Origin of the sequence: Curtobacterium sp. CFBP9011, assembly GCF_034045095.1 — a bacterium.
Lineage (GTDB): Bacteria > Actinomycetota > Actinomycetes > Actinomycetales > Microbacteriaceae > Curtobacterium.
In genome coordinates this window covers 1-48,161 of the sequence record NZ_JAXCWN010000012.1, presented here as the reverse complement: position 1 = coordinate 48,161, position 48,161 = coordinate 1, and the positions used below count along the sequence as shown (strand labels likewise).

The 48,161-nt window shown below is 69.6% G+C and carries 52 protein-coding genes; 19 read left to right on the top strand and 33 right to left on the bottom strand.

Annotated features, from left to right (window positions below):
• Window positions 1-418: 418 nt before the first annotated feature.
• The 3 genes from rlmN to SOM35_RS16970 all read right to left on the bottom strand — a co-directional run bounded on the left by rlmN (window position 419) and on the right by SOM35_RS16970 (window position 3,597).
• A complete protein-coding gene (gene rlmN, locus SOM35_RS16980) occupies window positions 419-1,651 on the bottom strand; it encodes a dual-specificity RNA methyltransferase RlmN (protein ID WP_253462420.1) in 1,233 nt (410 codons plus the stop codon).
• 142 nt (window positions 1,652-1,793) lie between these two features.
• Window positions 1,794-2,594 carry a C40 family peptidase gene (locus tag SOM35_RS16975; protein WP_320516292.1) on the bottom strand — a complete coding sequence of 267 codons (801 nt, stop codon included), beginning with the start codon at window positions 2,592-2,594 and terminating at the stop codon, window positions 1,794-1,796.
• Between the two features lie 274 nt (window positions 2,595-2,868).
• Window positions 2,869-3,597, bottom strand: coding sequence for a pyridoxamine 5'-phosphate oxidase family protein (locus tag SOM35_RS16970; RefSeq protein WP_320516291.1), 729 nt, complete (start codon window positions 3,595-3,597; stop codon window positions 2,869-2,871).
• 57 nt (window positions 3,598-3,654) lie between these two features.
• On the opposite strand from SOM35_RS16970, the gene pdxR reads away from it, so the two are divergent.
• Complete coding sequence (gene pdxR / locus SOM35_RS16965; RefSeq protein ID WP_320516290.1) at window positions 3,655-5,220, top strand: MocR-like pyridoxine biosynthesis transcription factor PdxR; 1,566 nt, start codon at window positions 3,655-3,657, stop codon at window positions 5,218-5,220.
• 57 nt (window positions 5,221-5,277) lie between these two features.
• On the opposite strand, the gene SOM35_RS16960 is transcribed toward pdxR, so the two are convergent.
• Together SOM35_RS16960 and rimK are read right to left on the bottom strand one after the other, a co-directional pair.
• A complete protein-coding gene (locus tag SOM35_RS16960; RefSeq protein ID WP_320516289.1) occupies window positions 5,278-5,445 on the bottom strand; it encodes a hypothetical protein in 168 nt (55 codons plus the stop codon).
• A 197-nt stretch (window positions 5,446-5,642) separates the two neighbouring features.
• Window positions 5,643-6,833 (bottom strand): 30S ribosomal protein S6--L-glutamate ligase, encoded by a 1,191-nt coding sequence (gene rimK, locus SOM35_RS16955; RefSeq protein ID WP_111075518.1) that lies wholly within the window; start codon window positions 6,831-6,833, stop codon window positions 5,643-5,645.
• A gap of 19 nt (window positions 6,834-6,852) precedes the next feature.
• Between rimK and SOM35_RS16950 the strand changes: the two genes are divergently transcribed.
• Window positions 6,853-7,353 carry an ATP-dependent zinc protease family protein gene (locus tag SOM35_RS16950; RefSeq protein WP_320516288.1) on the top strand — a complete coding sequence of 167 codons (501 nt, stop codon included), beginning with the start codon at window positions 6,853-6,855 and terminating at the stop codon, window positions 7,351-7,353.
• 126 nt (window positions 7,354-7,479) lie between these two features.
• On the opposite strand, the gene SOM35_RS16945 is transcribed toward SOM35_RS16950, so the two are convergent.
• The 4 genes from SOM35_RS16945 to SOM35_RS16930 are packed head-to-tail and all read right to left on the bottom strand — an operon-like array spanning window position 7,480 to window position 12,821.
• Entirely contained in the window at window positions 7,480-8,823 is a 1,344-nt protein-coding gene (locus tag SOM35_RS16945; RefSeq protein ID WP_253462412.1) for an ABC transporter substrate-binding protein, read from the bottom strand.
• 49 nt (window positions 8,824-8,872) lie between these two features.
• Window positions 8,873-9,832 carry a carbohydrate ABC transporter permease gene (locus SOM35_RS16940; protein ID WP_414648593.1) on the bottom strand — a complete coding sequence of 320 codons (960 nt, stop codon included), beginning with the start codon at window positions 9,830-9,832 and terminating at the stop codon, window positions 8,873-8,875.
• Complete coding sequence (locus SOM35_RS16935; RefSeq protein WP_253462409.1) at window positions 9,829-10,761, bottom strand: carbohydrate ABC transporter permease; 933 nt, start codon at window positions 10,759-10,761, stop codon at window positions 9,829-9,831. The genes SOM35_RS16940 and SOM35_RS16935 overlap by 4 nt, the downstream gene beginning before the upstream one ends.
• Entirely contained in the window at window positions 10,758-12,821 is a 2,064-nt protein-coding gene (locus tag SOM35_RS16930; protein ID WP_414648592.1) for a beta-galactosidase, read from the bottom strand. The genes SOM35_RS16935 and SOM35_RS16930 overlap by 4 nt, the downstream gene beginning before the upstream one ends.
• Before the next feature lie 246 nt (window positions 12,822-13,067).
• Here SOM35_RS16930 and SOM35_RS16925 point away from each other — a divergent pair, with 246 nt between their 5' ends.
• Both SOM35_RS16925 and SOM35_RS16920 read left to right on the top strand, forming a co-directional pair.
• A complete protein-coding gene (locus tag SOM35_RS16925; protein ID WP_301223363.1) occupies window positions 13,068-14,090 on the top strand; it encodes a LacI family DNA-binding transcriptional regulator in 1,023 nt (340 codons plus the stop codon).
• A 493-nt stretch (window positions 14,091-14,583) separates the two neighbouring features.
• Entirely contained in the window at window positions 14,584-15,048 is a 465-nt protein-coding gene (locus tag SOM35_RS16920) for a MarR family winged helix-turn-helix transcriptional regulator (protein ID WP_320516287.1), read from the top strand.
• A 27-nt stretch (window positions 15,049-15,075) separates the two neighbouring features.
• On the opposite strand, the gene SOM35_RS16915 is transcribed toward SOM35_RS16920, so the two are convergent.
• Together SOM35_RS16915 and SOM35_RS16910 are read right to left on the bottom strand one after the other, a co-directional pair.
• A complete protein-coding gene (locus SOM35_RS16915; RefSeq protein ID WP_320516286.1) occupies window positions 15,076-15,624 on the bottom strand; it encodes a DUF3592 domain-containing protein in 549 nt (182 codons plus the stop codon).
• Between the two features lie 101 nt (window positions 15,625-15,725).
• A complete protein-coding gene (locus tag SOM35_RS16910) occupies window positions 15,726-16,544 on the bottom strand; it encodes a hypothetical protein (protein ID WP_320516285.1) in 819 nt (272 codons plus the stop codon).
• A 149-nt stretch (window positions 16,545-16,693) separates the two neighbouring features.
• On the opposite strand from SOM35_RS16910, the gene SOM35_RS16905 reads away from it, so the two are divergent.
• The gene (locus SOM35_RS16905; RefSeq protein ID WP_320516284.1) at window positions 16,694-17,947 is read left to right on the top strand and encodes an MFS transporter; all 1,254 of its coding nucleotides are present in this window, start codon (window positions 16,694-16,696) and stop codon (window positions 17,945-17,947) included.
• Between the two features lie 67 nt (window positions 17,948-18,014).
• Here the strand turns inward: SOM35_RS16905 and SOM35_RS16900 are convergent, their stop codons facing one another.
• The 7 genes from SOM35_RS16900 to SOM35_RS16870 all read right to left on the bottom strand — a co-directional run bounded on the left by SOM35_RS16900 (window position 18,015) and on the right by SOM35_RS16870 (window position 26,748).
• Window positions 18,015-19,256: a family 1 glycosylhydrolase gene (locus SOM35_RS16900; protein WP_320516283.1), complete on the bottom strand. Its 1,242-nt coding sequence runs from the start codon at window positions 19,254-19,256 to the stop codon at window positions 18,015-18,017.
• A gap of 65 nt (window positions 19,257-19,321) precedes the next feature.
• Window positions 19,322-20,239, bottom strand: a complete 918-nt coding sequence (locus SOM35_RS16895) for a carbohydrate ABC transporter permease (protein WP_320516282.1) — start codon at window positions 20,237-20,239, stop codon at window positions 19,322-19,324.
• On the bottom strand, window positions 20,229-21,188 hold the full coding sequence (locus SOM35_RS16890; RefSeq protein ID WP_320516281.1) for a carbohydrate ABC transporter permease: 960 nt from the start codon (window positions 21,186-21,188) through the stop codon (window positions 20,229-20,231). Before SOM35_RS16890 ends, SOM35_RS16895 begins: the two co-directional genes overlap by 11 nt.
• Window positions 21,185-22,447, bottom strand: coding sequence for a sugar ABC transporter substrate-binding protein (locus SOM35_RS16885; protein ID WP_320516280.1), 1,263 nt, complete (start codon window positions 22,445-22,447; stop codon window positions 21,185-21,187). The genes SOM35_RS16890 and SOM35_RS16885 overlap by 4 nt, the downstream gene beginning before the upstream one ends.
• Window positions 22,448-22,610: 163 nt before the next feature.
• Window positions 22,611-23,666: a LacI family DNA-binding transcriptional regulator gene (locus SOM35_RS16880; RefSeq protein WP_320516279.1), complete on the bottom strand. Its 1,056-nt coding sequence runs from the start codon at window positions 23,664-23,666 to the stop codon at window positions 22,611-22,613.
• Window positions 23,667-23,886: 220 nt separating this feature from the next.
• Window positions 23,887-25,773: an arabinofuranosidase catalytic domain-containing protein gene (locus tag SOM35_RS16875; protein ID WP_320516278.1), complete on the bottom strand. Its 1,887-nt coding sequence runs from the start codon at window positions 25,771-25,773 to the stop codon at window positions 23,887-23,889.
• Between the two features lie 105 nt (window positions 25,774-25,878).
• The gene (locus SOM35_RS16870) at window positions 25,879-26,748 is read right to left on the bottom strand and encodes an SMP-30/gluconolactonase/LRE family protein (protein WP_320516277.1); all 870 of its coding nucleotides are present in this window, start codon (window positions 26,746-26,748) and stop codon (window positions 25,879-25,881) included.
• Window positions 26,749-27,017: 269 nt separating this feature from the next.
• Here SOM35_RS16870 and SOM35_RS16865 point away from each other — a divergent pair, with 269 nt between their 5' ends.
• The 3 genes from SOM35_RS16865 to SOM35_RS16855 all read left to right on the top strand — a co-directional run bounded on the left by SOM35_RS16865 (window position 27,018) and on the right by SOM35_RS16855 (window position 29,693).
• Entirely contained in the window at window positions 27,018-27,578 is a 561-nt protein-coding gene (locus SOM35_RS16865) for a hypothetical protein (protein ID WP_320516276.1), read from the top strand.
• A gap of 61 nt (window positions 27,579-27,639) precedes the next feature.
• Window positions 27,640-28,077: a MarR family winged helix-turn-helix transcriptional regulator gene (locus tag SOM35_RS16860; protein ID WP_320516275.1), complete on the top strand. Its 438-nt coding sequence runs from the start codon at window positions 27,640-27,642 to the stop codon at window positions 28,075-28,077.
• A gap of 182 nt (window positions 28,078-28,259) precedes the next feature.
• Complete coding sequence (locus SOM35_RS16855; RefSeq protein WP_320516274.1) at window positions 28,260-29,693, top strand: MATE family efflux transporter; 1,434 nt, start codon at window positions 28,260-28,262, stop codon at window positions 29,691-29,693.
• 186 nt (window positions 29,694-29,879) lie between these two features.
• On the opposite strand, the gene SOM35_RS16850 is transcribed toward SOM35_RS16855, so the two are convergent.
• The 3 genes from SOM35_RS16850 to SOM35_RS16840 all read right to left on the bottom strand — a co-directional run bounded on the left by SOM35_RS16850 (window position 29,880) and on the right by SOM35_RS16840 (window position 31,621).
• A complete protein-coding gene (locus SOM35_RS16850) occupies window positions 29,880-30,479 on the bottom strand; it encodes a hypothetical protein (protein WP_320516273.1) in 600 nt (199 codons plus the stop codon).
• Window positions 30,480-30,518: 39 nt separating this feature from the next.
• The gene (locus SOM35_RS16845) at window positions 30,519-30,884 is read right to left on the bottom strand and encodes a hypothetical protein (protein WP_320516272.1); all 366 of its coding nucleotides are present in this window, start codon (window positions 30,882-30,884) and stop codon (window positions 30,519-30,521) included.
• A gap of 152 nt (window positions 30,885-31,036) precedes the next feature.
• Entirely contained in the window at window positions 31,037-31,621 is a 585-nt protein-coding gene (locus SOM35_RS16840; RefSeq protein ID WP_111075434.1) for a TlpA family protein disulfide reductase, read from the bottom strand.
• A gap of 120 nt (window positions 31,622-31,741) precedes the next feature.
• On the opposite strand from SOM35_RS16840, the gene SOM35_RS16835 reads away from it, so the two are divergent.
• The gene (locus tag SOM35_RS16835) at window positions 31,742-31,894 is read left to right on the top strand and encodes a hypothetical protein (protein WP_320516271.1); all 153 of its coding nucleotides are present in this window, start codon (window positions 31,742-31,744) and stop codon (window positions 31,892-31,894) included.
• A gap of 125 nt (window positions 31,895-32,019) precedes the next feature.
• On the opposite strand, the gene SOM35_RS16830 is transcribed toward SOM35_RS16835, so the two are convergent.
• Window positions 32,020-32,466 (bottom strand): hypothetical protein, encoded by a 447-nt coding sequence (locus SOM35_RS16830; RefSeq protein WP_320516270.1) that lies wholly within the window; start codon window positions 32,464-32,466, stop codon window positions 32,020-32,022.
• A gap of 130 nt (window positions 32,467-32,596) precedes the next feature.
• Here SOM35_RS16830 and SOM35_RS16825 point away from each other — a divergent pair, with 130 nt between their 5' ends.
• Window positions 32,597-33,397 carry an alpha/beta hydrolase gene (locus SOM35_RS16825; protein WP_320516269.1) on the top strand — a complete coding sequence of 267 codons (801 nt, stop codon included), beginning with the start codon at window positions 32,597-32,599 and terminating at the stop codon, window positions 33,395-33,397.
• Window positions 33,398-33,437: 40 nt separating this feature from the next.
• Here SOM35_RS16825 and SOM35_RS16820 read toward each other — a convergent pair whose 3' ends face one another.
• Together SOM35_RS16820 and SOM35_RS16815 are read right to left on the bottom strand one after the other, a co-directional pair.
• On the bottom strand, window positions 33,438-34,370 hold the full coding sequence (locus SOM35_RS16820) for an SDR family NAD(P)-dependent oxidoreductase (protein WP_320516268.1): 933 nt from the start codon (window positions 34,368-34,370) through the stop codon (window positions 33,438-33,440).
• Window positions 34,370-35,167: an SDR family NAD(P)-dependent oxidoreductase gene (locus tag SOM35_RS16815; RefSeq protein WP_320516267.1), complete on the bottom strand. Its 798-nt coding sequence runs from the start codon at window positions 35,165-35,167 to the stop codon at window positions 34,370-34,372. Before SOM35_RS16815 ends, SOM35_RS16820 begins: the two co-directional genes overlap by 1 nt.
• Before the next feature lie 54 nt (window positions 35,168-35,221).
• On the opposite strand from SOM35_RS16815, the gene SOM35_RS16810 reads away from it, so the two are divergent.
• Window positions 35,222-35,833, top strand: coding sequence for a TetR/AcrR family transcriptional regulator (locus SOM35_RS16810; protein WP_320516266.1), 612 nt, complete (start codon window positions 35,222-35,224; stop codon window positions 35,831-35,833).
• A 399-nt stretch (window positions 35,834-36,232) separates the two neighbouring features.
• Here SOM35_RS16810 and SOM35_RS16805 read toward each other — a convergent pair whose 3' ends face one another.
• The 6 genes from SOM35_RS16805 to SOM35_RS16780 all read right to left on the bottom strand — a co-directional run bounded on the left by SOM35_RS16805 (window position 36,233) and on the right by SOM35_RS16780 (window position 40,633).
• Window positions 36,233-36,508 (bottom strand): hypothetical protein, encoded by a 276-nt coding sequence (locus SOM35_RS16805; protein ID WP_320516265.1) that lies wholly within the window; start codon window positions 36,506-36,508, stop codon window positions 36,233-36,235.
• Between the two features lie 70 nt (window positions 36,509-36,578).
• A protein-coding gene (locus tag SOM35_RS16800; RefSeq protein ID WP_320516264.1) for an IS3 family transposase occupies window positions 36,579-37,741 on the bottom strand; the annotation gives its coding sequence in 2 pieces (ribosomal slippage) (window positions 36,579-37,462 and window positions 37,462-37,741; 1,164 coding nt in all).
• Window positions 37,742-37,927: 186 nt separating this feature from the next.
• Window positions 37,928-38,551 carry a GIY-YIG nuclease family protein gene (locus SOM35_RS16795; RefSeq protein WP_320516263.1) on the bottom strand — a complete coding sequence of 208 codons (624 nt, stop codon included), beginning with the start codon at window positions 38,549-38,551 and terminating at the stop codon, window positions 37,928-37,930.
• 6 nt (window positions 38,552-38,557) lie between these two features.
• Window positions 38,558-39,109: a hypothetical protein gene (locus SOM35_RS16790; RefSeq protein ID WP_320516262.1), complete on the bottom strand. Its 552-nt coding sequence runs from the start codon at window positions 39,107-39,109 to the stop codon at window positions 38,558-38,560.
• On the bottom strand, window positions 39,100-39,780 hold the full coding sequence (locus tag SOM35_RS16785) for a hypothetical protein (protein ID WP_320516261.1): 681 nt from the start codon (window positions 39,778-39,780) through the stop codon (window positions 39,100-39,102). Before SOM35_RS16785 ends, SOM35_RS16790 begins: the two co-directional genes overlap by 10 nt.
• 349 nt (window positions 39,781-40,129) lie before the next feature.
• A complete protein-coding gene (locus SOM35_RS16780; protein ID WP_320516260.1) occupies window positions 40,130-40,633 on the bottom strand; it encodes a hypothetical protein in 504 nt (167 codons plus the stop codon).
• A gap of 286 nt (window positions 40,634-40,919) precedes the next feature.
• On the opposite strand from SOM35_RS16780, the gene SOM35_RS16775 reads away from it, so the two are divergent.
• The 7 genes from SOM35_RS16775 (at window position 40,920) to SOM35_RS16745 (ending at window position 45,789) form a co-directional block, all read left to right on the top strand.
• Window positions 40,920-41,513 carry a hypothetical protein gene (locus tag SOM35_RS16775; protein WP_320516259.1) on the top strand — a complete coding sequence of 198 codons (594 nt, stop codon included), beginning with the start codon at window positions 40,920-40,922 and terminating at the stop codon, window positions 41,511-41,513.
• Between the two features lie 172 nt (window positions 41,514-41,685).
• Window positions 41,686-42,312 (top strand): hypothetical protein, encoded by a 627-nt coding sequence (locus SOM35_RS16770; protein WP_320516258.1) that lies wholly within the window; start codon window positions 41,686-41,688, stop codon window positions 42,310-42,312.
• Window positions 42,313-42,400: 88 nt separating this feature from the next.
• On the top strand, window positions 42,401-43,339 hold the full coding sequence (locus SOM35_RS16765) for a hypothetical protein (protein ID WP_320516257.1): 939 nt from the start codon (window positions 42,401-42,403) through the stop codon (window positions 43,337-43,339).
• Window positions 43,339-43,614, top strand: a complete 276-nt coding sequence (locus SOM35_RS16760; RefSeq protein WP_320516256.1) for a hypothetical protein — start codon at window positions 43,339-43,341, stop codon at window positions 43,612-43,614. Before SOM35_RS16765 ends, SOM35_RS16760 begins: the two co-directional genes overlap by 1 nt.
• 41 nt (window positions 43,615-43,655) lie before the next feature.
• Window positions 43,656-44,519 carry an antitoxin VbhA family protein gene (locus tag SOM35_RS16755; RefSeq protein ID WP_320516255.1) on the top strand — a complete coding sequence of 288 codons (864 nt, stop codon included), beginning with the start codon at window positions 43,656-43,658 and terminating at the stop codon, window positions 44,517-44,519.
• Complete coding sequence (locus tag SOM35_RS16750; protein WP_320516254.1) at window positions 44,516-44,761, top strand: hypothetical protein; 246 nt, start codon at window positions 44,516-44,518, stop codon at window positions 44,759-44,761. Before SOM35_RS16755 ends, SOM35_RS16750 begins: the two co-directional genes overlap by 4 nt.
• Window positions 44,761-45,789 carry a hypothetical protein gene (locus SOM35_RS16745; RefSeq protein WP_320516253.1) on the top strand — a complete coding sequence of 343 codons (1,029 nt, stop codon included), beginning with the start codon at window positions 44,761-44,763 and terminating at the stop codon, window positions 45,787-45,789. The genes SOM35_RS16750 and SOM35_RS16745 overlap by 1 nt, the downstream gene beginning before the upstream one ends.
• 68 nt (window positions 45,790-45,857) lie before the next feature.
• On the opposite strand, the gene SOM35_RS16740 is transcribed toward SOM35_RS16745, so the two are convergent.
• Window positions 45,858-46,082, bottom strand: coding sequence for a hypothetical protein (locus SOM35_RS16740; RefSeq protein ID WP_320516252.1), 225 nt, complete (start codon window positions 46,080-46,082; stop codon window positions 45,858-45,860).
• Between the two features lie 188 nt (window positions 46,083-46,270).
• Between SOM35_RS16740 and SOM35_RS16735 the strand changes: the two genes are divergently transcribed.
• The gene (locus SOM35_RS16735) at window positions 46,271-46,912 is read left to right on the top strand and encodes a GNAT family N-acetyltransferase (protein WP_320516251.1); all 642 of its coding nucleotides are present in this window, start codon (window positions 46,271-46,273) and stop codon (window positions 46,910-46,912) included.
• A gap of 96 nt (window positions 46,913-47,008) precedes the next feature.
• Here SOM35_RS16735 and SOM35_RS16730 read toward each other — a convergent pair whose 3' ends face one another.
• Complete coding sequence (locus tag SOM35_RS16730) at window positions 47,009-47,299, bottom strand: hypothetical protein (RefSeq protein WP_320516250.1); 291 nt, start codon at window positions 47,297-47,299, stop codon at window positions 47,009-47,011.
• A 108-nt stretch (window positions 47,300-47,407) separates the two neighbouring features.
• Complete coding sequence (locus SOM35_RS16725; protein ID WP_320516249.1) at window positions 47,408-47,740, bottom strand: hypothetical protein; 333 nt, start codon at window positions 47,738-47,740, stop codon at window positions 47,408-47,410.
• Window positions 47,741-48,161: the final 421 nt, after the last annotated feature.

The following is a 48,161-nucleotide window of genomic DNA, read 5'->3' as shown; positions in this document are numbered from 1 at the left end:
CGAAGGCAGACCGGGCACGAGGTCAATAAAATTGGCATTGACAATGTGCACGCTGTTGAGTTCTCAAGGACCAGACGCACTCCCCACTCGACACCGAGATGGTGTCTCGCCAGAGAGGCTGGTTCGTTGCCCGGGGAAGATCGGAGCCAGACTGCATTTCCCAGGTCAGTGACCCGGTCAGTGTCTCGGCCGTTCCGTTCTCCGCCTCAGCGGCAACGAGTGATTACTTTACGCACGGGTGAACGGCAGCGCCAAGCCAGCTCGCCGCCCGGGCGTGTCGCGGCGGTGTGCCTGGATGGGCGGCTGCGCGGCCTGCCCCGGGAACGACGGGAGGCGCAGTGCTGACTCGCACTGCGCCTCCCGGCAGACCGGTCGTCGACGCGACCGGCGTGGTCGAACGGACGACCGTGGACCGACGTCAGTCGGCCGCGGCCAACTGCCCGCACGCGCCGTCGATCTCCTTGCCGCGGGTGTCGCGGAGGGTCGTCGGGATGCCGGCAGCGTTGAGTCGGCGGACGAACTCGTCCTGCACGTGCACTTCGGACGAGGTCCACACGGAGCCGGGCGTCGGGTTCAGCGGGATGGGGTTCACGTGCACCCAGCCCTTGCCACGCTTGTTGAGCTTCTCCGCCAACAGGTCCGCGCGCCAGGCGTGGTCGTTCATGTCCTTGATGAGCGCGTACTCGATCGACACCCGCCGACCGGTCTTGACGTAGTAGTTGTGGGCGGCGTCGATCGCTTCGTCGGCCTTCCACTTCGAGTTCACCGGGATCATCTCGTCACGCAGTTCGTCGTCCGGCGCGTGCAGCGAGAGCGCGAAGGTGAGCGGGATCCCTTCGTCGGCGAGCTTGAGCATCGCGGGCACCAGGCCCACGGTCGACACGGTGATGCCGCGGGCACTCATCCCGAGGCCGTTCGGCTGCGGAGCGACCATCAACCGCACGGCGTCCATCACACGCTTGTAGTTCGCGAGCGGCTCCCCCATGCCCATGAAGACGATGTTCGTCACCCGCTCGGCGTCGACACGGTCCTGCCCGCCCTTGCGCGGGTCACCCCCGAGCTCACCGGCAGCGATCGCGGCGTTGGCCTGCACGATCTGGTCGATGATCTCGGCCGTCGACATGTTGCGGGTCAAGCCCGCCTGCCCGGTCGCGCAGAAGGGGCAGTTCATGCCGCATCCGGCCTGCGACGAGACGCAGAGCGTGATGCGCCCCGGGTACCGCATGAGCACCGACTCGACCAGGGCGCCGTCGTGCAGCTTCCAGAGGAACTTGATCGTGTCGCCCTTGTCGGTCTCGAGACGACGGGTCTCGGTGAGCAGGGGCGGCAGCAGCCCGGCGACGAGTTCGTCACGCTGGGCCGCCGGCAGGTCGGTCATCCCGGCCGGGTCGGACGTGTAGTGCGTGAAGTAGTGGGTGGCGAGCTGCTTGGCGCGGAACCCGGGCAGACCGAGTTCCTTCACCTTGGCTTCGCGCTCGTCCACCGTCAGGTCCGCCAGGTGCACCGGCGGCTTGCCCCGCTTCGGGGACGCGAACTGCAGTAGCGGCCGACCGTCGGTCCCGGTCGCCTGCTGCCATCCTTCGGTGCGCGGGCGCACCTGCGGGCGGGCAGAGCGCTGCTCCTCGAACGGTGTGCGGGTGTCGGTGGCCATCACTCCAGCTTACGGGAGGCTCGCAACCCCTCGGGCGCACCGGTCCGGCCCGTCACGGGTCACCAGCCGCCGGACCCGCGTCCTGCTCCCGGGTGCGGGTCAGGTCGCGGTGCGGGGCCGGTCGGTGCGCTGCGGTCGGGAGTCAGACGCCGGCGGGCAGGAGGCGTGCGAAGTGGTGCGCGGAGGGGTACATCGGGACGATGTCGACGACCTCGCCCGGGTGCGGTGCCTGCAGCACGAGTCCCTGGCCGAGGTACAGGCCGACGTGGTCGTCGTTGTCGTAGACGACCATGTCGCCGGGTAGCGCCTCGGACTCGGGCACGGTCGTGGCGACGGCGTCCTGCGTCGGGACGTAGTGGGCGAGCTGGATGCCGACCGCCTGGTACGCCACCATCGTCAGCCCGGAGCAGTCGATGCCCGTGTGGCTGGCACCGCCCTCGACGTACGGGTCGCCGAGGTACTGCAGCGCCGTCTGGAGCACGGTGGCGCGGTCGCCGCCGGCCGAGAGCGCAGCGGACAGCGCCGACTTCGCCTGGGTCTCGGTCACGCCGAAGCGGAGCACGAGGGTCGGGTAGGACACGATCGAGGTCGTCGTCACACCGTCGGAGGAGACGATCGGCACCTGGACGTCGTGGGCGACCGTGTAGGTCTGCAGCGCCAGTGACGTCGTGGTGGTGGTCGTCGGAGCGGGGGCGGCCGTCGCGGCCTCGGCCGGGATCGACAGCGACAGGGTCGAGGTGATCGCGAGCGCCGGGGCGATGAGCAGCGCGGCACGCTTGGCGTTCGCGGCCCGGCGGATGTGACGCGGGTCGGCGGCGCGCTCGGCCCGGATGGCGGCGTTCCGCGAGACGAACGCGCTCGTCGCCGGTCGGACCGGACGAGCCGGAGCGAGGGCGACCACGCGGGCCGGGCGCTGGTGCTCGACGAAGGTGGTGCGGGCCACGGCGGGACCGGAGGCGGAGCGGCGGCCTCGTGCGCGGGGTGCGGCAGGCGGCGGGACGGGTGCGGCTCGACGGGCTTCGTCGAGGGCGGGCAGAGCGTGGCGTCCCATGGTTCCTTCCGGGTCCGAGCCGTCCTTCTGGAGCGGCGGCTCGGGAAGATAACGTATTGGTCACGAACCTGATCCCGCCTGGAGAACCGGGCCTCTTTCCTGCAGCCCGTCACAGACTCGCCGAACAGGCACGACTCGCCGGACGAGCACGTCTCGCCGAGCGGCGTCACGTGGCGGCGGCGAGTCGGGCCTCCCGTCCGTCGGCGGCCGCGGCGAGTCGGGCGGCGAGCGCGACCACGGTGTCGTCGACCGGTGTCGCTGCGGCCGCGGCGAGCGCTCCGGGCACCGGGGCACCGGCCCGGAGTGCGACGGGCAGGACGCCAGCCCAGACGGTGTGGTCCTCGCCATCGTCGGGTGACTCCCCCACCCCGGCGGCGCGGACCTTGACGCTGGCGGCGTCGAGCGGCAGTTGCAGGACCTGGGTCTGGCGGACCTCCTTGGCAGTCATCTCGCGCACCTCGGCCCGGCGGCCGGGCATGAGGTGGTCCGCGACCTGGCGGAGTGCGTCGGCCCGCTGCTCGGTCGGTACGACGGTCGCCCGTCCGGCGATCATCGCGCTGCGGTAGTTCGCCGAGCTGTCGAAGGTCGAGCGGGCGAAGACGATGCCGTCGAGGTGGGTGATGGTCGCCGAGACGGGGACGCCCGCCGCGCCGGCGTCGAGGAAGAGGCCGCCGCCGGTCGAGCCGTGCAGCAGCAGGACGGGGCCGGCGCCGAGGTCACCGACGCCGTAGAGGAACGGCAGCACGATCGGGAAGCCGTCGCGGACCAGGCCGACGTGGGCGACGAAGCCCTCGGCGAGGACCTGGCGGAGGGCCTCGGGGTCGGTCTGCTGGCGGTCGCGGAGGCGTCGGACGGTCAGGGCGGGCAGGGCTGGCAGGGTCTCGTCGGTGGGCACGGTCCGACGCTAGGGTCAGCACTGGATCAGCAGGTAGACCAGATCGGAGCGGTTCGAGTGGACCAGTCGAGCAAGGTGGCCGCGGTGGTCGCACGCGTCCGCGGACTGGTGCACGAGGGGACGCTCGGGACGGACGACCCGCTGCCGTCGACCCGTGCGCTGGCGGCCGAGCTCGGGGTGGCACGCGGGACGGTGGTGGCGGCGTACGAGCAGCTCGACGGCGAGGGCTACATCCGGACTCGGCACGGGGCTGCGGCCCGGGTGGTCGGGGGTGCGGCTGGCGGGAGGTCCGGGGACGTCGGGGGCGGCCCGGTAGCGGGCGCGGGCAGCGAGGCGGGGGTGGGGCGTGCCTCCCGGCTCGGACCGACCCCGACGTCGGCACCGGTGGCGGTGCCCGACGGCCGGCCGGTGCTCGACTGTCGTCCGGGGATCCCCGCCGTCACCGCGATCAGTCCTCGCGACTGGCGGGCGGCGTGGCGAGCGGCCGCCGAGGCGCCGCTCCGGAACGGGCTGTCGGACCCGCTGGGCCTCCCGGCGCTGCGGGAGCAGATCGTGGTGCAGCTCGGGCTGGCGCGCGGCTTCACACCCGGGATGTCCGACGTCGTGGTCGCCGCGGGGACCTCGGAGGCGCTGTCGCTGCTCGTCGAGGCACTCCGGGCCGGGCTCGGACGTTCGCCACGCATCGCGGTCGAGGACCCCGGCTACCGCTCGGGCCACCGGGCGCTGATGAGCGCGGGCGCGGAACTGGTCGCCGTGCCGGTCGGGCCGGACGGCATCGACCTGGCGGTCCTCGCCGGGACCTCGGCCGACGCGGTCGTCGTCTCGCCGACGCACCAGTACCCGCTCGGGTCCGTGATGCCGGTCGGGCAGCGCCGGGCACTCCTGGCCTGTGCCGCCTCCGTCGGGATGGTCGTCGTCGAGGACGACTACGACTCCGAGTTCCGCCACCGCGGCACACCCGTTCCCGCGCTGGCGGCGCTCGACACCGACGGGGTGGTCGTGCACCTCGGCGGGTTCTCGAAGACCCTCGACCCGCGGCTGCGCTGCGCGTACCTCGTGCTGCCCCGGGCAGCCGGACCGTTGCACGCCGCGGTCGTCGCCGCGAGGACCGCCCGCGGGGCCGTCGTGGCGGAGCCCGTGCAGGTCGCGGTGGCGCACCTGCTCCGCACCGGAGCGTTCCGGCGGCACCTCGGCCGGGTCCGGCGGGACTACACGCACCGGCGTGAGCAGATCGCGCGCCGGCTGGCGGACAGCGGGGTCGCCGGCCTGGAGGCTCGCGCCCTCACCGGCGGGCTGCACGCGGTCCTGACGTGGCCGGGTCCGGAGGTCGGCGCGGCCGTTCCGACCGGCGCCGAGGTGGTGGCCCGGGTGGCGGCGGCCGGGGTCCTCGTGGCGGACCTGGCGGACTACGAGGTCGAGCGGGGACGCTCCGGGCCGGGCGTGGTCCTCGGGTACGGCGCGGTGACGCTGCCGGAGCTCGACCGGGCGCTCGACGTGGTGCTCGCGGCGATCCGCGAGCTGGCGGCCGCGACGCTCGTCGATCCGAGGGAGACGATCCTGCGGGCGGCCGTCCCAGGGGCGTCCGTTCCGGGGCCGGCCAACTCTGGACCGGTGGTTCCCTGACGGGGTGGGTGCAGCCTCCCGGCCGTCACGGATGACGTCCGGGACGCACGCCGTCCGTCATCGTCGCCGCGTGCGCTCCGTGGCGCCGGAGCGCCAGAGGTCGTCCAGCGACGGGACCGGACTGTCCGTGGGGACCGCCCATCCACGTCGGGCGGCCTTGCGGGCCGAGCGGTAGGTGGTGACGTGGATCGGCTCCACGTCGTGGTTCGATTCGTACGTCGTCATGGCGTGCTCCCTGTTCACGGCGCCCACCGTCTGCTGGCGTTGTCCGACCCCGGGATCACGGGGCCCGGACGGCCCGCGGACTGCGGAACGCGAGACGAACTCTCTTCTTGGGCGGGACGCTACGTGACGTCGGAGGCGCACGGGTGCACTGCACCGGAAGACAGCGCCATGCGGACGAACATGTGAGAGGAGCGCGATCAGCTGTCGGGCAGGGAGTCCTTCGGCAGCTTCCGCAGCTTCGTCCGACGACGCCGGCGGTCCGGGATCATCGACCGCATCTCCTCGAGCTTGCCGAAGCAGAGCAGACGGTCGCCGGGCTCGAGAACGACCCCGCTGCGGGGGTTCGGGATGACCGACGTCCCACGGTGCAGGGTCAGCACGGTGATGTCGCGGTCCCAGAGCCCGGAGTCCTTGATCGTCTTGCCGACCAGGTCCGCGTTCGTGTGCACGAGCAGCTCCGCGACGCCGTACCCGGTGGAGACGCTGAGGCGCTGGCGGACGTCGATCTCCGGGAACGCCACCTGGTTCGCGATGAAGTCGATGATCGCGCCGGCGACGTCGAGCCCGGTCGCGCGTTCGATGCCTTCGAGGCCCGGGGAGGAGTTGACCTCCATGACGAGCGGTCCGTCGTTGCCCTCGAGCATGTCGACGCCCGCGACCCGGAGGCCCATGATCTGCGCCGAGCGGACCGCCGCCTCTTCGTACTCCGGCGTCAGCGTGACCTGCTCGACCGTGCCGCCGCGGTGCACGTTCGACCGGAACTCGTCGCCCGAGGCCGACCGCCGCATCGCTGCGACCACCCGGTCCCCCACCACCAGCGCGCGGATGTCCTTGCCGCGGCTCTCTGAGATGAAGCTCTGGATGAGCACGTTCTGCTTGGTGGAGTGCAGGGTCTCGACGATGGACTCGGCGACCTTCGCCTCCGGGGCCAGGATCACACCGATGCCCTGCGTGCCCTCGAGCAGCTTGATGACCACGGGGGCGCCGCCGACCCGTTCGATCGCACCGCGGACGTCCGCGCGGCTGCTGACGAACGTCGTCGCGGGCATCCCGATGTCGTGCCGGGACAGGATCTGGTTCGCGCGGAGCTTGTCGCGCGAGTTCGTGATGCCGTTCGCCGTGTTCGGCGTGTAGACGTCCATCTGCTCGAACTGCCGCACCACCGCGGTGCCGTAGTAGGTGATCGAGTTGCCGATGCGCGGCAGGACGGCGTCGTAGTCGGAGAGCAGCTTGCCGCGGTACTGCAGGTCCGGCTGCTCGCCGGTCAGGTCGATCGCGAAGCGGAGGGTGTTCAGCACCTTGACGGTGTGACCGCGCTCGGCTGCAGCAGTCCGGAGACGCTGCGTCGAGTACGCGTGGGGAGCGCGCGACAGGATGGCGAGTTTCATCACTGCCAAGATAGGGGCCATGGCCGAGCCCGCGAAGCGCCCCCACAGCGGGAAGTCCGCGTCCCGTGTGCCGATCGTCGCGGGGTGGCGCGAGTGGGCGGCGCTGCCGGACATCGGCATCCCGTGGATCAAGGTCAAGCTCGACACCGGCGCCCGCAGTTCCGCCCTGCACGCCTTCGACGTCGAGGAGCTGCCCGGCGGCCGCGTCCGGTTCTCGGTGCACCCCTGGCAGGACTCCGACGTCGACCCGCAGACGGTCGAGTGCGACGTCCACGACCGCCGGGTGATCCGCAGTTCGAGCGGTCACACGCAGGAGCGGATCGTCGTGCTCATGTCGATCGAGCTCGCCGGCCGGACGGTCATGGCCGAGGTGACGCTGAGCAACCGCGACCAGATGGGCTTCCGGATGCTCGTCGGCCGCGAGGCGCTGCGGCAGGGCTTCGTCGTGGACCCGGCGCGGTCGTTCATGGCGGGGCGGGCGCCGAAGGCCGTGCGGCGACGCAACCGCGGCCGGAGCTGACGCGCGGCGACGCGTCGTGTGCGACGCGCGCCGGCGACGACGACCTACCGGACCACACGAGGACGGGCCCCGGAGCACCTGCGTGAGCAGATCCTCCAGGGCCCGTCCCCGTTCGTGCCGGGTGCGTTACTTCTTGACCGGGATCGACTGCGCCTCGAGTGCCGCGATCGTCTTGGTCTGACCGGACTTGAGTGCGTCGAGCAGGGTCCCGTTGCCGGAGGCCGCACTGCCGAAGCCGTCCGAGACGTCCGCGTAGGTCTGCGTCATCGTCGGGCCCCAGGTGAAGGGCTGGATGTCCTTCGCGGCGTCGGCGAACTGCTCGTAGATCTTCTGGTTGCCGTAGAACTCCAGGCCCTTGGTGAGCGCGGGCAGCTCAGCGCCGGTGCTCGATGCCGGGTAGAGGTTCGCGACCTCGTTGAGCTGCGAGAGCGCCTCGGTCGAGGTGTTCAGCCAGGTGAGGAACTGCGCGGCCTCGGCGGGGTGCTTGCTGCCGGAGAAGACGACGTTCGAGGAGCCACCCCAGGCAGCCGAGGCGCTGTCGCCCGACTTCCACTGCGGCATCGGCGCGACGGCCCACTTGCCGGAGGTCGAGGGTGCACCGGACGAGATGGTGTTGGCGCCCCAGACCGCGGAGACCCAGGTCCAGTCCTGGCCGCTGTCGTAGGCGTTGTTCCACTGGTCGGTGAAGCTCGGCAGGGTGTTCACGAGCTTCTTGTCGATGAGGTCCTGCCAGTAGTCGGCGACCTTCTTCGACGCGGTGTCGGTCAGGTTGACGTTCCAGTCCTGTCCGCTGTTCTTGAACCACTGGCCGCCGGCCTGCGAGACGAGCCCGGCGAACTGGTTGACGTCACCCTTGGCGAAGTTGGTGATGTTGCCGCCCATCGCCTTGATCTTGACGGCGTCCTCGGCGTACTCGGCCCAGGTCTTCGGGGCGTCGAGCCCGGCCTTCTCGAACAGGTCCTTGCGGTAGTACAGCGCCATCGGACCTGAGTCCTGCGGGATCGCGTACACCGAGTTGTCCTCGCCGAACGTGACCTGGTTCCAGAGGCCGGCGGAGAAGTCCTTCTTCACGTCGCTGACGCCCTTGCACGCGGCGATGTTCTCGAGGCCGCCCTGCACGCGGAACGCCGGCAGCGAGTCGTACTCGACCTGGCCGATGTCCGGCGCCTGCTTGGCCTTCAGCTGGTTGAAGAAGTTCTGGTAGGTACCGCTGTTGCCGTTGGCGACGATGGAGACCTTCACCTGGATGTCCGGGTGCTCCTTGTTCCAGACCGCGACGACCTTGTCCATGTTCGGGACCCAGGTGGTGAAGTCGAGCGTGACCTTGCCGCCGGACGGCTTGCAGCTCGACGCGGCGGAGTCGGACGACCCGCCACCGGAGCTGCTGCCACCGCCGGAGCTGCAGCCGGCGAGGGCCACGGTCGCGGCGAGCGCGACGGCGGCGGCACTGAGGAACTTCGTTGTCTTCATGCTGTTTCCGTTCGGGTGGAGATGAGGTGCGGGAGGGGAAGAGGGAGGGTCACTTGAGGCCGCCGGAGCCGAGCCCCGAGCGCCAGAACCGCTGCAGGCTGAGGAAGGCGACGAGCAGCGGGATGATCGACACGAACGAACCGATGAGCACCATGGTCCGGAGGTCCGGGTACTGGTTCACGCTCGAGTTCCACGTGTAGAGGCCGAGGGTGACGGGGAACAGTGACGAGTCGCGGAGCATCACGAGCGGCAGGAAGAAGTTGTTCCAGATGGCGACGAACTGGAAGAGGAAGATCGTCACGAGGGCCGGGGACATCAGGCGGACGGCGACGGTGAAGAACGTCCGGACCTCGCCGGAGCCGTCGATGCGGGCCGCTTCGATGATCTCGTCCGGGACGCTCGACGCCGCGAACAACCGCGACAGGTAGACGCCGAACGGGCTGACGATGCTCGGCAGGAACACCGACCAGAACGTGTCGGTCAGGTCGACCTGGCTGAAGATGAGGAACAGCGGCAGGGCGAGCGCGGTCGCCGGCACGAGGACACCGCCGAGGAACACGTTGAACAGTGCTTCGCGGCCACGGAACCGGTACTTGGCGAGCGCGTACCCGCACATCGCCGACAGCACGGTGCCGATGAGTCCGGCGACGCCGGCGTAGGCGATGCTGTTCAGCATCCACCGCAGGTAGATGCCGTCCTGACGGGTGAACAGCTCCCCGAGGTTGGTGATGGTGTCCTGGATCGCGGTGGCGCTGAACCAGAGCGGCGCGGTGGAGTTGAAGTTCGCGACGGTCTTCGTCGACGACACCAGCAGCCAGAAGATCGGCAGCAGGAAGTAGAGCGTGAAGACGCCCATGACGAGCATCGCGGCGCTGCGCGAGATGACGCTCTCGCGGGGACCGCGCGTGCCGTCCGCTCGTCCGCTGGTCGGACGGGAGGCCCGGCGTGCGTCCGCCGCGCTCGTTGCGTCGCGCTTCGCGTCGCGTCGGGAGGGTGCGTTGACGCTCACGAGGCGTCCTTCCGCTGGGTCAGTCGGAGGAACCCGATCGACAGGATGAAGGTGGCGACGGCGAGGACCACCGAGAACGCCGCCGCGAGGTTGAAGTTCGGCACCGACGAGGTCGAGTACACGAGCATGTTCGGTGTGAAGGTCGACGAGATCGTCGAGGTGAACTGCCGGAACACGGTCGGTTCGGTGAGCAGCTGCAGGGTGCCGATCACGGAGAACACCGCGGTGAGGATGATCGCCGGGACCACCATCGGGATCTTGATCGAGACGGCGATCCGGAACTGCGAGGCGCCGTCGAGCTTCGCGGCCTCGTAGATCTCGGTCGGGATCGCGAGCAGCGACGAGTAGATGATGAGCATGTTGTAGCCGACGTAGACCCAGGTGACGACGTTGGCGACGGCCCAGAGGACGGTGCCGCTGCCGAGCAGGTCGACCTTCGAGGTGACGGCGGAGAACGGCGACAGGTCGGGGGCGTACAGGTAGCCCCACATGATCGCGGCGATGACACCGGGGACGGCGTAGGGCGCGAAGAACGCCAGGCGGAAGAACCGCTTGCCGCGGAGCAGGGGTGAGTCGAGCAGCAGGGCGAACACGAGCGCCAGGCCGAGCATCACCGGGACCTGCACGACGCCGAACAGCAGCACGCGGAGGACCGAGCCCCAGAACACGTCGTTCTGGAACACCAGGACGTACTGGGTGAGGCCGCCGAACACCTGCGTGGGCGCGCCGAACGTGCCCTGGCGTTCGATCTTCTGCAGTGACTGCCACACCGCGTAGAGGATCGGGACGAGGTAGAACGCGGTGAAGAGGACCGCGAACGGCACGACGAAGACCGCGATGGCGCGGCGGTAGCGGGAGCCGCCGCCGGCCGGACGCTTGGCCGGGTGCGGCCGGGTGGCCGTCCGGCGCCGCTGGGTGGTGGTGGTCATGAGCGCTTCCTGTCCGTGCGGATGATCTGGGTACCGCCGGGCTCGATCGCGGTGACGCCCGCGACGGCCTGGTCGGTGACGAGCTCGTGGCCCGCCTCGTGGTGCTGCACGGTCCGGTCCGAGTGGTTGAGCAGGAAGACCCACTCGTGCTCGTCGTCGCGGCGGCGGACGACCTCGAGGCCGGGCGCGGTCGCCGGGTCGCCGTGCACGCCGGCGTCGTCGAGGACCTTCTGCACGAGGGAGCGCAGCGACGCGTCGTCGACGACGGTGGAGAGGTACCAGGCGGACCCGGCACCGTGGTCGTTCCGGGTGACCGCGGGCCGGCCGGCGAGCGGGCCGCTGGCGTACTGGACCACGCTCTCGGCGTCGACCAGTTCGACCGGCTCGGACCAGGTGGTCGCGGTGCCGCCGTCGGAGAGTTCGACGACGTCGCCCTCGCCGAGCGGCTGGAACTCGTCGACCCGGATGCCGAGCATCTCGCGGAAGGCGCCCGGGTAGCCGCCGGTGCGGACCCGGTCCAGCTCGTCGACGATCCCGCTGAAGAAGGTGACGAGCGCGTGGCCGCCCTGTTCGACGTGGTCGGCGATGACCGCGGCGTGCTCGTCGCGCACCAGGTACAGCTCGGGGACGATGACGACCGGGTGGCCGTCGAGCGGGGCGCCGGGCGCGACGACGTCGACGGTGACGCCGAGGTCCCACAGCGCGGTGTAGAGCGCGTGGACCTGTTCCAGGTAGCGGACCGCGGTGGTGGGGTGGGCCTCCAGGTCGGCCGCCCACTGGTTCTCCCAGCTGAACACGAGCGCGACGTCGGCGGTGACCCGCGAGCCGCGGAGTTCGCCGAGGCGGTCGACGAGCGCGCCGAGCGCGACCACGTCGCGCCACCCCTGCGAGTCGGTGCCGGCGTGCGGCAGCAGGGCGGAGTGGAACTTCTCGGAGCCCTGCACGGAGGCGCGCCACTGGAAGAAGCAGACGCCGTCGGCTCCGCGGCCGATGTGTGCCACGGTGTTGCGGAGCATCTCCCCCGGCGCCTTGGCGAGGTTGCGCGGCTGCCAGTTCACGGCGCCGGTCGAGTGCTCCATGAGCAGCCAGGGGGCACCGCCAGCGAGGCCGCGGGTGGTGTCGGCGGCGAAGGAGAGCTCGACGTTCGGCCGGGGCAGGCGGTTGTCGAGGTAGTGGTCGTTGGCGATGACGTCCATGTCGCCGGTCCAGGACCAGTAGTCCATCGCGGTGATGTGGGCGGCGACCATGAAGTTCGTCGTGACGGGCTTGGTGCTGTGCTTGCGGATGACGGCGGTCTCGGCGCGGTGGTGCTCGAGGAGCGTGTCCGAGGAGAACCGGTCGAAGTCGATCTGCTGCGCGGGGTTGCCGGTCGACAGGGTCAGGCGGGGCGGCAGGACCTCGTCGAACGAGCCGTAGCGCTGGCTCCAGAAGGCGGTGCCCCAGGCGGTGTTGAGCGCCTGGATGCTGCCGTGGCGGGCCCGGAGCCAGGTGCGGAACGCGTCGGCGGAGACGTCACACCAGCAGCGGGCGTTGTGGCAGCCGAGCTCGTTCGAGACGTGCCACAGGCGGACGGCCGGGTGGTCGCCGTACCGGGCGGCGGTGGCCTCGACCAGGGCGAGGGCGTACCGGCGGTAGACCGGGGACGCCGGGCAGAACGCCTGGCGGCCGCCGGGGAAGCGCGTGGTGCCGTCGACCGCGACGGGCAGGACCTCGGGGTGCAGGGTGGTGAGCCAGGCGGGGGTTGAGGCGGTCCCGGTGCCCAGGTCGACCGCGATGCCGGCGCCGTGCAGCAGGTCGATGACGGTGTCGAGCGCGGTGAAGTCGTACTCCCCCGGTCGCGGTTCGACCTGCGACCAGCCGAAGACGTTGATCGCGACGATCGTGACGCCGGCTTCGCGCATCAGGCGGACGTCCTCGACCCAGGTGGCGTGGTCCCACTGCTCGGGGTTGTAGTCGCAGCCGAACGCCAGGCCGGTCGAGCCGAGACCGAGGGCGCTGTCGGCCGGCTCGACGGCGGCAGCCGGGGCGTCGCCGACCGGTGCGGGCAGGGTGGTGGTCACGGGGGTCCTCGTCGATCGGGGCCCGTCGGCGCCTCGGTCGGTTCGACCCCTTCGGCGGTGAAGGACCCAGCATGTGTGGGAGCGGTCCCAGACTGCTGCGAACGGGTTGCGCCGCGGCGATCTGGGAGCGATCCCAGGATGGTGTCGAAATCTCTGTCGAAATCCGTTCTGGGAGCGATCCCAGATACAACACGACTCGGGCCGCCGTGTCAACACCGCAGCCCGACGCGCCACTACAGTGGCGGCATGTCCGAGGTCAGAACAGCGCGTCGACGCGCCACGATCCAGGACATCGCCGACGCGGCCGGGCTCTCCCGCGGGACGGTCTCACGGGTCCTCAACGACGAGCAGTACGTCTCCGACGCCGCCCGCGAAGCCGTGCAGGACGCCATCCGCCGCGTCGGGTACGTCCGCAGTGCCGCCGCCCGCAGCCTGGTCACCCGCCGCTCCGGCGCGATCGCGCTCATCGTGCACGAGCCCTCGGTCGTGGTCCTCGACGACCCGAACATCGGCAACATCCTCATCGGCACCAACAGCGTCCTGTCCGAGGCGGAGCAGCAGCTCGTCACGATCATGGTCGACTCGGCGCGGGACAGCCACCGCGTCGTCGAGTACCTGCGCGGCGGGTTCGTCGACGGTGCCATCGTGCTCTCTGCCCGCGACGACGACCCCATCACGAAGGCGATCGTCGAGATCGGCCTGCCCGCCTGCTTCGTCGGACACCCGCCCGACGCGGCCGCGATCTCGTGGATCGGCATCGACAACCGCGACGCCGCCGAACAGATCACACGCCGGCTCGTCGACACCGGACGGAAGCGCATCGCGATGCTCGCCTCCGGGCTCGACCGCGACTCCGGGCAGGACCGACTTGCCGGGTTCGCGTCGGCACTCGGTGACCGGTACGACCCGGACCTCGTCGCCCGGAACCCCCTGTTCAGCTACACCGCCGGCGCCGAGGGCATGCGCGAACTGCTCGACCGGGCGCCTGACATCGACGGGGTGTTCGCCGCGTCGGACGCCGTCGCAGCCGGGGCGATGGACCTGCTGCAGCGTCGGGGCAAGCGCGTGCCGGAGGACATCGGCATCGTCGGGTTCGACGACAGCGCCTGGGCCCTGCGCTGCGATCCCGAGCTCTCGACCGTCCGCCAGCCCGCACGGACGCTCGGCGAGCAGGCGGCACGGCAGGTGCTCGAGCAGATCGCAGAGCCGTCGACCGAGCCGCGCGGGCTGGTGCTGCCGACCGAAGTGGTCTGGCGCGGCTCGGCCTGAGGCGGGTGTGGCTGCGGGGCGATGGTGTCGTGCGCGAGACACCGGCGTCTCGTCGAGACGGCGGTGTGTGCGCGAGACGGCTGTGTCTGCCCGAGACGCCTCCGAACGGCCGAGACGCCCCAGAGTTCGGCGGCGTCTCAGTGCTCGCGCGGCGTCTCGGTGCGTGCGGGGCGCCTCAGCCTGACGGTGGTGTCGTGCGCGAGACGCCGGCGTCGCGTCGAGGCGCCCCCGAACGCTTGAGACGCCCCAGAGTTCGGCGGCGTCTCGGCCGGACGGGGGCGTCTCAGTGCTCGGGCGGCGCCTCGGCCGGACAGCGGCGTCTCGGCCGGATGGCGGCGCCTCGCGACCCGGGCGGCGTCTGGACACGCGCGTCGCCCGGTCACTCCCCCGCGCACCGGGTACCGCGCCTCGATCGGCGCCCCGAGTATGGCGCGCACCTGCCGGTTCACGCCGGCTGCTCGGGCTGTCCTGACCGCCAGGGCAGGATGGACGCATGTCTGATGCAGCTCCCGAAGGGATCGACGAACTGCTCGCTGCCTCGCGCGGACTCCTCGGCGTCGTCGCCCGGTCCCTGGCCCCGGCGCTCGAGGACGTCACCGTCCCGCAGTTCCGGCTGATCGTCCTCGTGACCACCCTCGGCCCGACCCGCTCCGGCGACCTGGCCGAACGGCTCGCCGTCGGGCCGTCGACCCTCACCCGCAACGTCGACCGGCTGGTCGCGGACGGCTGGGTCGAACGCCTGCCGAGCAGCGAGAGCCGGCGCGAGGTCCTGGTCGGCCCGACCGACCAGGGGCGCGCACTCGTCGCCGACGTCATGGACCGCCGACGCAACGAGATCGTCGGACTGCTCGCGAGCCTCCCGGACGAGGACCGGGCCAGCGTCTTCGCCGGTGCCGCGGTCCTCCGTCGTGCCATGCACGAGCCGCTGCTCGAGGAGATCTCGGCGTTCGGCGGCTGAGCCGGGTCCGCACGGACCCGACCCTGCTCAGCCGAGTCGGGCCTTCTCCCGCGCCGCACGCGCACGCGCCGCCTGCCGGGCCGCCTTCGCCCCACGCCGCTGCAGCCTCGGGTCGTGCCGCCGACGGTGCACGACGGCCGGGATGCCGATGCCGAGGAAGACCACGCTGCCGATCGCGATCCCCACGGACAGGTGCAGCCGGGCGGTGACGCGCTCCCGTGCCGCGTCCGATGCCAGCACGACCGAGTCGCGGTCGCCCGGGTCGACGAGCACCGCGAACCGCTGCCCGCGGTGGAAGGTGTCCTCGTCCCTCGAGGAGTACCGCCCGAGCTCGGTGCTGCTGGTCTGGCCATCGACGGTCTGCTGGGTCGTCGGGATCCACTCGTCCCAAGTGCTGTGCCGACGGTGGTGGTGTTCCTTCCGGACGCTCACCACCTCGGCGGTCGTGCGCACCCCGATTCGGTGCAGTTCCACGTTCTGGTCGTGGGCCCGGACCGCGGGGCCGAGGCCGAACAGCGTGACGAGGAGGCACGCTGCACCGAGGTACACCGACAGGTTCGGGACGAACTGCCACACCCCGGCTCCGAAGCGACGCCAGGTGAACGGCGCCTCCGGCCGACCAGGACGTCGACGACGAGCGGGCCGCCGTCCGGGCTCACCGGGGCGAGGAGGTCGGGTCACGCCCCGACCCCCGGACGCGTGTCGATGCCCGGGTCCGCGTCGGGCGACGGGAAGCCACCGGACGACGAGCGAACGTCGGGCGACGAGAGCGTCGCAACCGACACCGCGTGCCGCCGCAGGCCCCGTCGGCGCACGACGAGCAGCAGGACGACGACGGCCATGAGCACCGGCAGCACCGGGACAGGCGGGAACGCGGACGAATCCCCCGCGGCGAGTCTGGTCAGAAGGAAGAACGGCCCGGTCGACAGCGCTGACGAGACGAGGGCGACCACGACCCAACCCCACACGACCAGGCGCGTCAGCCGACGGTCGCGGGCCGCGAAGTCGTTCGACGCGTAGTGCGGCGCCGGTCGTCGGAGCGCCCGGCCCGCGAGGGTCAGCACGAAGGCCAGGACGATGCCGAACATCAGCACCGCCCAGACGATGCCGCCGGGCCCGAAGCTCAGTCCGAGCCCGAGACTCAGGCCTGCCCCGATCGACAGCGGGATGCACACGAGGGCGACTGCGAGGTGCACGAGCCGCCGGGCCGGGCCCTCGACCAGCAGACCGAGTCCGGCGAGGACGGTCGCGACGGGGACACCGCCGAAGACCAGTGCCAGCACCGCCTGGCCGACGGGTTCCGGCAGTCGCAGGAGTTGTCCGAACGGCAGGCTCAGGAGCGCTGCATCCGCCACGACGACGGCGACCAGGACGATCGTCGCGAACACCCAGGACCCCGGCCCCGACTCGTCGGACGGCTCGGCCGCCCGCGCCCAGGCGTGCGCGTTCCACTGGTCGTCCTCGTCGTCCGACCACGGCGCTGCTGAACCCGTCATGTGTTCCCCCTGTCCCCTCCTGCCATCCTGCCCACCGCGGCCGGTGCTGTCCGGGAGGCCCGCCGCGGCCGGGCGCGCTCGGACCGGACACGAACCGGTAGCGACCGTCACACCGGAATGGACGGCACCGGCCCGCGCTTGTGGCGTCCATGACCTCACCAGCGGATCGACACGGATGGCTCAGCGTCCTGTCGGTCGCCCTCGGCTCGTTCGTCCTCGTGCTCTCGGAGTTCCTGCCCATCGGGCTCCTGCCCGCCATCGCCGACGACCTGCACGTCGGCATCGGCACGGCCGGCCTGATGGTCGTCTTCACCGGCCTGACCGGCGCGGTCGCTGCCCCGGTCGTGACCGTCGCCACGTCGCGACTGGATCGCCGGACGGTCCTGCTCGGCCTGACCGTCCTGCTCGTGGTGGCGGACGCACTGGCGGCACTGGCCCCGACCTTCTGGGTCCTCCTCGTCGCGCGCATGCTGCTGGGGATCGGCATCGGTGGCTTCTGGGCGATCGGCGCCGGCATCGCGGGCCGGCTGGTCGCGCCGGCGTCCGTCATCCGGGCCACCTCGCTGATCACGGCCGGGGTCTCGGTGGCGACGGTCGTGAGCCTGCCGCTCGGGGCCTTCGTGTCCTCGCTGGCCAGCTGGCGGCTGGCGTTCGTCATCGGCGGCGGGCTCGGCGTCGTCGCCCTCGTGCTGCAGCTCGCGATGCTGCCGAGCATCCCGTCGGTGCAGCGGGTGCGGTTCGCCACGCTCGGCGGACTGCTCCGGGTGCAGCGTGCGCGAGTCGGGCTGATCGCGACGGCGTTCCTCTTCGTCGCCCAGTTCGCCGCGTACACGTACGTCGCGCCGTACCTGCAGGAGTCGGTGCGCGTCGGCCCGGACACCGTGACGCTGGCCCTGCTCGTGTTCGGCGTCGCCGGCATCGCGGGGAACTTCGTCGCGGGCGTGACGCTGAGTCGGAACGTCCTCGGCACCATCGGGGTGTCGAAGGTCGTCCTCGCCGCCGCCGTCGTCCTGCTGCCCCTGGCGGCACACTCGGTCGTCGGGGTGTTCGCCCTGCTCGTGGTGTGGGGCTTCGTCTGGGGCGCCCTGCCGCTCGGGACCCAGACGTGGATGTCGACCGCGTCGCCGGGCGGGTCGGAGAGCGGCCTGGCACTGTTCGTCACGACGATCCAGCTGGCGATCGCGGCCGGGTCCGTGGTCGGTGGCCTGGCGGTCACGGGGTTCGGACTCGCCGCCGACTTCTGGTTCGCCGGCGCGGTCGCCGTCATCGGTGCGGTCGTGCTCCTGTCGCTCGGCTCGCGACGGTCGAGTGCCGTCCCCGAGGTCGCCGCCGCACCCGCGACCGGTCCGGTCACCACGGGACCGGTCGCGACGGGACCGGTCGCGACCGCAGCGGCGGACTGACCGGCCCGACCACACGGCGGACGGGAGGCACGCACCGGTCGGGTGACGGGCCTCCCGTCCGTCGTCGCTAGGGACGGGCGACGCTCGTCGCCGTCGCGACGGCGCGGAACGCCGCTGCGGCCGCGGTCTCGACGCGGTCGAGCGTGCCGTCCGCTCGCTCCTCGAGTCGGACGAGTCCCATCCGCCGGAGGAACGGCTCCTTCGCTCCCCCGACCTGCTGGCGGGCTGCGAGGACTTCGGGGGCGACCGCGAACTCCTCGACGTTCTCCCCGCCGGAGGCGTAGGACCAGTCGACGAAGTCGAACACCGGCCACCAGGTCCAGCCGCGGACGTCGACGCCGGCGTCGGCGAGCGCTGTGACGGCGGCGGACGAGTCCTGCACCCACCGGGAGCGGAGGTCGTCGTCGCCCTCGATCGACGTCTCGGTGACGAGCATCGGCAGCCCGTACCGCTCGGCGAAGCCGGTCAGCGTCTCGACGAGTCCGACCGTCCACCGGTCGTGGGCGTGCTGCACGGTGCCGTCCGGGCCGGGTGTGAGTCGACGCGGTGAGAGGTCCGGGTAGTAGTTCACGCCGAGCAGGTCGAGTGTGACGGCCCCGTCGACCAGTGCGGCGAGCCCGGCCTCGGTCGCACCGTGCTCGAGCAGCCAGCGGTACGAGCGGTGGTCGGGGTCGACGCGGCCGAGCACCAGATCGGTCGGGACGGTGCCGAGTTCGGTGAGGAGTGCTGCCTCGGCCCCGAGCGCGGGGTCGTCGGTGCTGAACATCGACGTCGCCTCGACGTGCACGATCGTGGCGTCGGGGTTGGCGGACCGGACGGCGGCGACGCTCTGCTGCATGCCCCGGGCGATGCCGAGGACGACCGCGGTCCAGCCGTCCCACCCGGTCAGGGCCGGTGGCCACACCCCGCGGAGGCCCGCGAAGGACGCCGTGGTGATCGGCTCGTTGAGCGGTGTGACGTGGTCGACGACACCCCGGTACCGGGCGGCGAAGGCCCCGGCGAAGGAGGCGATCGCGTCGGGGTAGGCGGGGTCGGCGAACGAGTCGTCGAGCCAGGTCGGGGTGCCGTAGTGGACCAGGTCCGCGATGACGGTGAGCCCGAGCCCGGCCGCGTACGCCAGGCGTTCGTCGAGGACGGCCCAGTCGAACACCCCGGGGGCCAGGTGCACGCGCGGCCAGTCGACCCCGTACCGGAGTGCGGTCGCGCCGAGGGAGCGGACGAGGTCCAGGTCCGAGCGCCAGGCGGTGTCGTGCCCGGTGAGCTCGTGCTCGTCGAGCGGTGCCATCGCGAAGCGTTCGGGTGGGTGCACGCAGGTGTCCTCGATCCCGGCGATCCAGGTGAAGCTGCCGGCGGGAAAGGCCCCGCTCTCGGCCGTCACTTCAGCCCCGTGGTGGCGACGCCGGCGACGAAGTACTTCTGGGCGAAGAAGAACCCGAGGGCGATCGGCACGAGCGAGATCACGGCGCCGGCGAGCAGCACGGCGTGGTCGGTCACGTGTGCTCCCCCGAACAGCGTCAGTCCGGCGGGCAACGTCAGCATGTCGTTCGACGTGGTGACGACGAGCGGCCAGAGCAGGTCGTTCCAGAGGGCCATCCCGTTGAGGACGGCGACCGTGGCGATGGCGGGCTTCGCCAGCGGCAGGATCACCTGCCAGTAGATCCGCCAGTGTCCGGCGCCGTCGATGCGGGCGGCTTCGTCGAGTTCGACGGGGATGTCGATGAAGAACTGCCGGAACAGGAAGATCCCGAACGCGCTGGTGGCCCGCGGGATGATGAGCCCCTGGTAGGTGTTCAGCCAGCCCAGATGGAACAGCTCCACGAACACCGGGATGAGCGTCACCTGGAACGGCACCATCAGGGTCGCGATGACGAGCACGAACGCCACGTTCCGGCCGACGAACCGCATCCGGGCGAGCGCGTACGCGCACATCGAGTCGAACAGCAGCGTCAGCACCGTGGTGACGATGGTGAACAGGAACGAGTTCGCCAGTAGCCGCAGGAACGGCAGTTGCTGCCAGACGCCGACGTAGCCGTGCAGGGTGATGCTGGTCGGGAACAGGCTGGCCGGGTGGCCGAACAGGTCGGCTTCGGACCGGAACGACCCGCTGACCATCCAGATGAACGGCACGAGGGCGAACACCAGTCCGACGCCGAGGTACACCCACTTCAGGACGGACCCGGTGCGCGCGGTGCCGGTCCGGCGGCCGTGTCGCCGGTCGCGGGTGGGGTCCGGACGGGAGGCACGGGCCGGCTCCGTCAGGGACGGTCGCCGCGTGCGCGCCTCAGTCGACATCGTCGTACCGGAACAGTCGGAGCTGCAGGAGGGAGATGAGCATGATGATCACGAAGAGGACCCAGGAGATCGCTGACGCGTAGCCGGTCTGGTAGTTGACGAACCCGTCGCGGTAGAGCAGGTTCACGAGTGTGTCGGTGTGGAAGACCGGTCCGCCGCCGGTCATCACGTAGACGAGGTCGAAGACCTGGAACGACTGGATCGTCAGGATCATCGAGGTGAAGAGCATGGTGGGGCGGATGCTCGGCAGGGTGATCCCCCAGATGGTCTGCCAGGTGTTCGCGCCGTCGATCCGGGCGGCCTCGTATCGTTCGGCGGGCACGCCCTTGAGCCCGGCGACGAACAGGATCATCGCGAAGCCGATGCTCTTCCACACCGAGACGAAGACGATCGTCGGCAGGGCGAGAGCGGTGGACTGCAGCCAGGCAATGCTCGGCAGTCCGAGGGCCGCGGTGATCCCGCCGACGAGGCCGATGTCGGGGTCGAGCAGGAACTTCCAGACCAGGCCGATCGTCACCAGGGACACGATCGTCGGGAAGAAGAACACCGAGCGGACGATCCGGTTCGCCGGGGTGTCCCGCTGGAGCAGCAGTGCGGCGATGAAGCCGAACACCACCAGCAGCACGACCGAGACGACGGTGAACTCCAGCGTGATCCGCAGTGCGTTCCAGAACTGTCCGTCGTGGAAGAGCGTGACGTAGTTGCCGAAGCCGACGAACGGCTGGGTCGCGGCGCCCACGGTCCAGTCGAAGAACGAGTAGTACAGCGACCGCAGGATCGGGAAGACCACGAAGGCGCCCAGGATGAGCAGCGACGGGGCCATGAAGAGCCAGGCCGGCTGGAACCGGCGGGTGCGGACCCGGGTGGGGCGCGCCTCCCGTCCGTCCGGGGCGGCGGCCCCGCCACGCGGGCTGCGTGGCGGGGCCGAGCCGGTGAGCTGGTCGGTCACTTGCTGCAGCCCGTGAGGCCGTCGATCGCCTGGCCGGCGCTCTTCGTGGCCTCGGCCACGGACTTGCCGCGGGTGATCTCGCCGATGAGCGGGACGTACGCGTCGGAGTCGACCTTCGTGGCGTTCGTCACGTGCGGCAGGTACAGGCGTGCGTCCGGCACCTGGCTGGCGAAGACGGAGACCGTCGGGTCGGCGGTGAGCTTCGCGTCGTCGGACAGGTCGGTGCGGAGCGGCGGGAACCCGGTCTGCAGCGAGAACTTCTGCTGCGCGGTCTTCGACGTCCAGTAGGCCAGGAACTCCTGCGCCTGCTTCGGGTACTTCGTCTTGGCGGAGATCGACAGCGGGGCGATCGAGCCGAGCGTGCTCGACTTGCCGTCCACGCCGACCGGGACCTTCACGAGCCCTAAGTCGATGCCGGCGTCCTTGTACCCGGACGCAGCCCAGGGGCCGTTGATCTCCATCGCGGCCTTGCCGGCCGAGAACAGCGAGTCCGCCTCGGCGCCGGTGAGGCCGACGGGGCTGACCTTGTCCTTCGCGACCAGGTCAGCCCAGGTCGACAGGCTCTTCTGCCCGGCGGACGTCTGGACGACACTGCAGCCCTTGCCGCTGACGATGTCGCCGCCCTCGAGCCACTGCAGGACCGGCCACATCTGGATGGTCTGGTTGTCGGCGAGCGCGATGCCGTACTTGCCGCCGGTGGTCAGCTTCTTCGCGTCCGCCGCCATCTCCTGGACGGTCTTCGGCGGATCGGTGATGCCGGCGTCCGCGAAGAGCTTCTTGTTGTAGTACAGGCTCAGCGTGGCGAAGTTGGCGGGGACGCCGTAGAGCTTGCCGTCGTAGGTGAACTCCTCGACCGTGCCGGGGGCGAACGAGGCGGTGTTGATCTTGCCGCTGCCCTCCCCCGTGTCGGTGATCGGCAGGACGGAGCGGGTCTTCACGTACTGGGCGACGGCGTTCGGGTCCGACGAGACCGCGGCGACGTCCGGGCCCTGGCCGGTGAGCCAAGCCGACGGCAGCTTCTGCTGGATCGTGTCCCACGGCTGCACGGTCATGTCGACCTTGATGTCGGGGTGCGACTTCTCGAAGTCCTTGACGATGGTCGCGTAGCCCGGTCGGTCACCGCCGGTGAACCCGGTCCAGACCTTGAGGGTGGCGGGGCCGTCCTGGGCGGCGTTGCCGCTGGCGGAACAACCGGTGAGGACCAGTGCCAGTGCTGCGGCACCGGAGACGACCGCGAGGGTCGTGCGTGCGTGCTTCATCGGGGAACGCTCCTTTGCGTTGCGGGTGCTGTGGGTGGTGCGGTGGTGCGGCGGTGCGGTGGTGCAGGGTCGTGCGTCGGTGCAGGGTCGTGCGGGTGGGTCGTGCTGCGGGTGTTCGGTGTTCGGTGTTCGGTGTCGTTCTGTCCAGTGGGGGTCGGTGGGGTCAGTGGGGGTCGGTGTGGTCCGGGTCGCAGCCGCACGAGCCGCGGAGGACCACCTCGACGTCGAGCTCGGTGTGGGCGTGGCCGCCGGGGCGCCGGTCGACGAGGTCGAAGAGGCGTTCGGTGGCGATCCGCCCCATCTCCTCGGCGGGGACCCGGATCGTGGTGATGCCGGGGGTGGTCACGCGGGCGAACCCGAAGTCGTCGAACCCGACCACCGCGACGTCCCCCGGCACGTCGATGCCGGCGCGTCGGAGTACCGCGAGGCCGCCGACGGCCATGTCGTCGTTGGCGAAGACGATGCCGTCGAACGGGAACCGCCCGTCGCCGGTCTGCTGCCGGAGCACCTGCTCGACGGCGGACGCGCCGGACTGTTCGGCCAGGTCGCCCTCGATCACAGCGACGTCGGTCAGGCCGTGCTCCTCGGCGGCGCGGAGGAAGCCGTCGCGCCGGTCGATGCCGGTCTGGTGGTCGAGCGTCCCCGACACGTGCAGCAGTCGGCGCCGGCCGTGCTCGGTCACGAGGTGCTCGACGAGCTGCTCGGTCGCCGAGACGTCGTCGATCCCGACGCTCACCGCGTCGGCGAGGTGCGGGTAGTTGCCGATGAGGACGACCGGCAGGCCGCTCGCGACGAGTGCCTCGACGTGGTGGTCGTCGATCGCGGCGCTGGTGACGATCGCGCCGTCGGCGGTCCGGGAACGCATGACCCGCTCGTAGGCGACGCCGCCGTTCGAGGTGTCCGCGTTGGTCGAGACGATGACCTGGGCGTCGTGGGCGTTCGCGGCCGTGGACATGCCGGTCAGGACGTGCATGAAGTACAGGTGGCCGAAGACGTGCGCCGACGAGTTCGGGACGACCAGGGCGACGGCGTCGGCACGCTGGCTGCGGAGGGCTCGGCCGGCGGAGCTCGGGACGTAGCCCAGGTCCTCGGCGGCCTGCTTGACCGCCGCGCGGGTCTTCTCGCTGATCCGCTCGTGGCCGGAGAGCGCCATGCTCGCGGCGGCGGAGGTGACGCCGACCTTCGCGGCGACGTCCTTCAGGGTGACGGACTTCGGCATGGGGTCGCCTCCTCGTTGGGAGCGTGGCCGGAGCCAACGCGCTTTATCGATTAACTCTTCGGCCATCCTGCACCTGCTTAATCGATGAAGCAAGCCCTTCCGACGTTTTCTGCGGTGTCGGTCGCGCCGACATCGCGGACCGGCAGGCGTGACGGACGGGAGGCTCGGTGCCGGTCCGGCACCGAGCCTCCCGTCCGCGGTCCCCCGCGACCGGCGTCGGTCAGTTCAGCCGGAACACCTGCGGCGCCGCGCCGTTGCAGTCGTAGAGCTGCAGGGCGGTGCCGTTCGCGGTGTTGCCAGACGGCACGTCGAGGCACCGACCCGACTGCGGGTTGAGCACCGAGCCGTTCGCCTGCGGGACCCACTGCTGCCCGCCCACGCCGTTGCACGTGTACAGCTCGAGGTGCGTGCCGTTCGCGGCGGCGTTGCCGTCCAGGTCCAGGCACCGACCGAGCGTGCGGATGGTGTGGTCACCCGCGCTGTACGCCCACTGCTGGTCGGTGGTCTGCTCGTCGGTCAGCAGCGTCTGGCAGTCGAACACCTGCACCTGCTGGCCGTTCTGCTGCAGGTCGTTGCCGGCCACGTCGACGCACTTGCCGCCGATGGTGCCGATCGGCACCGCCGCCACGAACTTCTGGGCCGCGTTGCCGTTGCAGTCGTACAGCTGCAGTGCCGTGGTGTTCGCGGTGTTGCCCGACGGGACGTCCAGGCAGCGACCGGACTGCGGGTTCTTGATCGACCCGTCCGGCTGCACGATCCACTGCTGACCGCCGACGCCGTTGCAGTCGTACAGCTCGACGTGGGTGCCGTTCGCGGTGCCGTTGCCGTTCGCGTCCAGGCAGCGCCCCAGCGTGCTGAGCGTGTGCGCGCCGTAGACACTGCCCAGCCAGTGCTGGTCCGCGGCGAGCGCCTGGCAGTCGTACAGCTGCACGACGGCCCCGTTGCCGCCGACGTCGTCGCCGGCGACGTCGACGCACTTGCCGCCGGGCGCGGTGATCGCCGCGCCCGGTCCCCCGCCGGTGGAGATGCCCTGGTAGTTCTGCGCCACGATGTTCGCCTGCACGGCGGAGTCGGCCGCGTCGGTCGAGTAGCCCGTGGTCATGACCCCCTCGAAGAAGGACTGGGTGCCGCGGTTCGAGTTGTCACCGCCGGCGCCGAGGACGATCGAGCCCTCGAGCTTCATCGGTGTGTAGCCCTGGCCGTCGCCGTCCTTGTCCGTGGGCAGGGCACCCTCGTACCACTTCGACAGGGCGCCGGACTGCGCGTTCCCGCCCTTCAGCGCGAAGGCCGCGACGCCGTCGTTCTTCAGCAGTGCGGTGACGAACTTCGAGCTGTTGCCCGTGTTCGCGGTGTTGATCGCGGTCTTGCCCTCGTAGACGCCGTTCTCCAGGTCCGCCTGCACCCAGGGGCCGCGGCCGGCGCTGCCCTTGCCGTTGAGCATCGACAGGTTCAGGGCGTCCATGTGGCCCTTGCCGGTGTCCTTGGACTGGGTCTCGACGTTGCCGAAGTCGGAGCAACAGCCGTGGTTGACGTTCGTGCCGCTCGCGACCTCGTACATCGACTCGGGACTGGCTCCGCGTGCGGTGCTCTTGGCGATCGTGCTCGGGATCCGGTAGGCGACCTGCTGCGGCATGTAGACGCCGTAGGCCTTGTGCCCGGCGACGGTGATCGGCAGCGCTGCCGCGTCGGCCGCGTGGTTGGCGGGGCCAGCGTCCCCGGCGCCGGCGACGGTGAGGTCGTTGTGGTTCGGCGACTGGTCGTAGATCTTCGGGATCGTGCAGGAGGTGCCGGCGCAGAACGAGTCCTGGGTCGCGGCGTTGGCGTACCCGCCGGCGGTGAGCAGGCCGACGTTGGTCGTTGCCCCGTCGGAGGCGCGCTGCACCTGGTAGAGCGGGCCGTTGTAGGACGCGTACAGCGCTCGTGTCGAGCTGTAGGCGGCGACACACGAGGTGCCTGCGCCGGAGTAGGTGTCGCACGGACCGTTGGTGGCGGCGGCAGCGCTGCCGGCGCCGACTGTGGCGGAGACGAGGCTCCCGGCGATGAGGGCAAGTGCCCCGAGGACGGCGGCGACCGTGCGCCGCCTCCTGGAGATGGGCCTTGTGTGCATGGTGGTGGTTCCTTCCGAGCGTCGTTGACCGGTGGACGGCTGATCGTTGTTTAAACGATTAACCAAGCCCATCGTACGCCGGAGGACGCCAGGGGTCGAGGACGACTAGTAGCCGGGCACCGGAACACGCACCGCGCTGATGCGCCCCGCGTGCGTCTCGGCGGTCGTCGCCGGGTCGTAGCTGTCCGCCGTCGCCAGGTACAGCGTCCGGCCGTCCGGACCACCCAAGGCGCAGTCGATCGCACACCGACCGGGAGCGTCGATGCGGTCGGTGACCTCGCCGCCCTCGACGACACGGAGGAACTCCCCCGTGTCCACCGAGCACACCCAGATCGCCCCCTCGGCGTCGACCGTGCTGCCGTCCGGGGTGACGCCCTCGGGCAGCGCGGCCCACTCGCGGCACCCGGCCAGGGAGCCGTCGGGCTCGATGTCGAACGCGGTGAGCTTCCCGCCCCAGGTCTCGCTGACCACCAGGGTGCGGGTGCCGGGCAGGACGTTGGCGCTGTTCGGGAAGACCAGGCCCTCGGCCGCCAGGCGGAACGAGCCGTCCGGCTCGATGACGTAGAGCGGGCCGGGCCGGAGTTCCTCGCCGGCGTAGAGGTCGTAGCCGAACGCGCCGATGTAGGTCCGGCCGGTCTCCGGGTCGACGACCAGGTCGTTGACGAGCGACGACTCGACCGAGGACAGGTCCGCGAACACGCTCGTGGTGCCGTCGGCCTCGACGGCCACGACCGTGCGGGACTCCATCGAGCTGACGATCAGGCGGCCGTCGGGCAGCCAGCCGAGCCCGGAGGACTGGCCGGGGACCGTGGCCTCGAGGCGCGGGACGGCGTCCGTGCCGCCGTCCGGGTCGATCGAGAACACCTGACCGGTGTGCATGTCCGAGTACCAGAGCCGGCCCTCGTGCCAGCGGTTGCCCTCGGGGAAGCGGATGCCGGTGACGACGTCGGTCGCAGAGTCCAGGGTGATGTGCACGAGGCCCAGCATGCCAGGTGAGGCGCAGCGGTTCGTCTGGAGCCCGCGGGCGCGGCTCGTGTACCTTCGGGCATCTGATCGCAGTTCACACGGGGGTGGTGTGCATGACGTCGGCATCCGACGACGGGGCGACCGACGCATCGCTCGCGGTACCGACTCGGGCACGCACTGCGCGCCGGCTGCGCGGATCCGTGGCGGTGGCTCTCGCGGCGCTGGCACTCGCGATGACCGGATGCTCAACGGCAGCAGATGCTCCGGACGCCGCGGGGATGACCCGGGAGCAGGTTGCGGAGTTGTCACTGCAGGACGAGTTCCGCCTGGCGGGCAAGCGGTACGAGCAGGGGCAGGCCCTGCTGGCGGAGGCCCAGAGGCAGATCTCCGACGGCACCTGGTTGTGGAACGGCGGGGACGTCCGCCCACTGGCAGCCGGCGGCAACGCATTCGGAGAGGCGCCGGACGGGGCCACAACAGGGAACTCGTACTTCTTCCGCGCAGCGCGGATCATCGAGCGGGACGGAGCATCCGGTGCCGCTGCCGACCTGGAGCCCATGCAGCGGTACTTCGACGACAAGGGATGGCGTTCGGGCAGCGCGAAGGTCGGTACGGATCTCGAGGTGAGAGCGGACACCGGCGACGGGTGGTGGGTGACCTGGTCGGTCCGACCGAACGGCCAGTCCTCGATCGGCGTCCACAGCGAGGCGTTCTGGACGAACGACACCAAGGCACTCGTCAGGGCGACCTCGGTGCGTGACCCGGCGACGTTCCCGGACGCATCGAAACCCGGCGTCAGCGAGCCGTTCCCCGAGTGGAGTGACCCGGTCCGGCACTGAGCGAAGGCCTGACCCCGCTCTCCTGTTGACAGTTAGAACTCGAACACTTAGAGTCCTCATCATGCAGGCACCGCACTTCGACACGCCCCTCCAGCTCATGCGCTGGATCGGCTGGGCGCAGCGCAAGGCCGCCGAGGAGTGGGTGCGGGAGCGCGAGCTGTCGCACGAACAGAGCTTCGTCCTCGGCTACCTGCAGCAGAACCCCGGTGCCATCCAACGCGACATCGCCGAGGTGAGCCGGACAAGTGCGGCCAGCGTGTCGAGCCTCCTGCAGGGGCTCGAGAAACGGGGCCTCATCGAACGACGAGCGGACGCCGGCAACGCCCGGACGAAGCTCGTGCACGCCACCCCCGCCGGCATCGACCTGATCGCCGGGTTCGAGGACGCGATGCTCGCCCTCGACGACCGCCTGCTCGCCCCGCTCAGTCCGGACGAGCGCGCCACGCTCCGCGTTCTCCTGCTCAAGGTGACCGCCGAGCTGCCGGAACCCACCCGGTAGCCGCACCCGCGCCTCCCGGCCGTCCGCCCGAAGCGCGAGCCTGCCGGGCGCGAGCCTGCCCACGCGACGGCACCGCCGACGCGCTCCCCGTGATGCCGTGACGGCCCTGCCGTCGCGCCGTCCACCATGCCGTGCCGGCGTCCCGTCGGCGCGCGATCCGTGCTGCCCGGAAGGGAACCACCATGACGACCACGACCACCACACCCACCACCGCAGCGGAGAAGAACCGCTGGTACCTCTCCGCCGCCCCGATCCTCCGTGCCCTCGTACACCTGTGCGTGCCGATGGCCGCCGCGATGGTCGTCAGCGCCCTGTACAACGTCATCAACGCGGGGTTCATCGGCGCGCAGCACGACACCTCCCTGCTGGCGGCGATCACGTTCGGCACCCCGTTGCTCGGCCTGGTGATGGCGGTCGGCGGCGTGTTCGGCGTCGGAGGCAGTTCGCTGATGTCGCGGCTGCTCGGCGCCTCCGAGCACGACCCGGCGAAGGCCGGCGAGATCAAGCACGTCGCGTCCTTCGCCGTCTGGGGGTCGGTCGTGACGGGCATCGTGCTCGGTGGACTCGGACTGCTGTTCCTCGGGCCGCTCGTCGGGCTGCTCGGCGCCGACGCCGCCGCGGTCCCCGCCACCAGCGCCTACGTCAGCGTGATGCTCGTCTTCGTCCCGGTGCTGGCCGTGGCGTTCTGCCTGGAGCAGATGGTCCGCGCCGAGGGAGCCGCGCGCCAGGCGATGGTCGGGCTGATCCTGTCGACCATCGGCAACCTGGTGTTCGACGTCCTGTTCATCCTGGTGCTGCACTGGGGCGTCGCCGGGGCCGCACTCGCGGTGGGACTCGCCAACCTGGTCAGCATCGCCTACTGGGTGCGCTGGCTCGGGACGCACAGCGAGAACGTCAGCCTGTCGCTCCGCTGGTTCACGCTCCGGCGCTCGGTCCTCGGGCCGGTGTTCGGCATCGGCGTCAGCGAGCTGCTGCAGGCCGGGTTCCTCATCGTCACGACCCTGGTGCTCAACAACCTGGCCGCGCAGTACGGCGACGACCCGCTGGCCGCGATGGGCGTGGCCGTCCGCATCGCCCAGGTGCCGGAGTTCCTGGTGATGGGCGTCACGATCGGTGTGCTGCCGCTGCTGGCCTACGCGTACGGCAAGGGCGACCGAGAGCGACTGCGCTCGGCACGGCGGGCCTCGGCGCTGACGGTCGGGGCGATCGTGCTGCTGTTCTCCGGCACCGTGTTCGTCTTCCGACAGCAGGTGTTCACCGTCTTCTCCTCGGACCACTCGGTGCTGGCGATCGGGCTGACGATCCTGGTCGCCCAGCTGGTCGCCACGGTGGTGAACGGGTTCACCGGGCTGTTCACCTCGCTGTTCCGAGCCGCGGGGCTCGCCACCCCGGCGATCGCGATGTCCCTGGCGCAGGGAGTGCTGTTCATCCCGATCGTCCTGCTCGGGAACCTCTGGTTCGGGCTCGCGGGCATCATCTGGGCGCTCACCGTCACCGAGGTGCTCGTGTTCGTCACCGGGGTCGTCATCTCGCTCGCCGCCCGCGGGCGCATCGACCGCGGGATGGACGCCGGCAGCGCGGAGCGGGCGGAGGCGGTGCTCGCCGAGGCGGGGTGAGTGCGGGTGGTCGGGTGGTCGGCTGCGGTCTGCCGCAGCCGACTGCGGTCAGCCGGGAGGCCCGTCCCGGCCGAGCCGGTCTGGTCACGCCACCCGGTGACTTCGTCCGCCACGCGGTCGGGTCCCCGGACCGCGCACCCGTGACGGGATCGACGCGACCTTCGCGCGCGATCGAGCACGCGGACGTCAGGCGGTCGTCCTCGGGCCGAGGGCCCTCTCGATCTTCGCGATCGTCCGCCGCATCGCGTACTCGTCGTGGTTCTGCTGCTCATCGAGCATCCAGAGGTGCGCCGTGGCGGGGCCAGCTTCTCGCGGGGCGAGGGAGATCGCGATCCCCCACCGCGATGTGATGCCTCGCGGCGTCGGTTCGTCGAACACGTCGAAGCCGGTGACCTCCTGCCGCGTGGCGATCGGGATCGCTGGCCCGCTGCCCTCGTCCGGCCAGGCCGTGATGCCGTTCCGGTCGAAACCGAGGTCGCACGGGAAGAACACCCGGAGCGCCGGACGCCACGCATCGAGCTCGTCGTAGGTCGTGTCCGTGGGGTGCGCGTTCACGAAGAACGTGCCCGGGCTCGTGTCACTCTTGCGCTGGAGTCGCTCCCGTCGTCGGCGGTTCGTCACCGTGATGACGAGACCGACCGCGAACCCGACCGTGACGAGGCCGCCGAGCCGGAGCACCTGGAACAGCACCTCCCTGTCCCCGGTGCCGACGAGGAGCGCCAGGACGATCGTCGCCACGCCGAAGAGGGCGGTGAGCGTGGCGAGCAGGATCGTCGACGGTCGCATCCCTCGACGATGCCAGACGACCGTCGTGTCCGCCTCGGGTCAGCGGAGGACCAGAGCCGCACAGCCGCCGGCGAGACAAGCGCACACGACGGCGCCGACCAGGTCCAGTTGCCACCCGCCCGCCGTCAGCAGCAGACCGCCGACCAACGCAGCGGCGAACGCCAGGACCCCGACCACCATCGATGCCCGGCGCACTGGATGTGCCGCGAGGTGCAGATCGGCACGGTTCCTGACGAGCACGCCGACGCGGGCGACGCCAGCCGCGACGGCGACTCCGACCGGGATCGCAAGCGCCGAGACGGTGACCAGAAGGTCCCAGCTGAAGGAGTGGGACCGGAACAGGCCGAGGCTGTACATCCCGACCGCGGAGACCGCGCCACCGAGGACGACCACGGCGGAGAGCACTGCTCGGTGCCGAAGACCTGATCCCGCGGGCGTCTCCGGTTCCGGCGCGTCCCCTGTGGCGATGGCTCCAGCGAAGCGCCTCCCGGCCTCGGTGTCTCCGTCGCATCGCCGCGGTCGAGGAGCGTCGAGAGGCTCGCTGCCACCCGGAGACGTCACTCGTTGGCCTCGTCCACGAGTGTCGTCAGGACGCTGCGATCGACTGGACCCAGAATCCGCGCGCTGACGCGGCCCTGCTTGTCCAGCACGATCGTCGACGGCGTGGCGTTGGGCGCGTTCTCCCCCGCGAAGGCCAGCTGCACGGCGGCGTCCTCATCGATCAGCGTCGTGTAGGACACGTCGTGACTCTGGATGAACGCGCGGGCCGTCCCCGCCGAGTCACGGACATCGACCCCGAGGAAGGTCGCGCGCGCACCCTGCTGGTGGCTCACGGCTTCGAGGTCAGCAGCCTCGAGTCGGCAGGGCGCGCAGGCAGCGAACCAGAAGTTGACGACGACGGCGTGCCCTCGGTGCTCGTCGGCCCGGACGACGTGCCCGTCGAGGTCCCGCGCCGAGAAGTCGACGGCCGGCCCGCGGTCCGCTGCCCGGAACTCGGTGACTGCGCCGTTGCCGGAGATGTAGTTCTTCGTGTCGCCGTTCCGGTACTGGCCGCTGAGCCCGTCGTGCTCTCCGGTGCACCCCGCGACGCTCATCGCGATGACCACGAGCAACGCGAGCACCGGTCCACGACGAGTCCCCATGGCAGCAACCTAGTGCGCACCGCCCGCCGGCGCTCGTGATGCCGATCACGCCCTCGCTTCGACACCGCTGCCGCCGTAGGCTGTCGCTTACCACACGTCGGGCAGCGGAGGGAGCCGACCATGCCACGAGTAGTCGGCGCGATCGGACACCTCGTGCTCGTGACGCTGCGGACACTCGGCAGGGTGATCGGTGCCGTCTTCTCTGGTGGAGTCGTGCCGCCGCAGCACCCGGGTCGGCCCGCGCCGAAGCGGCGCGACGAGTACCGGCCGTGACCTCGTCGGCGGACGGGGAAGCCGACTGTCCGAGCGGTAGCGCCTGAGGGCAGGTCTCGCGACCGGGGTGGCCAGGCAGACCCCAGCGAGGCGCTTCTGCCTCCGCCTTGCCTGTTGCCCCGACGTCAGCGGATCAGGCCACGCCGCCGCCATCCGTTCCCCTCGAGCACGGACCGGAGCGGCGACTTGAGTTCCTCCTGCCGGAACCGATGTGGCGGGGTCGCGCTTCCGGTGCGACGTTTCCGTTCCGCCCGACGGACCAGCGCAACGATGATGGTCAGCAGGTTCACGTTGTAGTTCCGGCTGTACCCGCGGTAGGCGCGGAACGCTCCGTTGTTGTAGCCCGCGTCGCGCTCCGAGCAGCGGAACGTCCCGCGCGACGGATCGAGCGTGACGACGTACCGGAAGTTCGGTGACGCCCCTCCGTCACCGAGCACCTCGGCGAGCGCCGGGTCGTCGAAGGCCCAGCGGCCGGTGATCGTCGTCCCGTCGATCTCGAAGACGTACGGGGCTCCCGGGGCGTTGAGCGCGGCGACTCGCGGCATCAGCTCGTGGACGGGTAGTACGGACATGGTTCCCCCTCGCGGGCCACCGATCGTCGGCTGCCCGCGACAAGAGTGAGGTGGATGATGCCCGGCGCGCAACATCTGCACCAGACCGGAGCTACCCTCTGAGCCGTCACCGCAACGTTCGGAAGCAGCCATGACCCACTCCTCCACGGTCCCACTCGGTCCGGCGTCACACCACTTCGTCGAGCAGTACCCGGATCTCGTGTACGCGCAGTTCCGCGACGGGCAGCTGCTGCCCGGCGGTCAGCAGCTGCACTTCGACTTCCTGAAGCCCCGGTCGTCGACACCGACGCCCCTGGTGGTGTTCATCAAGGGCGGCGGGTTCCGCAACGTGCACCGCACTCGGTACCTCCCTGCGCTGGTCCCCCTCGCTGAACGCGGCATCGCGGTCGCCAGCGTCGAGTACCGAACCAGCAACCTCGCACGGTTCCCGGCACCGGTCGAAGACGTCCGAGAAGCGCTCCGCTACCTCCGGAACCATGCGGCCCAGTTCAACCTCGACCCGACCGCGGTCGCGCTCTGGGGCAACTCGGCCGGTGCGACCATCGCCACCATCACGGGCGCGTCCGCGCCGGACGAGGCGGAACCCGTCCGCGCAGTGGCCAGCTGGTACGGCATCCACGACCCGCTCCGGTCCCCCGAGTTCCGAGAACCCGGCTCTCCACTCTTGACGGCGCTCGGCCCCGTGGACCAGTGGTTCACCCCGTCCGATCACATCCGCCCGGACTCCCCGCCCACGTTCCTGCTCCACGGGACGGCGGACACGACCGTCCCGGTCGAGCAGAGCATCTCCCTCGCGGAGACCCTCACCGAGCTGGGCGTCCCGCACGAACTGATGCTCGTCGAGGGCGGCCACCACGACTTCTCGGAGATGTGCACCCGCACGGACGCGCTCAGTCGGACCTACGACTTCCTGCAGCGACACCTCCGGTAGAGCGACCACAGACCGTCTCGGAAGTCCGTCCCCTCAGCGGCTACCGTGACTGTGCCAGCAGCCGTCCCGACACCTCCCAGAGCCGATCTGCCGCGGCAGGATCCAGTGCGTGCGGGAGGACCCCGTGGACTCCTCCCTGGATCGCGGCCACGACCTCCGCCGGATGGCAGTCCTCGTAGTAACCGGGAGTCCCGACCCCGAGCTCCGCCCGGGTCGCAACGAAGACGCTGGTCGCAGCACCTTGCTCGACGGTCTTGGTGGGGTACCGCCGCCGCATGTCGGCGAGCACGGCCGGGTCCCAGTGACGTTGCAGGTTGGTCCAGATGCCGCCGGGCATGACCGCTGACCCTGCGATCCCGTCGTCCGCCCACCGCCGGGTCGCCTCCAGGGCGAAGAGCACGTTGGCCGTCTTCGACTGCCCGTAGGCGAGCCCCGGGTCGTAGGGGTCGCTGTCGAAGAACAGGTCGTCGAAGCGGATCCCCGAGGATGCGTGCCCACTGGAACTCAGCGACACGATCCTGGCGCCGCCCGCCGAGCGCATCGCTGCGTGCAGACCTCGTGCGAGCGCGAAGTGGCCGAGGTGGTTGACAGCGAAGTGCATCTCCCACCCATCCGGAGTGCGCTGCTCGGGCAGGTCCATGACGCCGGCGTTGTTCACCAGCAGGTGGAGCGGCCCCGACCACGAGTCGGTGAACGACCGGATGGATCCGACGTCGGCCAGGTCGACGAACGCCGCATGGACGGCTTCGTTCCCGGTGCTCGCACGGATGTCTGCCGCAACACGGTTCCCCGTCGTGACATCGCGGACAGCGAGGGTGACCGCTGCGCCCGCAGCAGCCAGGGCACGGGCCGTCTCCACACCGATACCCGATCCCGCACCGGTGACGACTGCGGTCCTGTCACGGAGGTCGATCCCGTCGACGACCTCGAGGGCGGTCGACTCGGCACCGAACGGTCCTCGCAGATCCGACATCAGCCGACCCGCGTGGAGGCGATTCCACCGTCGACGTCGATGGTCGAGCCGTGGAGGAACGAGGCCTCGTCCGAGACGGCGAACCGGACGGCGTAGGCGACATCGACGGGACGGACCGGGCGGCCGGCAACGGTCACCGCAGTCATCGCCGCCAGCACGTCCTCACTCGCAGCGTTGCCTGGAGTGCTCGTGGCTCCGGGCGCCACCGTGTTCACGTGGACCCCTCGAGGCCCGTACTCGGCTGCCCATGTGCGCGTCATCTGCTCGAGCGCCGCCTTCGACGCTGTGTACATGGCACCGAAGGGCAGGCCGACTCGGGCCATCCACGATCCGATGTTGACGATCGTTCCACGGCCGCGCTCCGCCATGGCCGGCGCGAGGGCCGCCACGAGCACGTGCGGGGCACGGATGTTGATGCTGAGGACCGCGTCGAGGTCGTCCTCGGCGAGATCGACGGTCGGCGTCGCCGGGTAGATCCCGGCGTTGTTGACCAGGATGTCGATCTGGCCGCCGGCGAGAGCCGAGGCTTCAGCGGCCAACCGGCGGACGTCAGAGGCCGATCCACCGAGATCAGCGACGAGCGGTGACGCCTTGCCGCCCGCACGTTCGATCGTCGTGACGACAGCCTGCGTGCGCTCGGCATCGCGACCGTTGACGATGACATGGGCACCGGACGCGGCGAGTACTCGGGCGATCGCTTCCCCGATACCGCTGCTCGAGCCGGTGACGAGGGCGGTCTGACCGGAGAGTCGGTCATCGGGAGAAAGGGAGACGAGTTCATCCTCATTGGACTGCATGGTCCAGTCCTACCACGGACTGGACCGCCTGGTCCAACGCGGTACGATGGGCTCGTGCAAGGGGCCAACATCACGGAACGCGGTCGAGCTACTCGCCAGCGCATCATCGAGGCAACGGGTCGGGAGATCCTCGCTTCCGGCATCGGCGGCACCACTCTCGACACCGTCCGTGCGGCGACGCTCACGAGCAAGAGCCAGCTCTTCCATTACTTCCCCGGCGGCAAGGCCGAACTCGTCCGTGAAGTCGCCATCTGGGAGGGCGGCGAGCTCCTCGCCGCGCAGAAGCCGTACATCGACGACCTCTCGAGCTGGGAGTCGTGGCACGCCTGGCGCGACGCCCTGGTCGACTACTACATCGGTCTCGGCCGGTGGGCCTGCCCCATCGGTTCGATGGCGACGCAGGCAGCCATGACGGATCCCGAACTGGCTCAGGTCATCACCGACAGCATGACGAACTGGCGGCTGTCGCTCGCCTCGGGGGTTGCCAAGATGCAGAGCGCCGGCGAGGTCGAATCCGATGCCGACCCGCAACGGATCGCCGTCGCCATCCTCGCCGCCCTGCAAGGGGGGCTCATCCTGAGCCAGCCGGAGAAGTCGTCCTGGCCGCTCGAAGCCGCCATCGACGCCGCGCTCGACGTCCTGCACAAGGTCGCCCACACGAGCTGAAGCCGCCAGCACTCCTCATCAGGAGCGTCTGACGGCGCAGCCTGGAGGGACGGTGCCAGCTGGCACCACCCCTCCTGTCCGTCAGCGGCTGCATCCTCACCGAGACGTCGACAGCTTCTTCGCGACGTCCTTCCCCCTCGCCCTCTCCCCCGGGACGACGGACGAGCCAGAACAACGAAGAGAGGCCCGCAGCCATCCGGCTGCGGGCCTCTCTTCGTCGTCGGGTGTGTCAGAACACCCTTCGGTGGGCTGTCTTAAGAACCCGTCGATGCCTGGAGTGGTGCGGAAGACGACGGGCGGCTGAGTCGCCCTATCCTCTGGCGACGCCGGGGCTATCCTCTGGCGAGGGACGGTGCGCTGACGAAACGGGCGCTGACCGGCGATTTTCCGACTTCCGATTCAGTCGCGCCGGTTCGCGAAGGGGCGCTTTCCACCGCCGATACCTCGGACAAAGCCTTCGATGAGAGCGTGCTCCTCGGCCGCCACGCCCTCATCGGACGGATCGGCGGACACTCGCCAACACACCCGTAGCTCGTCGGCGTCGGCGAGTTGGAACACCCACACACCGCCGGCGTGGTTGTCAGCTCTTCCGGCGCCGGTGCGGCGGAACTGCTTAAGCCTCCGGTGGAGGCCATCGCCTCGCATCCCGGACCGAGCGAGCCCGACGTAGAGCACCTGGCAGTCGTCGACCCACGCCTCAGCGAGCCGTTCAAGGGACTGCTGCAGGATTGGTTGACTCGTTCGTTTAGGCCGCGAGTGCGACCTGTGGGTTGATGATCGTCTCGTACTCGATCGGGGTCAACTTCCCCAGACCTCGTTGCCGTCGTTTCCGGTGATAGGTCGCTTCGATCCAGGTGATGATCGCGAGCCGGAGCTCTTCCCTGGTCGCCCAACGTTTCCGGTTCAGGACGTTCTTCTGCAGGAGCGCGAAGAACGATTCCATTGCAGCGTTGTCGGCGCACGCACCGACTCGCCCCATTGATCCGAGCAGGCCGGCATCACCCAGCGCGCGGACGAACTTCTTCGACCTGAACTGGCTGCCCCGGTCCGAGTGGACGACGGTTCCTGCCGGGTTCCGGCGATGCACCGCCATTTGCAGGGCCGCGACGGCGAGCGAGGACCGCATCCGGTCGCTGATCGAGTAGCCCACGATCCGGCGCGAGCAGGCGTCCTTGATCGCGCAGAGGTACAGCTTGCCCTCTGCCGTGTTGTGCTCGGTGATATCGGTCAGCCAGAGCTTGTCGAGGTCTGGCACGGTGAACGCACGGCGGACACGGTCATCGTGCACCGGCGGCCCAGCCTTGCGATTCAGGCCGCGCTTCTTCGCGTGCAGTGACCAGAGCCGCTGCTGCGAACACAACCGCCACACTCGCCGTTCCGACACCGTATGACCGGACGCAATCAGGTCGTCGGCGATGAACCGGTACCCGAACGTCGGATCGTCCCGGTGCGCATCGATCGCTGCGTTGGTCAGGTGCGCGTCCTCCCAGTCCCGCTGAGAAACCGAGTCGGCGCGCCACCGATAGAAGGCCTGCTTCGAGAAACCCAGCACCCGGCAGGTCACCGCGACGGGGACACCATCGTCGGCGAGTTCGAGGACCAGCGCATAGATCATTTTGGGAGTTGCGACTGGGCGAAGTACGCCGCTGCCCGGCGGAGGATCTCGTTTTCCTGCTCGAGCAGCCGGATCCGTTTCTGCGCGTCCCGCAGCTCGGCCTGCTCAATCGCCTTCACGGATGGCGACGCAGCAGCAGGGACGCCGTCATCACGGTCCGCGAGACGCAACCAGCGGGCCAGGCAGAACTCGGACACACCGAAGTCCTTCGCGACCTGCCGCACCGACGTCTCACCCTTCCGGGCGACCGCGATCACATCGCGGCGGAACTCGTCCGGATACGCCTTCACCATGGCACACATCCTTCCAGCAGGAGCCCATGCCCCTACCTCTCAGGAGTCAACCGAACCTGCAGCAGTCCCGTGCGACTCATACCGACGGTGATGGCACTTAACGCAACTTTTCGGCGCAGGGGTGATGCGTGCAGCTGTTGCGTGTAAGCGGCGCAAGGTCACGGCGAACCAGCGATCTCGGTCTATTCAGTCGCTGCCTGGCTGCCAGTCTCGCGCTTCTGCACTCATCGCCTTCCGCGCCGCCTTCAGCTGCGCGAGCTTCTTCGGGTTCTTGTCGAGGTTGATCGCGGGCGTGAAGTGCCGGATCAACTCAGTCTCGACGTCGGCGAGCGGGGTGCTCATGCCATCCGGTGCGGGCCAGACTGCCAGTGTGAGCCGGGCGTGCATCCACGCGGTGAGCTTCGCGTCACCGTCGCCTGCGAGCGAGTACATGCTGAAGTACCCGGGCTTCTCGAGGTTCCGCGGCACGCCGTGCAGTTCGAGCTGGTCGCGCAACAGCGCCGCGAACGACCTCCGCACAGTTGACCCACCGGTGCGCGCAGTGCTGCCCGGGACTGCAGCGAAGTGGTCCCCAAGATCGCGAGAGACAAGGCTCTTCTCGGCCTTGCCGATGTACAGCGGGAGGTCCAGCGATACAGACGGGTGCGCATCAGCGACGAGATCCAGGTCTTGGTGCGCCTGCTCGTCGCCGTAGATCGCGTAGAGGCCTGGTCGCGGTTCGACGTGCGCCGGCGCATCGGTGATGCTCCAGCGAGTGTTGGTGCTAGTCAGCGCTGAGACTGCCTCCGCGGCGAGATCAGAGAGCGTCACAACAGATCAGGACTCGTCGTCGCCTGGCTCGTCTGGATTGCGGCGCCGGATCTTGTCTCGAAGTCGCCCCACGGCCGGTTTGACCTTTTCGTTCCACACCGGGCGGCCGTACTTGACCGCCACGACGACGACGCCGCCGACGACGAGCCCGACGAGGACGAGCGCGCCTGCGACCTCCCTTGACGCGCGATCGGCACTCCGTTCGTGCTCCTGCTTCTCGTCCGCGAAGTCGTAGGGATACTCGGACGCTTCGGCGTTCGGATCGACATCGTCGATCGGCTCGTCCACTTCGACAGGATCCGGCTCTGGCGCGGCGCGCTCGATGAGGCGCGTCGGGTCCACTCCGTTCCAATCGAGCACATCGCGATGGTTCGCGAGGAACCGATGCGTTTGTTCGGGATCAGCGACGTACGAGTTGTCGAATCGACTGTCGGCCCAGGAGGTCTTCCCCGTCCCACGGATATGCAATGAGCCGTCCTGGATCGTGTAATGGCGCGTCTCGCGGAAGTTCTTTCCGTCGTAGTGCGTCGTACGCTCGAAGCCCTCGTTCAGCTCCAACAGTTGGCAGAGAGCTTCGGACGGTTTCGGGAGAGAGGACCGCGGGGCATGAAGGTCGGGTTCCCGCTTGCCTCACCGTCGTTCGGGAGGCGCTGGTAGAACGTTGCGGCGGACCGGTTACGCGGTCGGCGGGGGTGGTGCGGCGCGTCGGGCTCGGGGAAGGTGGCGAGGTCGTCCCAGCCGTGGACGCCGCAGATGCTGAGGGCATGGTGGAGCGGTTCTCGCACCAGGAGGCCGGCGCGGAGCATCGCGAGTGCGCCGCGCTTTTCTGTGTGGTCGGTCGAATCGTTGGTGGTGTGCCAGTGCTGGCCACGGAGCGCGTTGAGGGTGATACCGAGCTGGTATGCAGCGGCGTGCTCGTCGGCGAGGAGCATCGTTTCAGCGGCCTCGGCGCGGGCGTTGTATATGTCGAGGATCGGCTCGATGCTGGTTCCGAACTTCGGCAGCGGCATCGGCTGGTACGTCCGCAGGAAGGTGCCGAGGTCGCGCAGAACGAGGGTGCTTATCGTCGCTGCGCGGTGCCGCGTCCGGGCGTCGGGCTGCTCGTGGAACTCGATGTACTTGTTGATGAGGTCCCGTGGAACGCGGTCGGCGTGGGCGGCGATGGGGCCGAGTTCGTGGAGAGTGTGGCGGTGTGCTCGGCGGTTGGTGCAGTCGGTGATGACGGCCATGGTCTTCCTCGTTCTGATTCGTAGTTGGTGCGCTGTGTGCCGTGTTGGTGGGCGAGCACGGCTGCTGTCTCGTACCGGCGACCTCTCGACATGGGTCTACTGCGGTGCGCGGATGGCGCTTGTGCTCGCCCGTTCGGTTGGGCTTGGTGTCTCGATGCCGGCTTGTTTCGACCGGCTGGGAGTGAAGCTGGCTGCCCGGCAGGCGAGCGACTTTCCGTGTGCTGTCCGAGGACCGGGTTGGAGGTGTGGTCTCGTCGTGACGTGTGCTGCGGGGGGGGGGCTCGCCTGCCGTGTGGCTGGCTTCGAGGGTTCTATGCCGTCTCGTCAGGGCCGGCTGGAAGTTGCGCGCTCAGGCGACTGCGGAGGCGTGCGCGCGGAAGGTGGCGAGGTCCCTCCAGGTGCTGCCCCACTGGTCCTCGGCGGCCCGGCACTGCTTGAGGGTGGTGGCCCCGGCGCGCAGGAGCGAGAGCAGCCGCCGTCCCGCCTTGATGGTGTTCAGATCGTCGCCCCAGTGCTGTCGGCGCAGCTCGTGGACGTTGTCGAACCCGGCATCCGCGGCGGCTGCGGCTTCGTCGCGGTCGTACTGGAGGAGGAAGTGCTGCTCGGCGCAGCGCTGGAAGTGTGCGTCGGTGCGGAGCTTGCGGATGGTGGCGATCTGGAACGCGAACGCGTCCGGCTCGTCCAGGAACGGTTCGACGCGGTAGTGGGCGCGGAACTGCCGCGTGCCGCCCGGGCCGGCGAGGAGGTGGTCGTAGAGGTCGTCGATGCCGCGGCCGTTGAGGTCGAGCCAGTCGAGGACGATCTGCATCTCGCGGCGGCGCTCGTGACGGTTGTGGTTCTGGTGGGAAGCCATGGTGTGGCCCTTTCGTACGGAGGTGGTCGGCACCGGTTCGTGGTGCGCTCCCCCTCTGTGCGCGCTGGCGACGGCCTGCTGTGAATACAGATCTGGGATGCCTGATCTGGAGCGCTGGTCCGGGCGCTGCTCTGGCGCGCTGATCAGGGCTTCCACAGCTGAAGAAGTCGCGCGAGAGGCAAGCAGCAGTTGGCCCCGCAATCGCAAGCGCAGCTCAAGACCTCCCCGTCCGCCTGGATCGTTGGCGGCGGCATAGAGACGTCTCCCTCGTCGCAAGGAGTTCCTCTTGGACCACATCACTGCCACCCGTCTGGCCCGCTGCGACGCGTTCATCGCCGCCGCGGACGCTGAGCACGGCGGCCGCTACGACTACTCGCTGCTGCCCGACGAGTTCGTCAACGTCAAGACTCGGGTGCGGATCGTCTGCCCGGAGCACGGTGTCTTCCGGATGGCGCCGCAGGACCACAAGGCGAAGACGGTGAAGGGCCGAGTGATTCCTGGGCAGGGCTGCCACGACTGCTCCACGCGGCGCGGACCGGCCGCGCGCCGCTTGCAACTCTTCCTCGACCGAGCGCTAGAGGTTCACGGGTCCGGGTATGACTACCGGAACGTCGACTTCGTTGACCAGCGGACCAGCATTCGCATCCGCTGCTTCGAGCACGGGGCCTTCAGCGTTATGCCGAAGAACCACCTCGCTGGTGAGCAGTGTGGGAGGTGCGGTGCCAGGGCGCGAGCAGAGTCCCTCCGCCAGGTCGACAACGCCGGCCAGTTCGGTGACCCCCGCCGCATTGCCCTCGACAAGAAGCGCGCCGCTACCGAGCGACGGAACGAGAAGAAGCGTCTGAAGCGCGAGGCAGCAGCGTCGTTGGACGCTGTCTGAGTTTTCCTGTTCCTGGCCTCGAGCGGCTCGATCCCCTGGCTCTCACGGTTGCTTCGTCCCTACCGTCGAGATCGTCCACACCAACTCCAACGCTGCTGCTGCTGCTGCTGCTGCTGGCAGCGAAGCGGCTGCCCCTGCTGAGTTCCGGAGTGGGCGAGTGAGAAGGAGCCGCATGCCGAACGCCGACAATGACCCGCGCCGCCGTGCGGGGCAACTCGCCGCCATCAGCGGCATCGCACGGATCCCGTTGTCGGACCTGCGCGATCAGAGTCCCCCGAACCTCCAGGCCCTCTACGCCGAACTGCAGGACGGCCAGGCACTGATCCCGGGCTTGAAGATGGGGCTCGGGGCTCTCACCGTGCAGCGGTGGGATCCTGCCTACGCGGCCAAGGGTTGGACCCTCTACGGCGCGGAGCTCACGCTCGACCAGGGGCATCCGTTCGGGTCGATGTTCTACCGCAACGACGCCGACGGCCGGGTGCTGCGTATCGGGGTGAAGTGGCATCCGCCGGTGCAGCAGCTCGAGTTTCCCGCGCTGCACCCGTCGAAGCCGGAGCTGACGTCCGACTGCACCGACGAGGAGGTTGCCGCGGTCGTGTTGGATGCGCGGAGTCGGATAGGGACTCTTGTCGCGGTCAACGCGCAGATCGGGTCGTTCGTCGCCACCGAGGAGTCCGAGAACGCCATCCTCGACGCGTCCGGGCTCGGGCTCGAGCGGCTCTCCGAAGACGACCCGAGGCTCGCTGACCGTGATGCGCGCCCGCCGTCGAGGCCGAGCCGGGGCGGCGCTGATGGGTGACCGGCAGTGGGTGCAGGACATCCGACGCCAGCAGACGATTCTGTCGTTGCCGTTCGGGCTCGGGTGGACGATCGACATCACGCAGACGATGGTCGCGCTCGCGGCTGCGGGGATGCCCGCTCGTGTGGAGGCGTTCGACCGGCTCCGGTTCGAGGACGGCCGGTCCGGGTTCCTGTCCACCCCGAACCCGACCGCCACGATCCACGACGACGGCACCCCTGCTGAACGGACCGAGGACCTCATCGTCATCCCCGGCGGGTCGGAGGGCGGCGTGCTCTCGCTCGCCCGCCGCTACCCGGACCTGGTGTTCGTGAACGGGAAACGGCAACGCGTCTGGGCGAAAGGCAAGCAGGTGTCCGGGTCGTCTATGGAGCGGGACGCGACACCGGGGTGGCGGACCGTGTTCGCCATCGCCCGCACGATTGTCCTGCACGGCGGCGGCACACGCGCTATCGCGGACCGTATCGGCATCCCGCTCGATGACGTGCGCGCCGCGATGCCTGCTCTCGGGGCGAACGTCTTCCACACGCCGATCGGGTGGGAAGCAGTCGACCAGTCTGCCCTGTGCGACTGGACTTTGGCGGCGTATCCGGGTTACGGCGGGGTCCGGACCTGCTGGCGCCGGGACGCCACCAGCGACGCGCAAGCGGACCAGCTGACTGCGCTGTGCGGGGTGATGTCGGACCGGTGGGCGGCGCAGCAATCCGGCGTCATCGTCCCGCCGAACCGGCTGACGGCGTTCTTCGCCCAGCACCCCGACATGGCAGCGCTCGGCTACGAGCCCGCCACCGCGAACGAGGCGACAGTGTCAATCGTCATCCCGCAAGACACCACCATCCTCACCAGCGCGGAGGGGTGCTGCACGGACGGCTTCATCACCGCGCACGTTCTCTACGAAGACAGCTGGGTGGCCGCGAACACGGATGCGGTGAACGGGCTGCGGCAGCTGCTGCACTTCAAGTCGGACCTCGCCCACGACCTCCGCTGGCACCCCAACCATGGCAGCGGTGAGGGCGGGGTGGGCTGATGCTGCAGCTGCTGTCGCTGACGTTGGCGTACGACGACACCCGCTTCTTTGGCTCCGTCATGTTCACCGACCCCGATCAGCCGGACGACAAGCCGGCCACGGTCCTCATCGACCACGCCGAGGAACCGCCCTGGTTCCACCTCACCAACGTCGACCCAGACAGTCAGGACCCTGCGGTGTCGGCGATGGTCGAAGCGGACCGGATCACGCGGTTCCTCCTCCGCTACACGCCCGAACGCATCGGCCGCACCCCCGCCGACTTCCCCCAGCCCTAACCCGCTCTGCTCGCACCCGTTCCCTTTGAAGGTAGTTGCTGATGATGCGTCTGGTGTCCTTGCACCTGTCGAACGACCGGATCCTCTGGGGACATGTCCTCCTCGACGACACAGAAGACCCGGACGCGCACCTGGCGCAGATCCTCGTCCGCCCCATCGACGTCGAGCCCGGGTACGAGCTCTATGACAGGACCAACACGGTCCTGTCGGACCTGACGATCCCGGCGGTTCGGGAAGCGAACCGCATCGTGCAGACCCTCCTCATCCCCGCCTCCGAAATCGCTCGACGGGAGAAGGCCGTCCGGGCGGTGATCCACTCGGGCTACTTGGAAGGGTTTCCGGACGACATGCCCTGGCAGTCGCAGCTGTGGATGTACGCCCGAGGGGAAGTCACCCGCGAACAACTGTCCGCGTACGCCGATGAAGGCCGACCGATCCCCCGCCAACCCGAACAAAGTGCTGTCGGTCCGGCGAACGTTCCCGAGGACTGGTGGCAGACAACGCAAGCCCGCATCCGCCGGAACCTCCTCAACACCACCCTCACCGAGCCTGAAGTCGCTGCCGCACTGCAAATCAGCATCGACGACGTCGGGGAGCTGTTTGAAGCGAACCGGCTGACGAGCTTCGACCTCGACGGCGAAGAACGCATCCCCGACTGGCAACTCGTCAAGGCCGCCCTCCCCGAGTTCGGCGACCCGGCGTCACTGCTGCCCGGCCTCGACGTCCTCTACGCGGCCGCACCCCAGCCGCTCCTCGACGCGGCCGCGATGACCGAGTTCATGACCACACCGCTCGACTTCCTCACCGTCGACGACCGGGTCCTGACCCCGCTCGACTGGATGCGGGAAGGACGGCCGCTGACGACGATCATCGCCCTGTTCCGTGGACGGCGGTGGCGGCCATGACCCGCCGGCCGGACCTGTTCCTTTTCAACGTCGCCTACGACGTCACCGGTGTGCACGGGCACGTGTTCTTCCGCGACCCACCCAGCAGCGTGCTACGGCAGGTCATCATCCGCAGCACCGACACCGGCAACATCTGCGAACCAGCACACGGCGACACCCGCACCGGGTGGGAACCGTTCCTCGAAGAAACCCGCTGGCTCATCGCCCTCACCCAACCCGACACCCCGGAAGACCGCAGCTGATGATGCCTGGGCTCGAATGGGTAAACGCCGCATACAGAGGCCGACCGCAGATCACGCTGCCGTACGGGCTGGGCGATACCACCGACCTCACCAACGCCTTGTCCGTCCTCAAGCTGGCGGGGCTTCGCGCGGTCGTGGAGTCGCACGACACGATCCGCCTCGCCGACGGCCGCCGCGCACGCTTCCCAACCCTCACGCAACAGCCCCGCGGCGAGGACCCGAGCAACGCGGAGCTGCTCCTGATGGCGCCTAGGACCGTGACTGCGACGCAGATTGCGCTCGCGGAGCAGACGGCGACGATGCTGCTGGTCGACGTGGACCGGCGCCGCGTCTGGATCGACGGCAGACAAGCCCTCGGGACGAAGGAGCGGTGGAAGGACGCGGCACCGATCTACGTCGCGTTCGCCGTCGCGCGGATGCTCGCCGTCAACGGCTCCACTTTTGACGGACTGGTGCGAGCGGGGCTGACTGCCGGGCAGGTGGATGACGCGCTCGCGCGCCTTGGGAAGCGCGTGCACCGCACTGACATCGGGTGGGAGTCCCGGCAGGTCGGTGGCCTCGTGGACTTCGCCATCGCCTGCTACCCAGGACCAGGCGGCGTCAGGACCCGATGGACGTCAGACCTGCCGCTGATCGAGCAGGCGGAACGACTCATCAGGGTCGGCTGCCGCATCTCCGGCCGCGCCATCTCTGACCGGCCCGGCTACCCCGCCATCAGCAAGCGGGAGATGCCGTACCGGCTTGTCGCGTTCACCGAGCAGGAGGTCGACATGGCCGTGCTCGGCTTCGAACCCGACACCGTCGGCTTCGCCGGCACCGAACTCATCCGACCCGCGGACCCCACAGCCTTTCTCACCGCGGCCGCCGCCGGCTACACGGACCGCACCGACGACATCATCAGCGCGAACACGCTCCTCCGCGCCGACTACCGCAACGCCGACGACGCGGCCTCACTGCAAGAAGTCCGCAACCGGCTGCAGTTCCTTGCCGACACCGGCTACGACCTCCGCTACAACCTGCCCGACTGACAGCGAGCAATCGATCAGATCGGAGTCGCACCAACCTGCCGTCGGTGCTTCACCGAACTGCGCCACACTCAAGCCGCCAGCTTTGTCTCACCACGACCGACTTCCACCCAAATCGCGTCTCGAGTGAAGCGATACGCCTGGGCGTCACTTCGCCGGATCAGCCGGTCGGGCAGCTGGAGCCACGCATGCACCGGCAGCGGCTCCGGCAGCTCACGCACTTCCATGCCGCGAGCATCCTCCTCGAGCGAGAACGGCGAGCCGGGCACCCAGCGGTCCGAACGACGACGACCCATGACCGCGACAGAAGAAGCCCGCACTGACGTTCGCTTACGGGGCCCTCATCGAGAACATCACCGGACTAGTCATCTGAGACAGAAGAAGCTGCGGCGAGAGCAGGCTGCGCTGGCGCGTCCGTTTGAGGACCGATCAACGAGACACTGTCGGCCTGTAACGTTCGACGTCGCGCTCTTATCGTTGGTCGATGGATCTCGATCAAGTCTGGCCCTTGTTCGGGCTGCGCCTCATCACTCCCAGGCTGGAACTGCGCCCCCTGCGCGACGAGGACCTTCCCGGGCTCGTCGACGTGGCACTGTCGGGTGTGCACGATCCCGCTCGGATGCCGTTCGGTGTTCCGTGGACGGACGCAGAACCGACAACATTGGCGCATTCTCTCGCGCAGTACCACTGGAAGCTACGGTCCGGAGTGAGCCCTGACTCATGGGGTGTGAGCTTCACCGTGCTCCACCACGGCATGCCGGTCGGCGTCCAGGAGTTGCATGCTCGCCGCTTCGCCGCGCGCAAGACCGTCGAGAGCGGATCATGGCTTGCCCTCGCGCACCAGGGCAACGGGCTCGGCACCGAGATGCGGACGGCATTGCTGCTGTTCTCGTTCGATCACCTAGGAGCGGAGTGGGCGGAGTCGAGCGCAGCCGCTTGGAACGAAGCATCCCTGCGGGTGTCGCAGAAGCTCGGATATGAGGTCAGCGGTGTTAGTCGTGCCCAGACTCGCGCGGATGAGGTTGTCGACGAGGTCAGGGTGCGACTACGGCGGGAGGATTTCGCTAGGCCGAACTGGAGCCTGACGACTGAAGGGGTCGAAGCAGCTACTGAGTTCTTGATGTAGCCGGACGGGCAAAGATCCGGACATCTCGTTAGCCGATGGCCTCCCGAGACAACTGCCGGCGTCCGCAGAGAGCCTGAATGAGCCTCGGTCGGCTGCTCAAACTTCTCGGGGTTCCCGCCCCGCAACGTTCGTCTCCCAGTACGCGAAGACGATCGAATCGCCCAGGCTCAATTCCCGAGCGATCGCCGCGGCCAGGCGCTCACCCTTGAGTCGCTGCTCCTGGCCGGTCCGTGCATCCGGCCAGCCAGTCTCGTAGGAGTACAGCGACTCGAATGTCGCAGCCCACTTGCGGATGTCAGCCTGCAGCCACGCCGGTAGCTGGGGCTCCCCATCCGGCGCTCCACCGTCATCCCGCCAGATCGGCCAATCCGCGCTGTAGTCGTTCATGAGCCGGTACCGCATGTCCACAGGATCGCACAGGCGCCAGCGCCGTGGCCCGGAAGAGGATCGCCCACCGGACGCCCTGACCGCGCCACTGCGTCGACCAGGTCGACATCATGGTAGGTCGTGAGGCCCTCTGAGCTGACCCCATCCGAATCGGCTCTCCGCAATGAAGTCTTGGAGATCACTCTGCACGTTGCGAACGAGGGCGTCGAGGCCGTCGTTGACCCACAAACCGCCGGACCAACCGCGTTCGCGCATGATGCGCCAGCGGACCGCGGCACTGTTCTGCTCGACGAGATCGTCCCCCTCCAGCGGTGAGCCCGTGAAGTCGTCGATCGGGACGATCTCCAGCGTGAGCGTTGCGAGTTCAGGGGTCTGGAGCATGACCTCGAACATCGGCCGCAGCAGGGCGATGACTTCTGACACTTCGAGGATCTCGTCCACCACTCGACGCTACTGCCTGAGATCAGCGGAGACTCTAGGTGCTCCGAACGGACAGCTCGTGCCCGTCAGCGATCCGCTCGTCCCGCACGGTGAAGGCCTTACGTTCACGAGGAGTGAGCCAGGAATCGGACATGGGGTCGAGGAGCCGTATCAGGTCCGCCACGGACAGCGAGGTACCCAAGCGATCACCGTGACCGCTGAGTGGTCTCGTCCCTCAGGCCGGGCCGTCCGATGGCCGATGGTCATCCGGATACGCACGAGAGCGGAGCTACCCCTGGGGGTAGCTCCGCTGTCAGGTTCATGCGGACTTGCTGACGGCGGTTTCCTTTATCCATGCGGTGATGTCGATCGGTTGCGTCGGGGGCAGAGTCAACGCATCAGGCCTGATCGGCTTCCCCTGCACCGGAGTCACTGCTCACCT

Coding starts and splice junctions, on each gene's coding strand:
- rlmN (WP_253462420.1), bottom strand. CDS start 1,651: ATGGCCACCGACACCCGCACACCGTTCGAGGAGCAGCGCTCTGCCCGC.
- SOM35_RS16960 (WP_320516289.1), bottom strand. CDS start 5,445: ATGACGACGTACGAATCGAACCACGACGTGGAGCCGATCCACGTCACC.
- rimK (WP_111075518.1), bottom strand. CDS start 6,833: ATGAAACTCGCCATCCTGTCGCGCGCTCCCCACGCGTACTCGACGCAG.
- SOM35_RS16950 (WP_320516288.1), top strand. CDS start 6,853: ATGGCCGAGCCCGCGAAGCGCCCCCACAGCGGGAAGTCCGCGTCCCGT.
- SOM35_RS16945 (WP_253462412.1), bottom strand. CDS start 8,823: ATGAAGACAACGAAGTTCCTCAGTGCCGCCGCCGTCGCGCTCGCCGCG.
- SOM35_RS16935 (WP_253462409.1), bottom strand. CDS start 10,761: ATGACCACCACCACCCAGCGGCGCCGGACGGCCACCCGGCCGCACCCG.
- SOM35_RS16925 (WP_301223363.1), top strand. CDS start 13,068: ATGTCCGAGGTCAGAACAGCGCGTCGACGCGCCACGATCCAGGACATC.
- SOM35_RS16920 (WP_320516287.1), top strand. CDS start 14,584: ATGTCTGATGCAGCTCCCGAAGGGATCGACGAACTGCTCGCTGCCTCG.
- SOM35_RS16910 (WP_320516285.1), bottom strand. CDS start 16,544: ATGACGGGTTCAGCAGCGCCGTGGTCGGACGACGAGGACGACCAGTGG.
- SOM35_RS16905 (WP_320516284.1), top strand. CDS start 16,694: ATGACCTCACCAGCGGATCGACACGGATGGCTCAGCGTCCTGTCGGTC.
- SOM35_RS16895 (WP_320516282.1), bottom strand. CDS start 20,239: ATGTCGACTGAGGCGCGCACGCGGCGACCGTCCCTGACGGAGCCGGCC.
- SOM35_RS16885 (WP_320516280.1), bottom strand. CDS start 22,447: ATGAAGCACGCACGCACGACCCTCGCGGTCGTCTCCGGTGCCGCAGCA.
- SOM35_RS16880 (WP_320516279.1), bottom strand. CDS start 23,666: ATGCCGAAGTCCGTCACCCTGAAGGACGTCGCCGCGAAGGTCGGCGTC.
- SOM35_RS16875 (WP_320516278.1), bottom strand. CDS start 25,773: ATGCACACAAGGCCCATCTCCAGGAGGCGGCGCACGGTCGCCGCCGTC.
- SOM35_RS16865 (WP_320516276.1), top strand. CDS start 27,018: ATGACCCGGGAGCAGGTTGCGGAGTTGTCACTGCAGGACGAGTTCCGC.
- SOM35_RS16860 (WP_320516275.1), top strand. CDS start 27,640: ATGCAGGCACCGCACTTCGACACGCCCCTCCAGCTCATGCGCTGGATC.
- SOM35_RS16855 (WP_320516274.1), top strand. CDS start 28,260: ATGACGACCACGACCACCACACCCACCACCGCAGCGGAGAAGAACCGC.
- SOM35_RS16850 (WP_320516273.1), bottom strand. CDS start 30,479: ATGCGACCGTCGACGATCCTGCTCGCCACGCTCACCGCCCTCTTCGGC.
- SOM35_RS16840 (WP_111075434.1), bottom strand. CDS start 31,621: ATGGGGACTCGTCGTGGACCGGTGCTCGCGTTGCTCGTGGTCATCGCG.
- SOM35_RS16835 (WP_320516271.1), top strand. CDS start 31,742: ATGCCACGAGTAGTCGGCGCGATCGGACACCTCGTGCTCGTGACGCTG.
- SOM35_RS16830 (WP_320516270.1), bottom strand. CDS start 32,466: ATGTCCGTACTACCCGTCCACGAGCTGATGCCGCGAGTCGCCGCGCTC.
- SOM35_RS16825 (WP_320516269.1), top strand. CDS start 32,597: ATGACCCACTCCTCCACGGTCCCACTCGGTCCGGCGTCACACCACTTC.
- SOM35_RS16820 (WP_320516268.1), bottom strand. CDS start 34,370: ATGTCGGATCTGCGAGGACCGTTCGGTGCCGAGTCGACCGCCCTCGAG.
- SOM35_RS16815 (WP_320516267.1), bottom strand. CDS start 35,167: ATGCAGTCCAATGAGGATGAACTCGTCTCCCTTTCTCCCGATGACCGA.
- SOM35_RS16785 (WP_320516261.1), bottom strand. CDS start 39,780: ATGGCCGTCATCACCGACTGCACCAACCGCCGAGCACACCGCCACACT.
- SOM35_RS16780 (WP_320516260.1), bottom strand. CDS start 40,633: ATGGCTTCCCACCAGAACCACAACCGTCACGAGCGCCGCCGCGAGATG.
- SOM35_RS16770 (WP_320516258.1), top strand. CDS start 41,686: ATGCCGAACGCCGACAATGACCCGCGCCGCCGTGCGGGGCAACTCGCC.
- SOM35_RS16765 (WP_320516257.1), top strand. CDS start 42,401: ATGGTCGCGCTCGCGGCTGCGGGGATGCCCGCTCGTGTGGAGGCGTTC.
- SOM35_RS16760 (WP_320516256.1), top strand. CDS start 43,339: ATGCTGCAGCTGCTGTCGCTGACGTTGGCGTACGACGACACCCGCTTC.
- SOM35_RS16755 (WP_320516255.1), top strand. CDS start 43,656: ATGATGCGTCTGGTGTCCTTGCACCTGTCGAACGACCGGATCCTCTGG.
- SOM35_RS16750 (WP_320516254.1), top strand. CDS start 44,516: ATGACCCGCCGGCCGGACCTGTTCCTTTTCAACGTCGCCTACGACGTC.
- SOM35_RS16745 (WP_320516253.1), top strand. CDS start 44,761: ATGATGCCTGGGCTCGAATGGGTAAACGCCGCATACAGAGGCCGACCG.
- SOM35_RS16740 (WP_320516252.1), bottom strand. CDS start 46,082: ATGGGTCGTCGTCGTTCGGACCGCTGGGTGCCCGGCTCGCCGTTCTCG.
- SOM35_RS16735 (WP_320516251.1), top strand. CDS start 46,271: ATGGATCTCGATCAAGTCTGGCCCTTGTTCGGGCTGCGCCTCATCACT.
- SOM35_RS16730 (WP_320516250.1), bottom strand. CDS start 47,299: ATGAACGACTACAGCGCGGATTGGCCGATCTGGCGGGATGACGGTGGA.